Source organism: Flavonifractor porci, from assembly GCF_037572415.1.
Classification (GTDB): domain Bacteria; phylum Bacillota; class Clostridia; order Oscillospirales; family Oscillospiraceae; genus Flavonifractor; species Flavonifractor porci.
This window is the reverse complement of sequence record NZ_JBBHLB010000006.1, coordinates 113,965-170,336: the sequence shown is the minus strand read 5'-3', so window position 1 is coordinate 170,336 and position 56,372 is coordinate 113,965. Positions and strand designations below refer to the sequence as shown.

Annotated in this window: 52 protein-coding genes, 1 tRNA gene and 1 riboswitch (2 of these 54 only partly in view); of the genes, 31 read left to right on the top strand and 22 right to left on the bottom strand. The window is 62.4% G+C overall.

The genetic code is table 11. The features are described 5' to 3' along the window. A protein-coding gene (locus tag WHJ28_RS07565; RefSeq protein WP_340041231.1) for an Ig-like domain-containing protein crosses the window boundary here: on the top strand, positions 1 to 1,635 show its 3' portion. Its footprint begins 513 nt before the window's first position; the window shows 1,635 of its 2,148 coding nt (coding positions 514-2,148); the start codon falls outside the window, past its left edge; the stop codon is at positions 1,633 to 1,635. 132 nt (positions 1,636 to 1,767) lie between these two features. Beyond that, positions 1,768 to 3,363 carry an MBL fold metallo-hydrolase RNA specificity domain-containing protein gene (locus tag WHJ28_RS07560; protein WP_340041229.1) on the top strand — a complete coding sequence of 532 codons (1,596 nt, stop codon included), beginning with the start codon at positions 1,768 to 1,770 and terminating at the stop codon, positions 3,361 to 3,363. A 45-nt stretch (positions 3,364 to 3,408) separates the two neighbouring features. Here WHJ28_RS07560 and WHJ28_RS07555 read toward each other — a convergent pair whose 3' ends face one another. Continuing rightward, positions 3,409 to 4,749: an MATE family efflux transporter gene (locus WHJ28_RS07555; protein WP_340041227.1), complete on the bottom strand. Its 1,341-nt coding sequence runs from the start codon at positions 4,747 to 4,749 to the stop codon at positions 3,409 to 3,411. Between the two features lie 94 nt (positions 4,750 to 4,843). Here WHJ28_RS07555 and WHJ28_RS07550 point away from each other — a divergent pair, with 94 nt between their 5' ends. Then, entirely contained in the window at positions 4,844 to 5,719 is an 876-nt protein-coding gene (locus WHJ28_RS07550) for a MerR family transcriptional regulator (RefSeq protein ID WP_340041225.1), read from the top strand. On the opposite strand, the gene WHJ28_RS07545 is transcribed toward WHJ28_RS07550, so the two are convergent. Together WHJ28_RS07545 and WHJ28_RS07540 are read right to left on the bottom strand one after the other, a co-directional pair. Further along, a complete protein-coding gene (locus WHJ28_RS07545) occupies positions 5,679 to 6,146 on the bottom strand; it encodes a DUF3021 domain-containing protein (RefSeq protein WP_340041223.1) in 468 nt (155 codons plus the stop codon). The two genes, WHJ28_RS07550 and WHJ28_RS07545, sit on opposite strands and share 41 nt — an antisense overlap. Before the next feature lie 10 nt (positions 6,147 to 6,156). Continuing rightward, positions 6,157 to 6,597 (bottom strand): LytTR family DNA-binding domain-containing protein, encoded by a 441-nt coding sequence (locus WHJ28_RS07540; RefSeq protein WP_340041221.1) that lies wholly within the window; start codon positions 6,595 to 6,597, stop codon positions 6,157 to 6,159. 201 nt (positions 6,598 to 6,798) lie between these two features. Here WHJ28_RS07540 and lexA point away from each other — a divergent pair, with 201 nt between their 5' ends. From lexA to WHJ28_RS07520, 4 genes are read left to right on the top strand one after another with little or no spacing between them, the layout of a single operon-like run. Then, a complete protein-coding gene (lexA, locus tag WHJ28_RS07535) occupies positions 6,799 to 7,398 on the top strand; it encodes a transcriptional repressor LexA (protein WP_087399970.1) in 600 nt (199 codons plus the stop codon). A 1-nt stretch (position 7,399) separates the two neighbouring features. Next, positions 7,400 to 7,855, top strand: a complete 456-nt coding sequence (locus tag WHJ28_RS07530; protein WP_340041216.1) for a methylated-DNA--[protein]-cysteine S-methyltransferase — start codon at positions 7,400 to 7,402, stop codon at positions 7,853 to 7,855. Then, positions 7,852 to 8,091 carry a permease of phosphate ABC transporter gene (locus WHJ28_RS07525; protein WP_340041214.1) on the top strand — a complete coding sequence of 80 codons (240 nt, stop codon included), beginning with the start codon at positions 7,852 to 7,854 and terminating at the stop codon, positions 8,089 to 8,091. Before WHJ28_RS07530 ends, WHJ28_RS07525 begins: the two co-directional genes overlap by 4 nt. Continuing rightward, positions 8,088 to 8,849, top strand: coding sequence for an exodeoxyribonuclease III (locus WHJ28_RS07520; protein ID WP_340041212.1), 762 nt, complete (start codon positions 8,088 to 8,090; stop codon positions 8,847 to 8,849). Before WHJ28_RS07525 ends, WHJ28_RS07520 begins: the two co-directional genes overlap by 4 nt. 96 nt (positions 8,850 to 8,945) lie before the next feature. Here WHJ28_RS07520 and WHJ28_RS07515 read toward each other — a convergent pair whose 3' ends face one another. The 5 genes from WHJ28_RS07515 to WHJ28_RS07495 all read right to left on the bottom strand — a co-directional run bounded on the left by WHJ28_RS07515 (position 8,946) and on the right by WHJ28_RS07495 (position 15,539). After that, positions 8,946 to 11,579, bottom strand: coding sequence for an S-layer homology domain-containing protein (locus WHJ28_RS07515; protein ID WP_340041210.1), 2,634 nt, complete (start codon positions 11,577 to 11,579; stop codon positions 8,946 to 8,948). Positions 11,580 to 11,717: 138 nt separating this feature from the next. Next, complete coding sequence (locus tag WHJ28_RS07510; protein WP_340041208.1) at positions 11,718 to 13,166, bottom strand: nicotinate phosphoribosyltransferase; 1,449 nt, start codon at positions 13,164 to 13,166, stop codon at positions 11,718 to 11,720. 203 nt (positions 13,167 to 13,369) lie between these two features. After that, positions 13,370 to 13,906, bottom strand: coding sequence for a cysteine hydrolase family protein (locus WHJ28_RS07505; RefSeq protein WP_340041206.1), 537 nt, complete (start codon positions 13,904 to 13,906; stop codon positions 13,370 to 13,372). A gap of 314 nt (positions 13,907 to 14,220) precedes the next feature. After that, the gene (locus WHJ28_RS07500; protein WP_340041204.1) at positions 14,221 to 14,724 is read right to left on the bottom strand and encodes a GNAT family N-acetyltransferase; all 504 of its coding nucleotides are present in this window, start codon (positions 14,722 to 14,724) and stop codon (positions 14,221 to 14,223) included. A gap of 8 nt (positions 14,725 to 14,732) precedes the next feature. Beyond that, a complete protein-coding gene (locus WHJ28_RS07495; RefSeq protein WP_087330112.1) occupies positions 14,733 to 15,539 on the bottom strand; it encodes a TIGR04255 family protein in 807 nt (268 codons plus the stop codon). Positions 15,540 to 15,671: 132 nt separating this feature from the next. Here WHJ28_RS07495 and WHJ28_RS07490 point away from each other — a divergent pair, with 132 nt between their 5' ends. The 3 genes from WHJ28_RS07490 to WHJ28_RS07480 are packed head-to-tail and all read left to right on the top strand — an operon-like array spanning position 15,672 to position 18,466. After that, positions 15,672 to 16,550 carry an aldose 1-epimerase family protein gene (locus WHJ28_RS07490; RefSeq protein WP_340041199.1) on the top strand — a complete coding sequence of 293 codons (879 nt, stop codon included), beginning with the start codon at positions 15,672 to 15,674 and terminating at the stop codon, positions 16,548 to 16,550. A gap of 30 nt (positions 16,551 to 16,580) precedes the next feature. Next, on the top strand, positions 16,581 to 17,636 hold the full coding sequence (locus WHJ28_RS07485; RefSeq protein WP_340041197.1) for a YARHG domain-containing protein: 1,056 nt from the start codon (positions 16,581 to 16,583) through the stop codon (positions 17,634 to 17,636). Next, positions 17,624 to 18,466 carry an N-acetylmuramoyl-L-alanine amidase family protein gene (locus tag WHJ28_RS07480; protein ID WP_340041195.1) on the top strand — a complete coding sequence of 281 codons (843 nt, stop codon included), beginning with the start codon at positions 17,624 to 17,626 and terminating at the stop codon, positions 18,464 to 18,466. Before WHJ28_RS07485 ends, WHJ28_RS07480 begins: the two co-directional genes overlap by 13 nt. A gap of 131 nt (positions 18,467 to 18,597) precedes the next feature. Here WHJ28_RS07480 and WHJ28_RS07475 read toward each other — a convergent pair whose 3' ends face one another. From WHJ28_RS07475 to WHJ28_RS07465, 3 genes are all read right to left on the bottom strand, one after another. Next, positions 18,598 to 20,745, bottom strand: coding sequence for a stalk domain-containing protein (locus WHJ28_RS07475; RefSeq protein ID WP_340041193.1), 2,148 nt, complete (start codon positions 20,743 to 20,745; stop codon positions 18,598 to 18,600). Positions 20,746 to 21,184: 439 nt separating this feature from the next. Further along, entirely contained in the window at positions 21,185 to 22,624 is a 1,440-nt protein-coding gene (gene proS, locus WHJ28_RS07470; RefSeq protein WP_340041191.1) for a proline--tRNA ligase, read from the bottom strand. A gap of 118 nt (positions 22,625 to 22,742) precedes the next feature. Further along, positions 22,743 to 25,049, bottom strand: coding sequence for an S-layer homology domain-containing protein (locus WHJ28_RS07465; RefSeq protein WP_340041189.1), 2,307 nt, complete (start codon positions 25,047 to 25,049; stop codon positions 22,743 to 22,745). A 184-nt stretch (positions 25,050 to 25,233) separates the two neighbouring features. Here WHJ28_RS07465 and WHJ28_RS07460 point away from each other — a divergent pair, with 184 nt between their 5' ends. Genes WHJ28_RS07460 through WHJ28_RS07450 form a run of 3 tightly spaced genes read left to right on the top strand, consistent with a single transcriptional unit; the run spans position 25,234 to position 31,416 of the window. Then, a complete protein-coding gene (locus WHJ28_RS07460) occupies positions 25,234 to 25,806 on the top strand; it encodes a TetR/AcrR family transcriptional regulator (protein WP_340041187.1) in 573 nt (190 codons plus the stop codon). Positions 25,807 to 25,819: 13 nt separating this feature from the next. After that, positions 25,820 to 28,267: an efflux RND transporter permease subunit gene (locus WHJ28_RS07455; protein ID WP_340041185.1), complete on the top strand. Its 2,448-nt coding sequence runs from the start codon at positions 25,820 to 25,822 to the stop codon at positions 28,265 to 28,267. Then, on the top strand, positions 28,264 to 31,416 hold the full coding sequence (locus WHJ28_RS07450; RefSeq protein ID WP_340041183.1) for a peptidase: 3,153 nt from the start codon (positions 28,264 to 28,266) through the stop codon (positions 31,414 to 31,416). Before WHJ28_RS07455 ends, WHJ28_RS07450 begins: the two co-directional genes overlap by 4 nt. Positions 31,417 to 31,465: 49 nt before the next feature. Here the strand turns inward: WHJ28_RS07450 and typA are convergent, their stop codons facing one another. Beyond that, positions 31,466 to 33,292, bottom strand: a complete 1,827-nt coding sequence (gene typA, locus WHJ28_RS07445; RefSeq protein WP_340041181.1) for a translational GTPase TypA — start codon at positions 33,290 to 33,292, stop codon at positions 31,466 to 31,468. 276 nt (positions 33,293 to 33,568) lie between these two features. On the opposite strand from typA, the gene WHJ28_RS07440 reads away from it, so the two are divergent. After that, a tRNA-Arg gene (locus tag WHJ28_RS07440) sits at positions 33,569 to 33,645 on the top strand. Positions 33,646 to 33,706: 61 nt separating this feature from the next. Here WHJ28_RS07440 and WHJ28_RS07435 read toward each other — a convergent pair. Genes WHJ28_RS07435 through WHJ28_RS07425 form a run of 3 tightly spaced genes read right to left on the bottom strand, consistent with a single transcriptional unit; the run spans position 33,707 to position 36,597 of the window. After that, a complete protein-coding gene (locus WHJ28_RS07435; protein WP_340041179.1) occupies positions 33,707 to 34,477 on the bottom strand; it encodes an ABC transporter ATP-binding protein in 771 nt (256 codons plus the stop codon). Continuing rightward, positions 34,477 to 35,550: a FecCD family ABC transporter permease gene (locus tag WHJ28_RS07430; protein ID WP_340041177.1), complete on the bottom strand. Its 1,074-nt coding sequence runs from the start codon at positions 35,548 to 35,550 to the stop codon at positions 34,477 to 34,479. Before WHJ28_RS07430 ends, WHJ28_RS07435 begins: the two co-directional genes overlap by 1 nt. Then, positions 35,551 to 36,597 carry an ABC transporter substrate-binding protein gene (locus tag WHJ28_RS07425; RefSeq protein ID WP_340041175.1) on the bottom strand — a complete coding sequence of 349 codons (1,047 nt, stop codon included), beginning with the start codon at positions 36,595 to 36,597 and terminating at the stop codon, positions 35,551 to 35,553. It lies immediately after the preceding gene. 130 nt (positions 36,598 to 36,727) lie between these two features. Continuing rightward, a riboswitch (cobalamin riboswitch) is annotated at positions 36,728 to 36,918 on the bottom strand. Between the two features lie 326 nt (positions 36,919 to 37,244). Between WHJ28_RS07425 and vanG the strand changes: the two genes are divergently transcribed. From vanG to WHJ28_RS07400, 5 genes are all read left to right on the top strand, one after another. Continuing rightward, positions 37,245 to 38,282: a D-alanine--D-serine ligase VanG gene (gene vanG / locus WHJ28_RS07420; protein ID WP_340041173.1), complete on the top strand. Its 1,038-nt coding sequence runs from the start codon at positions 37,245 to 37,247 to the stop codon at positions 38,280 to 38,282. Further along, on the top strand, positions 38,279 to 39,028 hold the full coding sequence (locus tag WHJ28_RS07415; RefSeq protein ID WP_340041172.1) for a D-alanyl-D-alanine carboxypeptidase family protein: 750 nt from the start codon (positions 38,279 to 38,281) through the stop codon (positions 39,026 to 39,028). The genes vanG and WHJ28_RS07415 overlap by 4 nt, the downstream gene beginning before the upstream one ends. A 4-nt stretch (positions 39,029 to 39,032) precedes the next feature. Then, positions 39,033 to 39,500 carry an LbetaH domain-containing protein gene (locus WHJ28_RS07410; protein WP_340041170.1) on the top strand — a complete coding sequence of 156 codons (468 nt, stop codon included), beginning with the start codon at positions 39,033 to 39,035 and terminating at the stop codon, positions 39,498 to 39,500. Next, complete coding sequence (gene vanT, locus WHJ28_RS07405; protein ID WP_340041168.1) at positions 39,497 to 40,630, top strand: serine racemase VanT catalytic subunit; 1,134 nt, start codon at positions 39,497 to 39,499, stop codon at positions 40,628 to 40,630. Before WHJ28_RS07410 ends, vanT begins: the two co-directional genes overlap by 4 nt. A gap of 177 nt (positions 40,631 to 40,807) precedes the next feature. Continuing rightward, on the top strand, positions 40,808 to 41,560 hold the full coding sequence (locus tag WHJ28_RS07400) for a stalk domain-containing protein (RefSeq protein WP_340041166.1): 753 nt from the start codon (positions 40,808 to 40,810) through the stop codon (positions 41,558 to 41,560). A 71-nt stretch (positions 41,561 to 41,631) separates the two neighbouring features. Here WHJ28_RS07400 and WHJ28_RS07395 read toward each other — a convergent pair whose 3' ends face one another. Next, positions 41,632 to 42,384, bottom strand: coding sequence for a 4Fe-4S binding protein (locus WHJ28_RS07395; protein ID WP_340041164.1), 753 nt, complete (start codon positions 42,382 to 42,384; stop codon positions 41,632 to 41,634). Then, positions 42,377 to 42,823 carry a hypothetical protein gene (locus tag WHJ28_RS07390; protein ID WP_340041162.1) on the bottom strand — a complete coding sequence of 149 codons (447 nt, stop codon included), beginning with the start codon at positions 42,821 to 42,823 and terminating at the stop codon, positions 42,377 to 42,379. The genes WHJ28_RS07395 and WHJ28_RS07390 overlap by 8 nt, the downstream gene beginning before the upstream one ends. A gap of 322 nt (positions 42,824 to 43,145) precedes the next feature. Between WHJ28_RS07390 and WHJ28_RS07385 the strand changes: the two genes are divergently transcribed. From WHJ28_RS07385 to obgE, 10 genes are all read left to right on the top strand, one after another. Then, positions 43,146 to 45,776: a cation-translocating P-type ATPase gene (locus tag WHJ28_RS07385; protein WP_340041160.1), complete on the top strand. Its 2,631-nt coding sequence runs from the start codon at positions 43,146 to 43,148 to the stop codon at positions 45,774 to 45,776. A 306-nt stretch (positions 45,777 to 46,082) separates the two neighbouring features. Beyond that, positions 46,083 to 46,337: a DUF2508 family protein gene (locus WHJ28_RS07380; RefSeq protein WP_340041158.1), complete on the top strand. Its 255-nt coding sequence runs from the start codon at positions 46,083 to 46,085 to the stop codon at positions 46,335 to 46,337. 53 nt (positions 46,338 to 46,390) lie between these two features. Next, positions 46,391 to 46,660 carry a pro-sigmaK processing inhibitor BofA family protein gene (locus WHJ28_RS07375; RefSeq protein WP_340041156.1) on the top strand — a complete coding sequence of 90 codons (270 nt, stop codon included), beginning with the start codon at positions 46,391 to 46,393 and terminating at the stop codon, positions 46,658 to 46,660. 130 nt (positions 46,661 to 46,790) lie between these two features. Then, positions 46,791 to 47,405 (top strand): S-layer homology domain-containing protein, encoded by a 615-nt coding sequence (locus WHJ28_RS07370; protein ID WP_340041152.1) that lies wholly within the window; start codon positions 46,791 to 46,793, stop codon positions 47,403 to 47,405. A gap of 42 nt (positions 47,406 to 47,447) precedes the next feature. Then, entirely contained in the window at positions 47,448 to 47,885 is a 438-nt protein-coding gene (locus WHJ28_RS07365) for a MarR family winged helix-turn-helix transcriptional regulator (RefSeq protein WP_340041150.1), read from the top strand. A 36-nt stretch (positions 47,886 to 47,921) separates the two neighbouring features. Then, positions 47,922 to 48,944, top strand: coding sequence for a putative glycoside hydrolase (locus tag WHJ28_RS07360; protein WP_340041148.1), 1,023 nt, complete (start codon positions 47,922 to 47,924; stop codon positions 48,942 to 48,944). 144 nt (positions 48,945 to 49,088) lie between these two features. After that, complete coding sequence (gene rplU, locus WHJ28_RS07355) at positions 49,089 to 49,400, top strand: 50S ribosomal protein L21 (protein WP_191434387.1); 312 nt, start codon at positions 49,089 to 49,091, stop codon at positions 49,398 to 49,400. Between the two features lies 1 nt (position 49,401). Next, entirely contained in the window at positions 49,402 to 49,734 is a 333-nt protein-coding gene (locus WHJ28_RS07350; RefSeq protein WP_087188874.1) for a ribosomal-processing cysteine protease Prp, read from the top strand. Between the two features lie 49 nt (positions 49,735 to 49,783). Next, positions 49,784 to 50,068 carry a 50S ribosomal protein L27 gene (rpmA, locus tag WHJ28_RS07345; protein ID WP_340041143.1) on the top strand — a complete coding sequence of 95 codons (285 nt, stop codon included), beginning with the start codon at positions 49,784 to 49,786 and terminating at the stop codon, positions 50,066 to 50,068. A 176-nt stretch (positions 50,069 to 50,244) separates the two neighbouring features. After that, on the top strand, positions 50,245 to 51,525 hold the full coding sequence (obgE, locus tag WHJ28_RS07340; protein ID WP_340041141.1) for a GTPase ObgE: 1,281 nt from the start codon (positions 50,245 to 50,247) through the stop codon (positions 51,523 to 51,525). Between the two features lie 39 nt (positions 51,526 to 51,564). Here the strand turns inward: obgE and WHJ28_RS07335 are convergent, their stop codons facing one another. From WHJ28_RS07335 to WHJ28_RS07320, 4 genes are all read right to left on the bottom strand, one after another. Next, complete coding sequence (locus tag WHJ28_RS07335) at positions 51,565 to 52,635, bottom strand: DUF4179 domain-containing protein (RefSeq protein ID WP_340041139.1); 1,071 nt, start codon at positions 52,633 to 52,635, stop codon at positions 51,565 to 51,567. Then, complete coding sequence (locus WHJ28_RS07330; RefSeq protein WP_340041137.1) at positions 52,632 to 53,120, bottom strand: RNA polymerase sigma factor; 489 nt, start codon at positions 53,118 to 53,120, stop codon at positions 52,632 to 52,634. The genes WHJ28_RS07335 and WHJ28_RS07330 overlap by 4 nt, the downstream gene beginning before the upstream one ends. A 114-nt stretch (positions 53,121 to 53,234) precedes the next feature. Next, the gene (locus WHJ28_RS07325; protein WP_340041136.1) at positions 53,235 to 53,513 is read right to left on the bottom strand and encodes a DUF1294 domain-containing protein; all 279 of its coding nucleotides are present in this window, start codon (positions 53,511 to 53,513) and stop codon (positions 53,235 to 53,237) included. Continuing rightward, positions 53,507 to 54,148, bottom strand: coding sequence for a hypothetical protein (locus tag WHJ28_RS07320; RefSeq protein WP_340041134.1), 642 nt, complete (start codon positions 54,146 to 54,148; stop codon positions 53,507 to 53,509). The genes WHJ28_RS07325 and WHJ28_RS07320 overlap by 7 nt, the downstream gene beginning before the upstream one ends. Positions 54,149 to 54,263: 115 nt before the next feature. Between WHJ28_RS07320 and WHJ28_RS07315 the strand changes: the two genes are divergently transcribed. After that, entirely contained in the window at positions 54,264 to 55,055 is a 792-nt protein-coding gene (locus WHJ28_RS07315) for a YlmH family RNA-binding protein (protein ID WP_340041132.1), read from the top strand. Continuing rightward, on the top strand, positions 55,052 to 55,261 hold the full coding sequence (locus WHJ28_RS07310; protein ID WP_425461111.1) for a DUF896 domain-containing protein: 210 nt from the start codon (positions 55,052 to 55,054) through the stop codon (positions 55,259 to 55,261). The genes WHJ28_RS07315 and WHJ28_RS07310 overlap by 4 nt, the downstream gene beginning before the upstream one ends. A gap of 54 nt (positions 55,262 to 55,315) precedes the next feature. Here WHJ28_RS07310 and WHJ28_RS07305 read toward each other — a convergent pair whose 3' ends face one another. Further along, positions 55,316 to 56,372: the 3' portion of a cation:proton antiporter gene (locus WHJ28_RS07305; RefSeq protein ID WP_340041130.1), read on the bottom strand. Its footprint extends 125 nt past the window's final position; 1,057 of the gene's 1,182 nt are visible here — the last part of the coding sequence; its start codon lies off the right edge, out of view — the gene reads right to left on this strand; its stop codon occupies positions 55,316 to 55,318.

Sequence of the window (56,372 nt, the reverse complement as noted above, 5' to 3'; positions counted from 1 at the left end):
GGTTCTGCCAACTACGGGGATATCTACACCCTCTACCGGGCGGGCATCCTCACCGGCAGCGACAAGTACGGCACCTTCCTGCCTGAGACCCCCATTGACCGTGCCTCGGTAGCCACCATTATCTCCCGCATGGCGCTGCCCGACCAGCGCCGCCAGGTGACCCTGGAGGAGAAGCCGGTGACCATTACCGCCATCACCCTGGATAAGACCACCCTGGCCATTCAGCAGGGCGAGAGCGGCAAGCTCACCGCCTCTGTCACCCCCGCCAACTCCACCGAGAAGCTGACCTGGACCAGCTCCAACAAGAGCGTGGCCACCGTGGCCGGTGACGGTACTGTGACCGCCGTGGCCCCCGGCACTGCCGTCATCACCGCCGCCGCCCCCAGTGGCGTCAAGGCCACCTGCACCGTCACCGTGTCCAAGCGGGCCCTGTCTACCCAGCCCCTCTATGAGGACTCCAACGTCAGCATCAAGTTCTCCAAGGTCCAGAAGAGCAGATATGACGCCGGCGAGGCCGAGCTCTATCTGGACGTGACCAACAAGACGGGGAGCACCATCACCGTTCAGGCCGATGCGGTGAGCCTCAACGGCTACACCTTTAACGACCTGGTCATGAGCGCCGACGTATCCGCCAACTCCACCGGTACCGTCAGGGTTACCATCAAGAACTATGATTCCTCCCTGGTGAACCTGAACAGCGTCCAGACTGTGGGCGGACAGTTCCGGGTCATTCTGGGCGGCGTGGGCAGCGGCTCCAAGACCACCCATGCCCGCTTTGACGCCACCAACCTGTACACCGGCAAGACCGACGACACCATCCCTGCCGTCAGCGGCAAGGAGAAGCTGTACAGCGACGAAAATGTGGAATTCTACTACGGCAAGACCCAGAAGTACCGCCACTCTGACGACGGCAGCCAGATCGAGGTCTACCTGCTGGTCCGCAACAAAACCAACTTCACCGTGATGATCCAGAACGACACCGTGGTCATCGACGGCAGAAGCTATGACCGCACCACCATGTCCCACCCCGTCCTGGCCCACTCCACCGGCTATGTGAAGGTCACCGTGAGAGAGTACAGCGGCCCCACTCCCTCCACCGTTACCACTGTGGGAGGCGACTTCCGCGTTATTGACGACCTGGGCGACCGGGGCACCTACACCATTACCCTGGGCGGCGGCTCCAGCGGCGGCTGGGAAGGCGGCGGTGACGGCGATGGTGACGGCGGCGATAACGGTTCCTCCTCCGGCGGCAGCTCCGGCGGCAATACCGGCAACATGGATCTGGACGCTACTTACAGCGGCTACTCCAACATTCCCGACTTTGGCGGTATCTTCGGTGTCACCCCCATGAGTGAGGAGCCGGACGACAACTCCACCATGTATGTCTATGACCTGAAGGATATCCCCGGCGGACCCAGCAACCGGCGGGATGTGCTGGACCTCTACGTCAAGCTGCTCAAGGGGAAAGGCTTTGTGTACTCCAACAGCCAGGGCGGTATAAACTACGGCTACACCTATGACGTCTATCAGAGAGGCATACTCCCCTCCCTGGAGTATATGGTAAGCGTGGGCACCATTTACAAGGGCACTACTCCCGTTGCCATCGCCATCAACGTGATCGATATGCAGAAATGACCGACTGTCTTTTCCTGTGAAAAGCGGCCGCCTTCGGGCGGCCGCTTTTTCCACCGCCGGCGTTTCCATACTTGCGGTTTTACACCGGGCGTATTACAATAAGATTGTACAAATCAGACAAGGAGGTGCCCCATGAAACTGACCTTTTTCGGCGCAGCCCGCGCCGTGACCGGCAGCTGCCACTGTGTGGAGTGCGGCGGGAAGAAAATTTTGGTGGACTGCGGCCTGCAGCAGGGCAGGGACGAGCGGGACAACCAGGAGCTGGACTTTAACGCCGGGTACATCGACGCGGTGGTGGTCACCCACGCCCATATTGACCACTCCGGCCGTATCCCCCTGCTGGTGAAGCAGGGATTTACCGGCAACATCTACTGCACCCGTCTCACGGGGCAGCTGCTGAGCATTATGCTGCGGGATTCCGCCCACATTCAGGAGAGCGACGCCCAGTGGCAGAACCAGAAGGGCAGGCGTGCCGGCGCCGAGCCGGTGGAGCCCCTCTACACCGTGGCCGACGCCGAGGCCGCCATCAAGCACATCGTCACCTGTGAGTACGGCACCCGCCTCCAGATCGAGGACGGGGTGAAGGTGCGCTTTGTGGACGCGGGCCACCTGCTGGGCTCGGCCAGCGTGGAAATGTGGCTCACCGAGGGGGAGGAGACCCGGAAGGTGGTATTTTCCGGCGACATCGGCAACCGGGACCAGCCCATCATCCGGGACCCGGAGTACATCAGGGAGGCCGACTACGTCCTCACCGAATCCACCTACGGTGACCGGCTTCACGACATGGACAAGGACCCGGACTACACCGGGGACCTGGCCGCCATCATCGACGAGACCCTGGGCAAGGGCGGCAACGTCATCATCCCCTCCTTTGCCGTGGGCCGCACCCAGGAGCTTTTGTACTTCATGCGGGAGATGAAGGAGCAGGGACTAGTGAAGAGCGTGCCCAACTTCCAGGTGGTGGTGGACTCCCCCCTGGCGGGCGAGGCCACCCGCATCTTCTCCGGCGACCTCCACGGCTATCTGGACGAGGAGGCCATTGCCGCCCTGAAGGGAGGGGCCCTGTTCCAGTTCCCCGGCCTCACCATCACCGAGTCCAGCGAGGAGTCCCGGGCCCTCAATGAGGACAAGACTCCCAGGGTCATCATCTCTGCCTCCGGTATGTGCGATGCCGGCCGGATCCGCCACCATCTGAAACATAACCTGTGGCGGCCCGAGTGTACCGTAGTCTTTGTGGGCTTCCAGGCCGAGGGCAGCCTGGGCCGGCGGCTCATCAACGGGGTCACGTCGGTGAAGCTGTTCGGCGAGGAGATCGCCGTCCGGGCCAGGATCGTCAACTTCCACGGCCTCAGCTCCCACGCCGACCGGGACGGCCTGCTGCGGTGGATCGAGAGCTATAACCCCAAGCCCCGGCAGGTATTTGTGGTCCACGGCGACGCGGAGGTCACCGAGATCTACGCCAACACCCTGCGCCAGCGGGGACTGGCCGCCCACGCCCCCAACTATGAGGAGGTCTACGACCTGCTCACCAACAAGATGCTCTCTCCCGGCCTGCCGCCGGAGCAGAAGCCCGCAGCCACCCCCGGCGCCTCTCCCGCCTACCAGCGGCTGGAGGAAGTGGGCCGCAAGCTGATGGAGGTCATCGCCCACAACAAGGGCGGCACCAACAAGGACCTGGGCAAGTTTGCCGACCAGCTGCGGGCCATCATCGAGAAGTGGGACCGCTGATATCTGCCATACAAAAAGGCCGCCCGATATGGGCGGCCTTTGTTGTTATGCGGGGATGGCCCCGTAGCCGAATTTGGCCCGGTAGTACCACAAAAAGCCAATGGACAGCAGGCAGGAGACAGCCTCCGCCACCGGCACCGCGATCCATACCCCAGTGACCCCAATGATCCGGGGCAGCAGGAGCAGCCCGGCCATGAGGAAGCCGAAGGTGCGGGCGAAGGAGATAAGGGCGGAGGTCCGCCCGTCGGACAGGGCGGTGAAGAGGGCGGAGGCAAAAATGTTGATCCCGGCAAAGAGGAAGGTGGGGGCAAAGAGGTGGAAGCCCTCCAGGGCCAGAGCATTGACCTGGGTACCGGCGGGGGAGAACACCCCCACGATGACCGGGGCCAGCACCAGAGCGGCGGCCAGAATGCCCACGGCGGCGCACAGGATGAACCGGGTGCAGTGGCGGAAGGTGGCGCGCAGCCGGTCATACCGCTCCGCCCCCTGGTTGAAGCTGAACACCGGGGCCACACCCATGGAGAAGCCCAGGAACAGAGCCACCAGCAGGAACTGAGCGTAGAGCACGATGGTGATGGCGGACACCCCCGGCTCTCCCAGAAACTCCATCATAATGGCGTTGAAGAAAAAGGTGGTGACGGCGGTGGACAGGTTGGTCACCATCTCGGAGGAGCCGTTGAAGCAGGCCTTGCCCAGCAGAGGCCAGTTGGGCCGGGGCCGGGCAAAGCGCAGCCCCTCCTTCCGGGTGAGGAAGAAGACCACGCCGCACACCGCCGGGATGCAGTAGCCGGTGACGGTGGCCACGGCGGCTCCGGCAATGCCCATTTGCAGCGGCCCCATGTACAGCCAGTCCAGCACGCCGTTGGTGACGCCGGCGGCGATGGTGAGCCCCAGCCCCAGACCGGGCTTGCCCGCCGCCACAAAGAAACTCTCAAAAAGCAGCTGGAGCATGGCCATGGGAGTGAAGAGCAGCAGGATACGCAGGTAGCAGGCGGTATCCGCCAGCAGCAGGTCGCTGGCCCCCAGCAGACGGGCCAGAGGCTCTGCGCCGAAGGCTGCCAGCAGGGCAAAGAATACCCCGGCGCACACTGCCGTCACCGCCAGAAAGCCAAAGGTGTGCCGGGCTCCCTCCAGGTCCCCCGTCCCCATCCGGTGGGACACCACGGCACTGCCGCCGGTGCCCAGCATGATACCCACCGCCAGCACGATGCTGATGGCGGGGTAGGCGATGTTGATGGCAGCCAGGGCGTTCTCGCCCACCAGCCGGGAGGTGAGCACCCCGTCCACAATGGTGTACAGGGAGGTCACCAGCATCATGATGGTGGTGGGCAGGGCAAAGCGGAGCAGTCCGCCCAGAGTAAAGTCCTGATCCAACCGGTTTTTCATGGCCTGTTCCCTCCATTTCCAGCAAGCGTTTACAAGCAGCACAAATCATGATAAGCTATCGGGTAACCCGATAGTCAAGAGGGAGGTTTGCGCCATGGATCAAACGGAGATGCGCTTTACCACCGGGGAGTTTGCGGCCCTGTGCGGCGTCACCAAGCACACCCTGTTCCACTACGATGAGATCGGCATCTTCTCTCCCGCCATCCGGGGGGAGAACGGCTACCGTTACTACGCCCCAGTGCAGATCGAGGTGTTCCAAGTCATTTCCGTCCTCAAGGAGCTGGGAATGCCCCTGTCCGACATCAAGGCCTACCTGGACCGGCGCAGCCCGGAGGCGCTGCTGGAGCTGCTGGAAGAGGAGGCGGCCGCCCTGACGGAGAAGCTGTCCCGGCTGCGTCGGCTGCGGACCCTGATCCGCCGGAAAGCGGAGCTGACCCGGCAGGCTCTGGCTGTTCAGCCCGGCCAGGTAGTGGTGGAGGAGTGGCCCCAGCGGTGGTATGTGGCCACCGCCGCCCCCGGTATCACCGACGTGGGCAAATACGTCCACATCCTGGCCCGCCATCTGGAATACTGTGAGGCCCATCAGGTGGCCAGCCCCTACGCCCTGGGGGCCATCCTGCCGGTGGGGGCCGCCCGGCGGGAGGACTGGGAGGGCTATACCTACTGCTACACCCAGGTGGACAGGCCCATCGGAGGAGTGCGGCTGCTCACCGCTCCGGCGGGACGTTATCTGACCTACTTCCATGCCGGCAGTTTTGACACCGTTCGGGAGGGCTACCGGCGGCTGCTGGAGTGGGCCGATGTCCACGGCCTGGCACTGGGGGAGCTGTTCTGGGAGGATGTGCTGCTGGACGAACTGCGGGCAAGGGCTACGACCAGTATCTGCTGCGGCTGTCGGTGTTTCTCCCGGAGGAGACTGACGGCGGAGATCAGGGTGTGCTCTGATCTCTGTCCCCCAGACTGGAATTGAGTTTTTTGACGCTGCGCAGGGCCAGCATATACTGGATACCCCAGATCAGGAAAAAGAGCAGAGTAAAAATAGCCAGATAGCCCAGTACGCCCGTTAGGCTGCGCTCCATCCAGTGACAGAAGTAGGCGGTGGGGATCAACAGGGCGGCCCCCAGCAGGAAGTAAACAGCAGTCTGCCGGGCCAGGCTCCACCGCTCCAGCTCCCACAGCACGGAACCGGCGGCAAAGCCTGCGCCGATCAGGCCGCACAGGGCGGTCTGGATCAGGACAGCCTGGGCCTCACTTCCCACCTGGGCCGCAAAGGTGGGCATACAGGGATAAAAGGCCCCGTTTCCCCAGGACAGGGAGGAAAAAACAGTGATGATATGCCCGATGGCGATCCCCAGAGGAATGCCCAGCAATCCCCGCAGAAGCAAATTCTTTTTCATACGGTTCACCTCACAGACCAAATCGTTTTTTCAGCTTTGGGACATACCGCCTGGAGACATAGGTGGTGGTGCCATCGGTCAGCTTTACCCGGATGGTGCCGGTCAGGCTCAAATCAAAGCTGTGGACCTTTTTCAGATTGATAAGCTCAGAGTTGGAAATACGCACAAAGAGATGGGGGTCCAGCTGCGCCTCCGCCTCGTACAGCCGCAGGCGAAGGGCATACGCTCCCTGATCGGTGGCAGCCAGCACCTTTCCGGCGCTGGCGTATACCCGGATCAGTTCCGCCGGTTCCAGCAGCCGTACCGTCTCGCCCCGACAGCCCGTGATCAGCCGCTGTCCGGCCCGGGAGAGCTGCTCCACCGCCTGCCGCACGTCATCGGTAAGGGCGGCGGTGAAAATAACAGCCTTTGGCTGGACATAGGCCTCGTCAATGCTTACTTCCACTTGCATGGTGATCACCCCTTTCCGTGATGATGCCATTATAGGGAGCGGGTGGGCGAGGTGCAACCCATTTTCCACAGCCGGTCGTTTTGGCCTCACAGGTGGTATGATAGAGAGAAAAAACCACGGTATATTTAGAACAAATGTTTGCAATCATGAGAGGATTATGGTATACTAAAGTCACATAAGACTGGATAAGGAGGGTCTGCCATGAAAACGCTCTCGCCCAAGCAGCAGCAGATCTACGACTATATCATTTCCTTCTCTGCCGAGCACGGCTATCCCCCCTCCGTCCGGGAGATCGGGGCCTATGTGGGGCTGAAATCCCCCTCCACCGTCCACTTTCACCTGAAGGGGCTGGAGTCGGCGGGCCTCATCACCAAGGCGGAGGGCAAGACCCGCTCCATCACCGTGGCCCAGCCGGAGACCCCGGCGGTCCCGGAGGACAAGGTGCCGGTGGTGGGCAGCGTGGCCGCCGGGTCCCCCATTCTGGCCCAGGAGTGCATTGAGGACTATCTGACCTTTGACACCGGCGGGCGGCCCGGGGAGTATTTTGCCCTGAAGGTGCGGGGAGAGTCCATGAAATACGCCGGTATCCTGCCCGGGGACCTGGTGATCGTCCATCAGCAGGCCGATGCCCACAGTGGGGAGATCGTGGTGGCCCTCTTTGAGGACGAGGCTACGGTGAAGACCCTCCGCCGGAAGGACGGCCATGTGTGGCTCATGCCGGAGAACCCGGACTACGAGCCCATCGACGGCGAGGGCTGCGCCATCCTGGGCAAGGTCACCGCCGTGGTACGGCGGTACTGAGATGGACCGGGTGGTCTTTGATACTCCCGTGGGGTCCATGGCCCTGGAGGAGGACGGGGGCGCGCTTGCCGCCCTGTACCTGCCCAATGCCCCCATGCCTCCGGCGGGGGAGGAGACGCCCCTGCTTGCCCGGGGGCGGGAGGAACTGCGGGCCTATCTGGCAGGGGAACGGCGGGACTTCGACCTGCCCCTGGCCCCCCAAGGCACCCCCTTTCAGCACAAGGTATGGTCCGCCCTGGCGGATATCCCCTACGGGCAGACCATCACCTACGGAGAACTGGCCCGCCGGGTGGGCTGCCCCAAGGGCAGCCGGGCGGTGGGCCAGGCCAACCACCGCAATCCCCTGCCCATTCTGCTGCCCTGCCACCGGGTGGTGGGGGCCGGCGGGACCCTCACCGGCTACGGGGGCGGACTGAAATTGAAGGAATGGCTGCTGCGACTGGAGGGAATCTTATGAAGAGACTGTTTTCTGCCGCCGACGCCTATATCGCAAAGATGAACTGGAAGGACCTGGCCCTGGTGAAGCTGTGCCTGTGCGCCGCCGGTGTCATGCTGGGGCTGGCCGCTCCCAAACGGGCGCGGAAATGGGCGGCTCTGGGGGCGGTGGTCGTCTTTGTGGCCACCTATCTGCCCATTATGCTGAAATTCCTCCCCCATCTGACTGCCTGGGGGAGAGAGGAGAGGGATGCATGAAGCTGATTACCTGGAACGTCAACGGCCTGCGGGCCTGCCTGGGCAAGGGCTTTCTGGACATCTTCCAGGAGATGGACGCCGACGCTTTTTGCCTTCAGGAAACCAAGCTCCAGCCCCACCAGATCGAGCTGGACCTGCCTGGCTACCACATCTACTGGAACAGCGCCGAGAAGAAGGGCTACTCCGGCACCGCCCTGATCACCAAGACCGAGCCTCTGACCGTGACCTACGGCCTGGGCATCCCGGAGCACGATACCGAGGGCCGGGTGATCACGGCGGAGTATGCGGACTTCTATCTGGTGTGCTGCTATACCCCCAACGCCCAGAACGAGCTGGCCCGCATTGATTACCGGATGCAGTGGGAGGATGATTTCCGGGCCTACCTGATGGCGCTGGACCAGAAGAAGCCGGTGGTGCTGTGCGGCGATCTCAACGTGGCTCATGAGGAGATCGACCTGAAGAACCCCAAGAGCAACCGGGGCAACGCGGGCTTCTCCGACCAGGAGCGGGGCAAGATGACCATGCTGCTCCAGAGCGGCTTTGCCGACAGCTTCCGTGTCCTGTATCCGGACAAGACCGGGGCTTATACCTGGTGGAGCTACCGCTTCAACGCCCGGAAGAACAACGCCGGGTGGCGCATCGACTACTTCATCGTGTCGGAGCGCCTGATGCCCCGGGTGAAGGACCAGATCATCCACGCCGACGTCACCGGCAGCGACCACTGCCCGGTGGAACTGGATCTGGATGGAATGATGTGAAATAAAATGGCCGCCATCAGGCGGCCATTTTATTTTGTGGGCGGGCCGCTATGCGACCCGGCCATATTGACTTTGTTTGGCTAAAATAGGGGAAAATCATGCGTTTTTAGTGACAAAACGCATGAGGATGGTGGCGACCTCAGCGCGGGTGGCGGTGCCGGTGGGATCCAACTTGCCGCCGTCCTTACCGGTGATGAGCTCAGCGCCCACCGCCCAGGTCATGCCGTCGGCCGCCCAGGAGGACACGGTGCCGCCGTCGGAGAAGGTGGTCAGGTCGCCCTTGGCGGTCACATCGCACTTCTTGTACTCGGCATAGCGGTACAGGATGGTGGCCAGCTGCTCCCGGGTCACGGTGTCGTTGGGGGCGAACACGGTGTCGCTGTAACCCTTGACGATGCCCTCAGCAGCCGCCCAGCGGACGGCCTCGGTGTACCACACGCCGCTCTCCACATCGCCGAAGTTCATGGCGTAGTTGGCCACAGGGCTGCCGGCCTGACGCCACAGGATGGTGACGATCATGGCCCGGTTGGTGGTCATGAGGGGGGCGAAGGTGGTGGAGGATGTGCCGTCCATCAGCTTGTTGTCGTAGACGTACTTCACAGCCTCATAGAACCAGTCGTCGGCCTTCACGTCGGTGAAGGGCAGGCCGGTGCTCACAGAACCGTCGTCCTTGGTAAAGGAAGCCTCCACAGTAACGGCAGAAGCGGGCATGGTGAAGGTGTACTTGCCGTCGCCCTTGTCGGTGAGCTTGACCTCGCTGCCGTTCTTGTCGGTGACGGTGAGATCATCCAGCTTATAGCCCTCGTCAGGCTTCACGGTCAGGGTGATGGTGAGGCCCCTGGAGGCGCGGGTACGGCTGGCGGTGACGGCGCCGTTGTCGGCCTTGTCCACGGTGATGGCATAGGTAGTGGAGCCGGTGGGATAGCCCACGCCGCTCACAGTCTCATTCTCGACGCTGCCATCGCTGAGTTCCACGGAAATCACAACATCACCGGGGTCCTTGTTGGTCACGCTCTCCTTGATCTTGGCAACCACATCTTCGTCGGTGGGATTGCCGCCGATGACGGGCTTGATCCGGCCCACGGTGTCCTTGTCCACCCAGATCATCAGGGGAGCGCCGGTTTCACCGGCGGGCTTGAAGGTCACATTGTCAACGGTCAGGCTGGGAATGACCACATCAGAGATGTTGCTGCCGACGGCGTACTCAATGTTGGTGTAGCCGTTGGAATTGAGGACACAGTTTTCCAGAATGATATTCTGGGAATTGTTAACGATAACGGAGGTGTAGGCACCGCCGTTGACGGTGATACCGCTGAGCTTGCCGCTCGTTACGCAGTAGAACTGTACGCCATGCTTGATCTGATTGTTGGTCTCAATGGTCAGATTCCGGATGGTCACATTCTCGCCGCCGGCGGTAATAAATGCGCCGTCAGAGGGAGTTTCCTTACTGCCGCCGGTGTAGGCCAGGGCCTTGCCGGCGCCGTCCAGGGTAACGCCCGCGGGGATGGTGATCGCGGTATTGCTGTCCACATTCTTCAGCAGCTTGATGGTGTCGCCGTCTGCAGCCGAAGCGAGGGCGTCGCCCAGGGTCTTATAATACTTGCCGTCGATCTCGGCCACACCGTCTTCCTTTTCGTTGGGAAGGATGACAAAGTTGCCGTGGGCGTCCGTGGTCACACTGCTGCTCCGGTCCACATAATCGCTTACATCGCTGGAGAAGGTACCGGCGGTGATATTGAGCGTACCTGTTTTAGGAGCTTCAAGTGCGGCAGTTCCACTTCCTCCCCCAATAAATGTGCCCCCTGTAATAGTGGCATTTGCGGGAAGATTTAGACCACCATCGCCGCCTGTATTATCGTTACCTACACTTACTGCAACTCGCGTGGCACTTTTAAATGTACCACCGGAAATAGTTGCGTCAACTACACCACGTTCTCCGGCAATATACAGAGCATAGAAGGGAGTATTACTGCCATGGTCGCATAGTACGGTCTCAAAGGTTCCATTTTTTACCTCTGCATAGCCGTTATTGATCGCCAGTGCGCCCTGAACTCCCGTTACTTTACCGTTATTAAAGTATAGGTTGCCTGCACTAATAAAAGCGTATGCAAAATGACCGGCTGTCCCTGTATCATCTTCGATTGCATTGCAGGCTTCCGATTTGAATTCACCGCCATTGATAATAGCCGTTGCGCCTTCAAAATTATAAACGGAAGAATTACTTTCGAAATAGCCATCCTCAATGGTTAATGATGCGCCTTCCTTGTTCCGAATTGCGGCGCCTCCAAAAACACAGCCTTTGTAAGTCCCGTTTTCAATCAACAAGGTACCGAAATTGTCGATGGCACCCATTCCAACGGTGCCATTCTTTTTACTGGTGGCCATGGAACTGTCAATAGTACCATTACCCTTAATTGTTAATGTACCATAGTTTACAATAGGGCGGCCATTAAAGTTATCAGGAGCCACTGTAATGCAGTGTCCGGCCATATCCAGCACAATATTCTGGCCTTCCTGGATAGTAATGATCTGCTCCGTGGTCATACCGGCAATATCGCTGGTCATGGTCACGGTAGTTTCGGTCCCGTCGGTGGGAACGGCTTCGATGGCAGCCTTCAGGCTGCTGTAAGCATCCTTGTCCTCCGCTGCAAATGCTGACACGGGAAGAATCGTCAGCAGCATCGTCACAACAATAAACAGGCTGCCAAGCCGTGTGCGTGTTTGTTTCATCGCCATGTCCTCCTACATATTATTTTGCATCCCAAGTTGGGGATGCTTACCGCCCTCATTTTAGTCCAAAAGGAAAGTTCTGTCAACCGCAGAAAAAGGAAAATCCGCGAAACGTTGCCGTTTCACGGATTTCTTTGGCTATTTTCCCACTTGAGTCAGCAGATTCTGTTTCAGGTCCCACAGCTTCCGGGACAGGTCCACATAGTAGTTGTGGGGGTTCTCAAACCGCTTTACCTCGTCCCACAGCAGGTCGATCTGCCCGGCGCACCAGGCCCGCATCTCGGCGATGGGCGGGGAGTCGTACACCCGCTTGCCGTTCTGGAACACCGGCACCAGCAGCTCCCTGGCGGTAAAGTTGGTGAACACGCTGCGCTTCCAGGTGGCGTCCGGGTCAAAGAGCTCCAGAGGCTTGCTCTCGTCCACTGTTTCGTCCCACAGGGTGATGAGATCGGCAAAGGCCTTCCCCGTCTCGTTGTCGAAAAGACGGTACACCTTCTTAAAGCCGGGGTTGGTGATCTTGTCCGGGTTGGCGCTGATTTTGATCTTGGGGATGATATTCCCCTCTTTGTCCTCAATGGCGGCCAGCTTGTATACCCCGCCGAACACCGGCTCGCTCTTGGAGGTGATGAGCCGTTCGCCCACGCCGAAGGAGTCGATCTGGGCCCCCTGGAGCAGCAGGTCCCGGATGATATACTCGTCCAGGGAGTTGGAGGCCACGATCTTGCACTCGGTGAGCCCCGCCGCGTCCAGCATCTTGCGGGCCTTCCGGGACAGGTAGGTCAGATCCCCCGAGTCCAGCCGGATGGCGCAGTTGGTGATGCCCTGGGGGAGCAGTACCTCCGTGAAGGCGCGGATGGCGTTAGGTACGCCGGATTTCAGCACGTTGTAGGTGTCCACCAGCAGGGTGGCGGAGTGGGGATAGAGCTGGCAGTAGGTCTTGAAGGCGGTATACTCGTCGGGGAACATCTGGACCCAGGAGTGGGCCATGGTGCCGCCGGCGGGGGAGCCGTACACCTCGTCGGCCAGGGTGCAGGCGGTGCCCGCGCAGCCGGCGATGTAGGAGGCCCGGGCGCCCAGGATGGCGGCGTCGGGGCCCTGGGCCCGGCGGGAACCGAACTCGCTCACCGGCCGCCCGTCCGCCGAGCGCACGATGCGGTTGGTCTTGGTGGCGATGAGGGACTGGTGGTTCAGGGTGAGCAGCAGGAAGGTCTCGATAAACTGGGCCTCAATGGCGGGGGCCCGGACGGTGAGGAAGGGCTCCCGGGGGAAGATGGGAGTGCCCTCGGGTACCGCCCAGATATCGCCGGTGAATTTGAAGTTCTTCAGATACTCCAAGAAGCCCTCGCAGAAGCAGCCCTTGCTCCGCAGATAGGCAATGTCCTCCTCATCGAAGTGGAGCCGCTCCACATAGTCGATGACCTGCTCCAGACCGGCGGCAATGGCAAAGCCGCCTCCGTCGGGCACGTTGCGGAAAAAGACGTCGAAATAACAGATCTGCTCGGTGTAGCCCGGCGTCTGGAAATAGCCGTTGCCCATGGTGAGCTCGTAGAAGTCACAGAGCAGGGTATAGTTCATGTGTTGCTTCATGGCGTTCAAACCTCCCGGTTTATGGCTCACCATGGGGCCCCGCAAGGCGGGGCGCCGCGGTAAGCGGCGCAGGGCGGCGGAATTCAGTTTCGCCGCCCGCAGATCAAATGAAATTGGGGCCCCGGGTGAATGGGACATTCACCTGGGAGACAGCTCATAGAAATCACAGAGAAGGGTGTAGTTCATATGTTCTTTCATCTCAATCAATCCTTCCGGTTGATGACCGTGATCTGCAGGGCCTCCATCAGGTCCAGCACGTTGTTGTGGAGGACGGGGTCGGGACCGGCGGTGCAGGCGGCATCCACCACCAGCTCGGCCTCGGGCAGGGCGGCCTTGGCCATGATGGCATTGGACAGCACGCACAGGTAGGATACCAGCCCCACGATCTCAATGCGGTCATACCCCTGACTTTTGAGCCAGTTGCCCAGCCATAGAGAGGGGAAGGCGGGCTTGCAAATCACCATGTCCTTGCCTTTGTCCATGGCCTGTCCGGTTTTGCCGTAGAGCTGCCAGCCCTCCGAATTCATCAGACAGTGGGGCACCGGCAGCTTCCGCCCCTCCTGGGTGTCCAGGTAGTTTTCCTGGTGGGTGTCCAGGGTGAAGGCCACATCATCACCGGCGGCGTGATAGGCGGCGATTTTCTCCGCAATGGGGCCGTCCAGGGTTTCCGCCCCGGCAAAGCCCAGGGCGCCGTCCACAAAGTCCTTCTGGTAGTCCACCACCAGCAGCAGACATTTCATGCCCGTTTCCTCCTTTTGGTCAGCGTGTCGAGCTATCTCGACACGCTTCTCAAAAATGCAAGCATTTTTTCGAGGGAATGCAGCCCGCTGCGTCGCACGCGCAAAGCGCGCACGCTTGCGGGCTGAGAAGTGTTTTTTCCAAGGCTCATGTCCTTGGAAAAAACAGATTCTGACTCTGTTTTGCCGCCTGCGGGCGGCAAAACTCTGCCGAGGGCTTTTCTTCGGTCCAAGAACTCATTTCTCTCTTGCATCAGTTCCGCCTTTTTCGACAGACTGTGGTGTCAAGACACCTATCTATTATAGAGGCGCTGCCGTTAAATTGCAAGGGCCTTCTCGAAACAGGGGTAGGTGAGGGGCCGGCCGTGAAGGTGGATCTCCCCCACCTTGGAAAAGCCCATCTTGCGGATGAGGGCCTGCATCCGGTCGTTGAGGGAATAGGTGTCGATGCGCATGGCGGCAATGCCCTGGCGGCGGGCCTCCTCCTCGGCAAAGGCAAAGAGGGCGGAGCCCACCCCATGGCGCTGAAAGGCGGGATCGATGGCCATGCGGTGGATGACCACAGCCGGGCGGCTGGTGGTCCAGGGCAGAGGGTCATACTCGGGAGATTCGGCGGTGTTGATACAGGCCACACCGGCCAGCTTGCCGTCGATGACAGCGGCGTACAGCTCGCCCTGGTCGATGTCCCCGGCGTAGAAGTCCCGGGTGGGGTAGTCTTCTCCCCACTGGGGGTTGCCCAGCTGGTTCATATGGACCACCGCCCGGCGCACCATGGACCAAATCTCCTCCAGTTCCTCCCGGCGGGCGGGACGGATGGTCATCTCCCCGGTCATTCGGCAACGGGGGTGGGGCCCATGGCCTCGTGGAGGGTGTTGGTCACCGCGCCCCGGAAGAGGCAGACGGCAAAGCGGTGCATTTTCTCCAGCTTCTCGGGTACGGCGTCGGCATTGACCTGACCGGCGGCGGAGAAGTCACCGTCCAGAATGAAACGGGTCTCCTTGGGCTGGTTGGCGTTCTGGGGGTTGTTGGCCCCCACCAGGCCGGGACCGGCATGGAGCTTCATGCGGTAGCCGCCCACCAGGGGGGTCTCCACATCCAGGGCGCACTTGACGATCTCGCTCTCCTCCACGTCGGGCTCGCCCAGAATGCCCAGGTACTGGCTCTGGATCAGATCATCCCACAGCTGGTCCTCCAGGCCCAGGGCCTTCCGGGACACGGCGTTGACGTACCGCAGGCCGATGCGCTCAAAGTAGGCGGGCTGATAGATCTGGATGAACTGGGCCAAGGCCTGGTCCAGCCGGATGGCAAAGTCCTCCCACCGCTGATAGGACAGGGTGGACAGGGCGATAAAGTTCTGGGTCAGGTTGATCTTCCAACGGCCGTCCTCCGAGATGAAGTGGTAGTTGGTGATGGGCTTCTGGGGCTCCAGGGCGGTGGCGTTGCCCTTCTTCACCACTTTGGGGGGCAACTGCTCCTGCCGGGTCATATACTTGGGGAAGTCCTTCCGGATGGCCTCCTGGAAGGCGGCGGGCTCATTGGCGCCGATGGACAGGATGGTGGGGAAACGAAGCTGGCAGATGACCTCCACCAGGGGGGAACGGACATAGTGGAACCGCTCATATGGGGCAAACAGCATGGTGGCTGCTCCTTCCTGTTATAAAGTCTCTCCTATTTTATCCCCGAACCGGCCATATGTCAAACATCGCGGCCTTGCATTGGAGGAAAAGGACCGGTATAATGCTGGTAGCAACACAAGGAGGCGTATGTGATGGAACTGGAACTGAAACGGGGCGGGCGGACCGCAAGGGTGGCCACCCACGGCGGCGAGCTGGTGTCCTATCGGGACGAGAACGGCCTGGAATATATCTGGACGGGAGATCCGGCCTACTGGCCGGGGCGCAACCCCCTGCTCTTCCCCATTGTGGGCGGCCTGAAGGAGGGCAAGATCCGCATTGAGGGCAAAGAGGTCTCCATGAACCGCCACGGCTTTGCCCGTGCCTGCGAGTTTGCGGTGGCCGGCCAGGGCGAGGACTGGGCGGAGCTGGAGCTGCGGGAGAGCGGCGACACTCTGGAGGTCTATCCCTATCCCTTCCGGCTGGTGGTGCGCCAGCAGCTCACCGATACCGGCTTTGCCACCTCTGTGACGGTGACCAACACCGGGGACAAGCCCATGCCCTTCTGCGTGGGGGCCCACACCGGCTTCCGCTGTCCCCTGGAGGAGGGGGAGGTCTTTACCGACTACGAGGTGCGCTTTGAGCAGAAAGAGACCTGCCCCACCCTGGTGCCCGACGCCAACGGGGTGGACCTGAACCGCACCCTGCCCTGTCTGGAGGACACCGATGTGCTGCCCCTGGACTATAAGTACTTTGATGAGAGGGACACCCTGATCTTCCGGGGCCTCAAGTCCCGGCAGGTGGAGCTGCACAGCAAAAAGACCGGCAAGGGCGTGCGGGTGCGCTTCCACGACTTCCCGCTGCTGGCCCTGTGGTCCATGCCGGGCAAGGCGGCTCCCTATGTGTGCATCGAGCCCTGGCACGGGATGTCCGCCGAGGCGGGGGAGGGCCCGGAACTGTCCGACAAGGCCTACTGCATCACCCTGGCTCCCGGTGAGAGCCGCACGCTGGGCTACCAGGTGGATACCCTGTGAGCCTGTTTGACAGAAAGGAGTTTGTGCGCCATGTTTTGTAAATACTGCGGGGCGAAGCTGGCGGATACCGCCGCCTTCTGCTACAAGTGCGGCAAGCCCACCACCAAGCCCGAGAACCGCCCGCCCCAGCCCGCTCAGTCCGCCCCACAGGCTCCCGTGGAGCCGCCCAAGCCCGAGCCTTCCAAGGAGATGCCCAAGCAGGAGGAAGTGCTCCGGCAGGCTCCTGCGGAGCCGCCCAAGCGGGAGGAACCGACCTGGCAGGCTCCTATGGAGCCATCCGAGCCAGAGCAGGAGCCGCCCCGCCGGAAGGGAGGCTACATCGCCCTGGTGGCGGTGCTGTGTATCCTGGTGGCGGGCGCCGTTGTGGCCCTGGTGATGGCTATGGGCATTCTGAAGCCTACCTCTTCCGATGCTGAGGCCAGCCCCAGCCCCTCCGGCGTCGTAGAGACGCAGCCCCTTGAGAGTGAGCCGCCGGAGGAGGAGGACAAGCCCGCTCAGACCCCCGGCCAGGGCCAGAGCAGCTATCCCATTCAGCTGGATATGGACAAGCTGCTCTCCGCGCGGATCGAGGGCATCACCTTCCGGGAGGCCTGGGACCAGGGCCGGCTGGACGAGTGGATGAACCTCTATGTCAACGGCAGTTCCGACAGCGTGGATCCCTATGAGGCCTACTGGTACGACGAGGGCCTGCATGAGTGGACCTACTACGGCATCACCTACAGCCAGGCCGCTTCGGCGGGCTGGGGCGACATCTGGCTGGCGCTGCTGGGCGGCCGGGACAACGACGATCCGGACATCATGGACAGCGACTATCTGCTGCCCACGGACAGCCAGTACATTGATAAGAGCGATCTGGCCCCCTTCACCAAGGAGGAGGTAAGCCTGATCCGCAACGAGATCTACGCCCGGTACGGCTATCAGTTCTCCAGCCAGGAGATCCAGGACTATTTTGACCGCCAGAACTGGTACACGCCGGTGGACGGGCTCAATGCCTCCACCTTTGACACCAGCGTGTTCAATGCCTATGAACAGGCCAATCTGGAGACCATCCTGGCCTACGAGCGGGAGATGGGGTGGCGGCAGTGAGACGGCTGTGCTGCCTGGCGCTGATGGCGGCGCTGCTGTGTACCGGCTGCGCCGGACTGGGCGGGGGACAGGCCGTCCCCACGCCCACCCCGGCGGCGACGCCCTCCGCTGAGCCCACGCCCACCCCCACCCCCACCCCCACCCCGGAGCCTACGCCCACGCCGGAGCCCACCCCCACCCCGCTGCCCCTGGAGGGGGCGGTGATCTGCGTGGACCCCGGCCACTGCGTCACCCCGCTGACCGGCACCGGCCAGCGGGAGCTGGTCTCTCCGCTGTCCGATGAGACCAAGTACCTCTTCGGCGGCGGCACCGCCGGAGCCAACCAGACCGAGGAGCAGCTCAACCTGGCGGTGGGGCTCCAGCTCCGGGACGCCCTGGAGGCCCTGGGAGCCGAGGTAGTGATGACCCGGGAGGTGTCTGAGATCACCCTGGGCGGCATCGCCCGGTGCGAGATCGCCAGGGAGGCGGGGGCCGATGTACATATCAGCATCCACGCCAACGGCTGGACCGACCCGGACTACAACGGGGCCATGGTGCTGGTGCCCTACGGGGACCTGCTGGGCACCCCCTCCATCGTGGAGGAGAGCGCCCGGCTGGGCGAGCTGATGATCGAGGCGGTGTGCGAGCATACGGGAGCCAAGAACCTGGGCACCGTCCAGCGCTCCGACCTGACCGCCTTCAACTTCTCCACCATGCCCTGCGTGTTCATTGAGATGGGCTTTATGACCAATCCCCGGGAGGACGCCCTTATGGAGACCCCGGAGTATCAAGCCAAGATCGTGGACGGCATGGTGGAATCCCTGCTGGCCTGGTACGGCGTAGAGGAATAGGTGCAGGCCCCTAGTCCCCGGAAAGTTATAAAAGGCACAGAGCACCTGGATCATTATTGGAATCCATTTATAAAAAGGAGTGGCGCAACGGATGCTGCGCCACTCCTTTTTTACTAAAATTGCTGCTATTTTTACTGATCTGTCAGCCTGACCGTGTTGGCGGTGCCGTCCCACTGGATGGAGAGGTTCACCAGACCGGAGATAGCTCGAACAGGAAGGTAGGTTGTTCCGTTATAGACGATGGGATAAACAGTCTGCCCATTTGCGTCATAAAAGGTCTGGACATCCCCGTTCAAAGTTACTTTCACCCCGCGGTTCAAAGAGGCGGTTACGGATGTGGTGGTTCCCAGCGGACTGCCGGGACTGGAATACCGGGCCACAGAGCCGGAAGCTGTGGTAAGCAGGACGGTTTGGGTATTGGCATCCCAGTCTGCCTGGAGACCCACCAGACCGGCCACAGCCCGGACGGGGAGGTAGGTGGTGCCCTGATAGGTTAGGGGGAGAACAGAACCGCCATTTGTGTTGGTGAAAACCTGTTCCACGCCGTTGTAGGTGATGTGAAGGTTGGCGTTGCTGGTGGCCTGGACCGAAACCGACAGGTCGGGAAGGCGCATATTGGTCAGCACCTGATCGGGAGAGAGCACGCACTTGAGCGTCTGAGACAAAATTCCCCATGCGCCGGGCACGCCTTTTGTGTGGCGTATGAGGCCCTTTCCGCCGTTTCCTACCTGCCCGGAATTATTTTTACCCCAGCAATAGAGATCGCCTGTGCTGGTAATTGCCATGGAGACAGTATGGTTTCCGCCATGCTCACTCAAGGCGCTGGCGTATACCACGTCGGACAACACCTTTACCGGCGCCACCTGGGCGTCGCCGTCGATTTCGTTGCCGGTGGCGCCGCAGTTGTTGTTGCCCCAGCTGTACAAATCGCCGCCGGAGGTCAACGCCATGACCACCTCGCCGTCGGGCTCCAGTGAAAAGGAGGCAATATTGGACAGCAGCTTCTTGGGGGCAAGGAGAATATCTTCGGTCTCGTCCGCCCAACCATAATAGGCCTGGCGGCCCCAGCTGAACAAGTCCCCGTTGTTTGTGATGGCATAAACGCCGTATCCGCCAACCGTAAAGTTCTTTACATTGGAAAGGACTTTATAGGGAGTGGTTTGATCCTGCTTGGTTCCATTTCCGATGGTGCCAAATCCGCCGTTGTAGCCCCAGCAATACAAATCGCTGTTCTTGGTCAGCGCCACGATGGTGGGCAGCGTATCGTTGCCGTTGAGATAGGTGGCGCGGGCCACATTGGAAAGTACCTTCGTTGGCACGGAAAGTTTCTCGTTCACCCTGGGAACCGCCACAGCTACAGTCGATCCGGCGGAGAGACCGGCAGATTGACTTGCTGCTGCGATTTGGGGAGCAGTTCCCGACCTGAGCGCGGCGTTTGCGCTGACCCAGCTACCTGCCAGGGATGAGGTATCATAGTCGCCCAGCGGTACGCCCAACAGGGCGTTTCGATTGTCCCCCCATACGCACAGATCCCCATTGTATGTAAGCAGCAGACCGAAATCGGTGCCATGCAGCGTTACAGAGGCGACGCCGGAATAGACCTTGACCGGCGCATTGACCTGATAGATGCCCTCAGGGCACTTGGCCAAGCCAGCGCCCTTACTTCCCCAGCAGTACAGATCGCCGTTTTGGGTAATGGCCGCAGATCTGGTGCCGGTAATGGTCGCGTAGCTCACATTGGAAAGTACCTTGACGGGGGTGAGCTGGTAATTGGTATGACCGGCGCCGGCGCAGCCGTATGCGTTCTGCCCCCAGCAATACAGGTCATTGTTTGTTGTGATTGCCCCCGGAGTAGCGCTTCCAAGCTCGGCAATCAGCTGTCTGACATTGGACAGGATCTTCACGGGCAGAAACTGGTCCGCCTCGCTGCCGGTGCCAGCGCATCCGTAATTGCCCTTACCCCAGGCATAAAGATCGCCGTTCTTCAAAGTGGCATAGGCCGTTCCGCTTCTGATAAGAATGGAGCGGACGTCCGAAAGTACCTTGACCGGCGTTTCCTGGTAGCGGACAGAGGGACCCATACCCACGGTGCCGTATGTGTTGTCTCCCCAGCAGTAGAGATCACCATTCGCTGTAATGGCGGCGGTTGTTTCGCCGTCGGATGATATCGCGGTGTAGTTGGATTGGGCGCCATCAGAGGCATAGGCGCTTACAAGACCAAGCGGGAGAAGCAGGAGCAGGGAGAAAAACCAAATGGCACACTTTTTTAATCCGTTCATTTGCTACCTCCTGAAATAAATTCTTTACGGCGGAATCCAGAAGGTCACCCCCGGCTCCCCGTCTGCCACGAAAACAAAATGTGCTGTGCGGATATTTGAATATACCCAGCACAGCACATTTTATCTGCAACGCCCCTCACAATACACCTTGTAATATCGTGGAAAAAATGGTATAATAATGAGACGGTGCGGAATTTCCGTTGTGTGGGTGGAGCATCACCCGCGCAGGACTGGATGGGATTGCCGTCCTGTCCAGTCTGCCGCACGATTCTATTTCCTTACGGCCATTCTACCTTACCGTCTAACAGTTGACAACCCTCATTTTGCCGTCCGTGTGCGGTAATTGCACCCCGGCTTTGGAGGACGGGAGGCTTTCATAAATCCTATACAACCAAGAGGCCCCGGAGCCACGCTCCGGGGCCTCATTCTGTTCTGTTTTTTAGTAGGCCACGCCCCAGTACACCATATGCTTGGCGGGCTTGCCGCAGACGGGGCACACGTCGCCCAGGTGCTCCTGCTCCAGGGGGATGCAGCGGGAGGACACGCCGGCGATCTCCTTCATCTTCAGCTCGCACTCCAGATCACCGCACCACATGGTCTTGGCGAAGCCGCCCTGGGTGGACATCTTCTCCTTGACCTCCTCCACGGTGAAGCAGGCGTAGGTGTTGTCGTCCAGGTTGCGCTTGGCCTTGTCGAACAGGCCCTGCTGCACGGTGTCCAGCATGGTCTTGACGGTCTCCTCGATGTTGTCCAGGGAGACGAAGCTCTTCTCGCCGTTGTCCCGGCGGACCAGCACGCACTGGTTCTTCTCCATGTCCTTGGGACCCATCTCCAGACGCAGGGGCACGCCCTTCATCTCGTACTCGGCAAACTTCCAGCCGGCGGACTGCTCGGAGGCGTCCATCTTCACCCGGATGCCGGCGGCCTTCAGGCGGTTCATGACGGCCTCGTTGGCCTCGATGACGCCCTCCTTGTGCTGGGCCACGGGGATGATAATGACCTGGGTGGGAGCGATGCGGGGGGGCAGCACCAGACCGTTGTTGTCGCCGTGGGTCATGATCACGCCGCCGATGAGGCGGGTGGACACGCCCCAGGAGGTCTGGAAGGGATGGTGGGGCTGGTTGTCCTTACCGGCGAAGGTAATGTCAAAGGCGCGGGCAAAGCCGTCGCCGAAGTAGTGGGAGGTACCGGCCTGGAGGGCCTTCTTGTCGTGCATCATGCACTCCACGGTGTAGGTGGCCTCGGCGCCGGAGAACTTCTCCTTGTCGGTCTTGCGGCCCTTCACCACGGGCATGGCCAGGTAGTTCTCGCAGAAGTCGGCGTAGATGTTGAACATCTGCTCGGTCTCGGCAATGGCCTCCTCGGCGGTAGCGTGCATGGTGTGGCCCTCCTGCCACAGGAACTCACGGTGACGCAGGAAGGGGCGGGAGGTCTTTTCCCAACGCAGCACGGAGCACCACTGGTTGTACAGCTTGGGCAGGTCACGGTGGGAGTGGATGATGTTCTTGTAGTGCTCACAGAACAGGGTCTCGCTGGTGGGCCGGATGCAGTAGCGCTCCTCCAGCTTCTCAGAGCCGCCCATGGTCACCCAGGCGCACTCGGGGGCGAAGCCCTCCACGTGATCCTTCTCCTTCTGGAGCAGGGACTCGGGGATGAGCAGGGGGAGGTACACGTTCTCGTGTCCGGTCTCCTTGAACTTCTCATCCAGAATCTTCTGGAAGTTTTCCCAGATGGCGTAGCCGTAGGGGCGGTAGATGAACACGCCCTTGATGGAGGAGTAGTCGATGAGCTCCGCCTTCTTACACACGTCGGTGAACCACTTGGCGAAGTCCACCTCCATATCGGTGATCTGTTCCACCTGCTTTTTGTCCTGTGCCATATCTATCTCAATCCTTTTTTATCAAAATACGCATGGGTGCTACCTATTTTATTCATTTGCGGCCTAAAAGTCAAGTACGGGGTCCGGCTCGATAGGCCGGACCCCGCACTTTGTTCAGTTAGAGTTTGACCACCAGGGTGGCGGCGAAGAGACTGCCGGAATACTGGCCGTAGATCTGCACCCGGTCCCCCGCCGCCAGCTTGCTCAGGCTGGTGGAGGAGCCGGAGATGGTAACGAAGCTTGCGTCCTCCACGTCCACGGTGAGAGGCGTGCCGTTCTCCAGGCTGATCATCAGGGTATCCTCCTTGGTGTTGACCACCAGCACCGAGCCGGTGATCTGGGTGGAAGAGGAGGAACTGCCGGTGACGTTGATGGCCACGATCTCGTCCCCGCTGAGGGTCAGCTCCACCGCGTCGTTGGGCTTGAGGGTGTAGAGGGAGATGACCGAGCCCTTCTGGGTCACCGACACACCCTCGGACACCTGGTAGGTGTCGGTGGAGCCGTCGGAGAAGCGCACGTCGATGCTGACGCCGGTGGTGTCCTGGACCACCCGGGTGATGGTGCCGGACAGGGTGGCGTTCTGAGAGGTGGCCTCGATCTCATACACCTCGTTGTAGCGGACGGTGACGGTGACGTTGTCCCCGCTGCGCAGCTTGTCGATGGAGCTGGTCTTGCCGTCCCGCTCAATGTCGGGCAGGTTGGTCAGGTCGATGGTAAAGGTGGCGGTGGTGCCCTGGGGAGTACGCACCGCCAGGGTGGTGGGGCTGGCGTAGGTGATGCTCTCAATCACGCCCTGGGTGGTGGTGGAGCCGGGGTAGGTGTCCAGCAGCACGACCTGACCACCGGAGAGCTGAAGGGTGGCAAAATTGTTGCGGGCCACCTCCTTGACGGTGATCTCCGCTCCGTCATAGCGGGCGATGGCATTGCCTGCAATGGGGTAGGTACGGGACTTGCCGGTAATGCTGTCCTCCAGGGTGATCTCATAGGTCTCCTTGGAGAAGTTAACGCTCTTGATGGGGCCCTGTACATAGTCGGATACAGTGTCCACCGCGGCGCTCACCACGCTGCCGGCATTGTCGTTGGACACCCGCAGGCTCACATGGTCCCCCTTGTTGGACACGGAGATGGAGCCGGCCTTGCCGTTGACGGTGACGGAGGCGCCGGACACCAGGGTGTACTGGGCGCGCTGGCCGTCAAAGGAGGCGACGGTGAGGGTCTGGCCACCGGCGGTGTTCTCCACACCGGTGATGAGACCCTCGGCGGAGCGGGTGCCGCCGGACAGCTTCAGCTCGGCCAGATGGCCCATGCCGTCCACCCAGCACTGGGCCTGGGTATAGCCGGCGTTGGGCTCGATCAGGGAGGGATCGCCCACCAGCTGGCCCACCTGAACCTTGGTGAAGCGGTCGATGTCCAGCCGCTTGCTGGCGCCGTTCACGCTGATGGTGACGCTGTCCTGAGACACATCGGCGATGCTGCCGCTGAGGCTGGTCAGGGCCCCGCCCAGACGGACCGCCTGAGCCGCCCCCTTGCTGTCCAGGTTCACCCGGACATACTGGCCCGCCCGCAGGGCGGTGGGGGTGGTGCGGATGTTGTTTTCATAGATGGGCACGTTGGCGGGCACAGAGATCCCGAAGGTATCGGTCAGATTGCCGGTGATGGTGAGCAGGGTGGCGCCATTGCTGGTGGAGCCCACCGCGTCGATGACGCCGCCTACCCACTGGTAGTCGGTGTAGGCGGGCAGTTCGGCATAGATGCCCTGCTCATCCATAAAGTCGATGGCCCGGCGGAGCATGGTGGCCATTTCCGCACGGGTCAGGCTGCCCTGGGGCATAAACTGGTTGGCGGTGTTGCCCTGGACGATGCCGTATGTATTGAGCAGATACACATAGGGCCGCAGCGCCTGGGAGATGGAGGCGGTGTCGGCAAAGCTCATGGAATAGTTGGTCAGATTTTTGGCCATGGGTTCCAGCTGCATAGCCCGTACCAGATACATGGAGAGGTTTTCGCGGGTGATGGACTTGAGCAGTGCACCGGAGGAGCACATGGCCTCCAGCTCGGTGACGCTGATGATGCCGGTCTCCAGACAGACAGCCATTTCCTCCTCCGCCCAGCTGTAGACGTTCTCAGGCAGGATCTTCTTCAGCTGATCGGCCCGGTCGGCGGCAATCTGCTTTTTATCCGCGGCGGACACGCCGGTGGCCCGGGAGCAGAAGAGCAGAGCCTCGCAGGCGGTCATCTTCTGGGCGGGGGCGAAGGTAGTGGCGCTGGTGCCCTTCACGATGCCCAGGCCGGCCAGATACTCCACGTCCTCCTGGGCCCAGTGGCCCTGCATATCGGTAAAGCTCACTGCCCCGGCGGGGACCACCAGCAGAGACAGCGTCAGAACCACCGCCAGCCAAAGGGCTGCAAATCGCTTTGCTTTCATACATTTCCCTCCGTTGCCGTATAGGTTTCCATAATTAGACGCCTTCATTATACTGTCTCCCTCTAAAAAAAGCAACCTGTAAATCCCGCGGCCTTCCCCTTTGGATAATCTACACTTGTATTTTATCTTGACAAGTGTAGCGTAAAGTGATATGCTGTTCCGGCCCATGAAAGGAGGGGTCCCTGTGGAGGAGAAACGAGAGGACAATCTGGACCTGCGTCAGCGCAAGACCCGGCGGCAGCTGACCCAGGCTCTGGTGGAACTGATGGAGGAGCGGCCCTTTCAGGAGCTGTCGGTCACCGATATCTGCCGGCGGGCCATGGTCCACCGTACCACCTTTTATGCCCATTTTAATGATAAGCAGGAGCTGCTCCACTACATGCTGACCCAGCTGGAGCGGGCGTGTATCGACGCCTGCATTCCCCAGGACGCCCCCACGCCGGGACAGTTTTTCCTGGCGGCGGCCCGCAACACTCTGTCCTTTTTCAAGGAGAGAAGGGCGCTGTACCGAGCCTGCCTGGAGAGCGGCGCCGACACCCAGACCCGACTGCTGGAGGACGCGGCGGCCAACGAGCTGTGTCTGCGGATGAGCCGCCCGCCGTTCCCCGACGCCCTGCCGGGGGTGGACCCCCAGATCGCCGCCCGCTTCTATGTGGGAGCCATGCTGTCCCTGCTGCGCTGGTGGCTGGCCAGCCCCGATCCGGTGCCGGAGGAGGTCCTGCTGGACCACCTGGCCCAATTTATTCCCAACCGCTGAGAGGAATCTGCCTATGGTAACGGACAAAAAAACCGAGACCCCAATGACCAAACTGGCCCGCTTCATTGTGGACAAACGGAAGGCCTTTTTTCTGGTCTTTATCGCCTCTTTGATCTTCTGCGGGGCTTCCATTCATAAAGTACAGATCAACAACGACATTACCTCCTACCTGCCGCCGGATACCGAGACCCGGCGGGGCCTGACCCTGATGGAGGAGCAGTTCGTCACCCTGGGCACCGCTGACGTGATGGTGTCCAACGTGACCTACGACACCGCCGCCGCCCTGGCCCAGCGGCTGAAGGGGGTGGAGGGGGTATCGGAGGTGGCCTTTGACGACACCGCCGACCACTACAAGGATTCCGCCGCCCTCTTTTCCATCTCCTTTGACGGGGAAACCGGGGATGAGGAGACGGTGGAGGCTCTCCACCGGGTAGAGGACCTGCTGGAGGGGTACGATGTGTCCATGTCCACGGAGGTGGGCCGGGATATCTCGGCCTCCCTGCGGCAGGAGATGACCGTCATCCTGGCCATTGCCGCCGCCGTGATCGTGGTGGTGCTGCTCTTTACCTCCAAGAGCTATATGGAGGTGCCCGTCTACCTCATCGTGTTTGTGGCGGCAGCCGTGCTCAATATGGGCACCAACTTCATCTTCGGCACCATCTCCTTTATTACCAATTCCATCGCCGTGGTGCTCCAGCTGGCTTTGGCCATCGACTACGCCATCATTTTCTGCCACCGGTACATGGAGGAGCGGGACAACGGCCTGGACGCCCGGGAGGCGGACATCGCCGCCCTGAGCAAGGCCATTGTGGAGATCTCCTCCTCCAGCCTGACCACCATCTCCGGTCTGGTGGCGCTGATGCTCATGCAGCTGCGCATCGGCTTTGATATGGGTATCGTGCTGGCCAAGGGCATCGTGTGCTCCATGCTGTGCGTCTTTCTGCTGATGCCCGGCCTGCTGATGATGTTCCGGGGTCCCATCGACCGCACCCGCCACAAAAATCTGGTGCCCCAGATCAACTTCTGGGGCAAGGCGGTGGTCAGGCTGCGCTACATCCTGCCCGCCGTGTTCGTGCTGGTGGTCATTGTGGGCGCGGTGCTGTCCAGCCGGTGCGTCTACGTCTTTGACGCCAACGACGCCGACTTTGACAACAAGCCGGACTGGCGCATTGCCGAGGAGAAGGTGACCGCCGCCTTTGGCAAGAAAAATACCATCGCCATGCTGGTGCCCAGAGGAGATTATAAAAAGGAAGGGCGCATCCTGGAGCGGGTGGAGGCCCTGCCCCAGGTGACCCAGGTCACCGGCCTTGCCAACATCGAGGTGGAGCCGGGACGGATGCTCACCGACGATATCTCCCCCCGGCAGTTCGCCGAGCTGGCGGGGGTGGATGTGGAGCTGGCCCGGCTGCTCTTCCAGGCCTATGGCCTGAGCGTGGAGGAGTACGGCTCCATCTTCCAGAACCCGGACGACTACTCGGTGCCCCTGCTGGATATCTTCCAGTTCCTGCTGGAGCAGAAGGACAAGGGGGTGGTGAGCCTCACCGGAGAGCAGGCCCAGAAGGTGGAGGATCTGCAGGAGCAGCTGGACGTGGGCCTCAAGCAGCTCCAGGGTCAGGACTGGTCCCGGCTGGTCTTTGTGGCCGACGTGCCCACCGAGGGGGATGAAACCTACGCCCTGCTGGACGAGATCCGCTCCATCGGTGAGGACTACTATGACCAGGTGGTGCTGGTGGGCAACTCCACCAACGCCTTCGACCTGGCCAGCTCCTTCTCCGGCGACAACCTGAAGATCAGCGTACTCACCGCCCTCTTCGTTATGGTGATCCTGCTGTTTACCTTCAAGTCCGCCGGTCTGCCGGTACTGCTGGTGCTTACCATCCAGGGCTCTATCTGGATCAACTTCTCCTTCCCGGTGCTCACCGGCACCAATCTGTTTTTCCTCAGCTATCTGGTGGTCAGCTCCATTCAGATGGGCGCCACCATTGACTATGCCATCGTCATCACCAACCGCTATCTGGAACTGAAGAACAGTATGGAGCCCCGGCGGGCGGCGGTGGAGGCTTTGAGCCAGAGCTTCCCCACCATCCTCACCTCGGGCACCATCATGGCGGTGGCCGGCTTCCTCATCGGCGGCATCTCCACCGACGCCACCATCGGCTCGGTGGGCCTCACCCTGGGCCGGGGCACCGTCACCTCCATCTTCCTGGTAATGACCGTACTGCCCCAGCTGCTGCTGTTGGGCGACGCCATCATCGAGCGTACCGCCATCTCCCTCAATCGGGACCGGTCCCAGCGGTTCAACAAGGGCACCATGCGGCTGGACGGCCACGTCCGGGGCCATGTGTCCGGCTTTGTGGACGGCGAATTCAAGGGCGTGATCCACGGCAGCGTGGACGCCCTCATCGAAAGCAAGTATCAAGAGCTCCACATTGAGGAGCAGGAACAGGAGGATCAGCCATGAAGCACAACAGACCCGTAACCGCCCTGCTGCTGGTGGCTGCCCTTCTCTGCTCCCTGCTGCCCCCTGCCCGGGCGGCGGGAACGGTGACCATCGGGGACGAAGCTGCCTTCCTGGACTTTGCCCGCAGCTGTACCAAGGATACCTGGTCGGTGGGGGTGACAGCGGAGCTCACCGCCGACCTGGACCTGAGCGACGCCGACTTTACCTCCATTCCCATCTTCCAGGGCACCTTCCACGGAAACGGCCATACCATCACCGGCCTGTCCTTTAGCGGCAAAGGGTCCAAAGTGGGCCTCTTCCGCACCCTCACCCAGAGCGCCCAGGTGGAGGACCTGACGGTGGAGGGCACCCTCCGGCCCGGCGGCACCGGCGGCCAGGTGGGTCTGGTGGCCGGAGAGAACTACGGCACCGTGCGCAACTGTACCGTCAAAGGCTCCGTCTCCGGTCAGGAGGATGTGGGGGGCGTAGTGGGCGTCAACGGGGAGAGCGGCACCGTGACGGGCTGCTCCAACCAGGCCGTAATCTCCGCCCCCAGCAACGCCGGCGGCATTGCCGGGCAGAATCTGGGTACCATCACCGGCTGCACCAACGCCGGGGAGATCAATACCGCCTCCGATCAGAAGGTGCCCTCCAACTCCGGCGGCATCGCCGGGCTGTCCCGGGGCACCATCGACCACTGCTCCAATTCCGGCACCGTGGGCTATCAGCACCTGGGCTACAACGCCGGGGGCATGGCCGGGCTCCAGTCCGGCTCCATCACCAACTGTTCCAATACCGGCCCCATCCTGGGCCGGAAGGACGTGGGAGGCATTGTGGGCCAGTTCGAGCCCAATGTGGAGGTGCGCTACGGCGACTCTCCCGCCGACAGCCTCAACGACAGCCTGGGGGTCCTCTTTGATGAGATGGAAGGCTTTGCCGACCAGCTCAGCGGCATGGTGGACCAGGGGGTGGAGGACGCCCAGGCCATCCATGAGGCGGTTGGCCAGATCCGGGACCGGGCCCAGCAGGCCGGGGACCAGGGTCTCACCGACTACCGCGCTATGACCGACCAGCTGGACCGCCATGCCGCCGCGCTGGGGGATGCCCTGGACGGCCTGCGGGGTCATGTGGATACCTTTTCCAATGAGGCCGGGGACGATCTGGACGATCTGCTGGATAGTACCGCCCAGCTGCGCCGCAGTCTGAGCGAGATGCTGGACAGCGCTGACAACGCGCTGGTAGAGGCGGTGGAGGCTCTGGATGATGCCGCCGAAGGCATTGAGAAACAGGCCAATATCATCCGCACCCACCTACAGGCCATGTCCCGTGAGCTGGACAGCCTGGGCAGCTATCTCACCCAGGTGGCCGACTGCCTGAAAAAGCTGGATTGGAAGGGAGCCCTGGCGGTGCCCTTCCCCAGCATAGACCCGGCGGGACACCTGTCCGCCATCTCCAAGGCCCTGGGCAAGCTGCCCGGCCTGGTCAGCGACCTCACCGGCAGGTGGGAAACGCTGAGCCACGACACCTCGAAAGAGATGGAGGCGGCGCGGAAGGACGCGGATCAGGCCGCCAAGGCCATCCATAGCGCCGCCAGCCATCTGGTGGGGGCGGGCAGCGCCCTGTCCAAGGACAGCAAGAAGGATCTGGACGCCGTCAGCAACGAGGCCTCCGCCATCCGTACCCTGCTGAAAGACTATTCCGATCAGCTGGGGGAGCGGACCCAGGCGGCGGCGGACGACATCGGGGAGCAGCTGGATGTGATCCAGAACCGGGTGGACCAGATGACCCAGGCCGCCGGGGCGGACAATCAGGCGCTCCACGCCTCCGCCCAGCGGGTGATCGGGGCCCTGGACCAGGTCCGTCAGGCCATCTACGACATGGGCCGGGAGCCGAAACTCACCACCCAGGACCTTTCGGGGGACATTACGGAAGGCCCCGGCCTGGTCATGGGCTGCACCGCCGCCTGCACCGTGGAGGGTGACTCCAACGTGGGCGGCATCGTGGGGGCCGTGGGGGCCGAGGTGGGGGACGACCCCGAGGCCACCTTTGACATGGAGGACATCAAACTGCTCTCCGACGTGTACGCCACCCTGCGGGCGGCGGTGCGGCAGTGCCGCTTTGACGGCGCCGTTGCCGTGAGAAACGACTGCGGCGGCGGCATCGCCGGACGGTGTACCACCGGCTCCATCCTGGACTGCGCTGCCCGGGGCACGGTGGAGACGGGCACCGACTACTGCGGCGGCATTGCCGGCCGCACCGGCGGTTCGGTGATCCGGTGCGCCGCCCTGGTGGATCTGGACGGAGGCAGCTGGCTGGGGGGCATCGCCGGTCTGGGCGGCACCCTCACCGACTGCCGGGCCATGGTGCGGGCCCAGGGAGACGGGGAGTACCGGGGGGCCATTGCCGGTCAGTCCGGCGATCCCCTCACCGGCAACCGCTACCTGCTGGAGGAGCTGGCGGGGCTGGACGGGGTGGACGTGGCCGGTCAGGCGGAGGGACTGAAGTTTGACGCCTTCTCCGTGCTGAGCGGCATTCCGGAGGATTTCCTTACCTTCTCCTACCGCTTTGTGGCCGACGGCAAGACCGTGGCCGAGATCCCCTTTGCCTACGGGGACGACCTGGACCAGAGCCTGGTGCCAGAGCCGCCTGCCCGGGACGGGGAGTACGGCGTGTGGCCCGACTTCCCGGTGGAAGGGCTTACCCGGTCCATGGTGCTGGAGGCCCGGTTTACCCAGCCCACGGCCACCCTCTCCTCCGGCGAGGAATTCCCTGTCCTGCTGGTTCAGGGCACCTTTGAGCCTCAGGCCAGCCTGCGTGTGGAAGGGCTGGACCAGCTGCCCGACCTGTCGGGCTACCGGAGTGTGGAGGGCTGGTCCTACATTGTGCAGGGAAACCAGGGGGATACGGTGACCCTCCGGCTGCGCTGTGTGGACGCGGCCCATCCGGTGGCCGCTGTGCAGACCGACAGCGGCTGGCAGGTGGTAAAGGCCAGTCAGGACGGCAGCTATCTGGTCTTTGACGGCCCGGCCAGCGGGCAGGTGGTGCTGCTGGACGGTACGGCACCCAATGTCATGCTTGTGGTGCTGCTGTGCTGCGCCGGAGCGGCAGTGCTGCTGGTGATAGCCTTGGCGTTCCATCGGAAAAGGAAGCAGAAAAAGATCCCGGTATAAGAAACAGCCCCCGGAACCTTGTGGTTCCGGGGGCTGTATTGATCTTATATCAGGCCTTTTTCTTGGAGGCCTCGCGCATCCGGGCCGCATGGTCCAGCAGGCGCTTACGCAGACGCAGGGACTGGGGAGTGACCTCCAGCAGCTCGTCGTCGGCCAGGAACTCCAGGCACTGCTCCAGAGACAGCTGGCGGGGGGGCGTGAGGCGCAGGGCGTCGTCAGAGCCGGAGGCGCGCATATTGGTCAGCTGCTTCTTCTTACAGATGTTGACGCTGATATCCTCCTGCTTGGGGGTTTCGCCCACCACCATGCCGGCATAGACGGGCACGCCGGCGCCGATGAAGAGCACGCCCCGCTCCTGGGCGTTGAACAGGCCGTAGGTCACGCTCTCGCCGGTCTCGAAGGACACCAGAGAGCCGGAGGCCCGGCGCTGGATGTCGCCCTTCATGGGGGCGTAGGAATCAAACACGGAAGCCATGATGCCCTCGCCCTTGGTGTCGGTGAGGAACTCGTTGCGGTAGCCGAACAGACCGCGGGAGGGCACCAGGAACTCGATCTTCATCCGGTCGCCCACGGGGGTCATCTCCAGCAGGTCGCCCTTTCGGGAGCCGATCTTCTCAATGACGGCGCCCACGCTGTCGGAGGGCACGTCTACCACCAGACGCTCGATGGGCTCGCACTTCTTGCCGTCGATCTCCTGGAAGAGCACGCGGGGGGGAGACACCTGGAACTCATAGCCCTCACGGCGCATGGTCTCGATGAGGATGGATAGGCTCATCTCACCGCGGCCGGCCACGTTGAAGGCGTCGGTGGAGTCGGTCTCGGTGACCCGCAGGGACACGTCCTTCATGGTCTCACGGAACAGACGCTCACGCAGCTGGCGGGAGGTGACGAACTTGCCCTCCTTGCCGGCGAAGGGGGAGTCGTTGACGGAGAAGGTCATCTCAATGGTGGGGGCGGAGATCTTGACGAACTCGATGGGCTCCACCGCGTCGGGAGCGCAGATGGTGTCGCCGATGGTGATCTCGCCGATGCCGCTCATGGCAATGATATTGCCGGCGTCAGCCTCGGTGACGGGTACCTTGCCCAGACCGTCAAACTGGTACAGAGCGGTGGCCTTGGCCTTCTTGGGGGCCTCGTCGGAGTTGTGGTAGTTGCACACCACGATCTCCTGGTTCTGCTTCACGGTGCCCCGCTCGATGCGGCCGATGGCGATCCGGCCCACGAACTCGTTGTAGTCGATGGAGGACACCAGCATCTGGAAGGGGGCCTCCACATCGGCCTCGGGGGCGGGGATATAGTTGACGATGGTCTCGAACAGGGGCACCAGGTCGGTGCCGGGCTGGTCGGGGGAGTAGGAGGCGGTGCCCTGACGGCCGGAGCAGAACAGGGTGGGGGACTCAAACTGCTCGTCGGTGGCGTTCAGGTCCAGCAGCAGCTCCAGCACCTCGTCCATGACCTCGTGAATGCGCTGGTCGGGGCGGTCGATCTTGTTGACTACCACGATGACCTTGTGGCCCAGCTCCAGGGCCTTGGACAGCACGAAGCGGGTCTGGGGCATGGGGCCTTCGGCGGCGTCCACCAGCAGAATGACGCCGTTGACCATCTTCAGGATACGCTCCACCTCGCCGCCGAAGTCGGCGTGGCCCGGGGTGTCCACGATGTTGATCTTCACGTCCTTGTAGTGGACGGCGGTGTTTTTGGCCAGGATGGTGATGCCGCGCTCGCGCTCCAGGTCGTTGGAGTCCATGACCCGCTCCACCGTGGCCTGGTTCTCACGGTAGATGCCGCCCTGCTTGAGCATTTCGTCCACCAGGGTGGTCTTGCCATGGTCGACGTGGGCGATGATGGCTACGTTGCGTAATTTCTCGTTGTGCATGTAAACTTTCCTCCCGATATACTGGCAAGACCGCCGGAGCCCTGAGTTTCCCGGCAGATATCCCGCAAAAAGGCATACAGCTGGGTGTATGCAATATTCTGATAAGCTCGACTCTTAATTATACTGCATACCTTGCGGGCCATGCAACAGCTTTCCGCAAAAAAACCAACAAAAACCCACATCTTTCCCACCCTCAGCGTTGACACCGCCCGAAAATTGGGTTACAATGACTCAGTGTCTGGCAGGAAGTTTTCATGCTTCCCCACAGTATGATCCGCGCCAGTAGCTCAATCGGATAGAGCGCACCCCTCCTAAGGGTGAGGCTGGGGGTTCGATTCCCTTCTGGCGTGCCACGTCGGAGCAAAGCTTGCTTTGCTCCGACGTCTTTTTATGTCCGCATCAACGCCGCCCGCCCTATGGATGGCAGGGGCTGTGGTAAGAAATATGAAGCCGGCCGGTGGGATCTGTGAAGATGTGGGCCTCCACCTCGTAGACCCGGCGGAGAAAGGCCTCCGTCAGCAGAGCCTGGGGCGGGCCGCTCCCCACGATCTCCCCGTCCTTCAGGGCATAGAGCCGGTCGCAGTACATGGCGGCCAGATTCAGATCGTGGATGGCGGCTACCACCGTCCGATCCAGCTGCTTGACGATATCCATCAGCTGAAGCTGGAATTTGATATCCAGGTGGTTGGTGGGCTCGTCCAGAATGAGGCAGGGGGTATCCTGAGCCAGTGCCCGGGCCAGGATCACCCGCTGCTGTTCCCCGCCGGAGAGGGTGGAGAAGGAACGGGCGGCAAAGCCCTCCATGCCCACGGTTTCCAGCGCGCTGCGAACCAGCTGGTGATCCCGGTGGTTGTCCCGTTCCAGCGCCCCTTTGTGGGGAGCCCGGCCCATCATGACCACATCGTAGACGGAGAAATCGAAGTTATAATAATTGTGCTGGGCCACCACGGCGACGCGGCGGGCCGACTCTTTGAACGAGTAGCGTTCCAGCTCCCTGCCGTCCAGCCAGACCGCGCCGCCGCTGGGCCTGAGCACCCGGTAGAGGCATTTCAGCAGGGTGCTCTTTCCGCTGCCATTTGGGCCGATCACGCCCACCAGCTCTTTGCGTCCGGCCTGGATATCCACGCCCTTGAGGATCTGGCTGCCGCCCAGCCGGGCCTGGAGCTGTCGGGTATGCAGTTCCATCAGTCTCCGCCTCCAAATCCGTAGGTTTTCCTGACCATGAGGTAGGCAAACACCGGCGCGCCCACCAGAGAGGTGAGAATACCGATGGGCAGTTCGTTGCCCGGCAGCACCACCCGGCAGAGCACGTCGGCCCAGACCAGGAAAAGGGCGCCGGACAGGGCGCACAGGGGAATGAGCTTTTTGTGATCCGTGCCGAAGAGCATCCGCACCACATGGGGGATGATCAGGCCCACAAAGCCGATCAGCCCGGCTTTGTATACCGCAAAGCCCACCAGCAGGGCGCTCACCAGCAGATAGAGCAGCCGCCTGCCATGGAGGTTGGTGCCCAGGGTAATGGCCGATTCGTCACCCAGCAGCATCAGGTTCAGGCTGCGGTACTGACTCCAGAAGAAGAGGGTGCCCGCCAGCGACACCGGGAGAATGACGGCGTTGCCGGCCCAGTCCGCGCCGGCCAGACTGCCCATGGACCACTGCACCACGGCGGCGGCCGCGTGGTCATTGTTGAGGATATAGATGAACAGGTTGGAAAAACCGGCGCATACGGCGCTCATGGCGGCGCCGGCCAGCAGCAGCTTGACCGCGTTGACCTGTCCGCCCAGATTGGCCAGCGCCATGACCGCCAAAGATACGGCAAAGGCCCCGGCGCAGCCCAGCAGCCCCATGGCGCTGCCGCCCAAAAAGGCCCCGGCGCCCAGCAGCATGGCCAGGGTGGCGCCCAGATAGGCGCCGGAGGATACCCCCAGCACATAGGGATCGGCCAGCGGGTTTTTGACAATGGCCTGCATTACCGCGCCGCACACAGCCAGGCCCATTCCCACGCCCACGGCCAGGATCAGCCGGGGCAGGCGGATGAACCACACCACGTCATGGACGCCGCCGCTGCCCCACCGGGCGGGGTCGCCCAGGCCAAAGAGCTCATGCAGCAGCACCCGGTAGACGTCTCCCGGGGGGATGGACATGGTGCCCAGGCTGACGGCTGCCAGCAGGGACGCCAGCAGGACCGCCAGCAGGACGGCGCACACCGCCAGATAGGTCCAGGGATGCCGGGCCAGAACATTCCGCCGGGGCTCCATTTACAGCTCCAGACCGGGATACATCCCCTGGGCCAGGGTGTTGAGCCCGTCAATGGTGCGGGGGCCGCTGGCGTACATATCGCCCAGCATGATGAGGTGAACGCGGCCCTTTTGAACGGCGGAAAGGCTGGCGAAGGCGGGATCGTCCTGAATGGCGGCCAGCTGGGCGGCCTTGACCGTCTCGGGGTCGTCTCCGTCATAGGCCATGTAGACCACAAAGATCACGTCCGGGTCACAGGTCACCAGATCCTCCTTGCCCATGTCGCTGCCCTGGGGCTTGGCCAGCTGTCCGCCCAGCGCGCGCACCATATCGCCGGCCAGTGTGTCCGCGCCGTAATTGGTGATGCTGCCGCCGGCAGGCTCCACCACCGCCACCCGAAGGGGCTGCTGTCCCGGCACGGCGGCCAGGGTGGCTTCCACCTGCCCCTTCATTTCATCCACCAGGGCTGCGGCCCGATCCTCCGCCCCGAAGATCCTGCCGATGTTCAGAATATCCTCGTACTCATGCTCCAGGGTGCGGGTGCCGCCGGGCACGGTGTTGGAGTTCATGTAGGTGGCCACGCCCTTTTCGTTCCAGCTGTGTACGTCGCCCAGTTTTTTGTCCCCAAAGTAGGAACCCCAGGAGAAGATCATATCGGGTTCCAGCAGGGTGACGGTCTCCAGATCGGGGGCGAAAACGGAAGCGTCGTACTTCATGTTGGCAAAACCGGCCTGCCACTCCTCCTTGACCTCATTGTCCAGTCCGTAGGAGGCCAGCACATGATCCTCCAGGCCCAGGGCGATCATGGTCTCGATACAGCCCTGATAGACGCACAGCACCCGTTCCGGCGGGGCCTCATAGGTGTAGGTGACCGGCTGGCCGGCGTAGTCATAGTTGGTGATGGTGACCGGGTAGTGGGCGTCCGCCGATGGCGTTTCCGCGGTTTGGACGGGACTTGTGCCGGCGGGGGGCGGGGAGCTGGCCGGCGTGCCCCCGGAACAGCCGGCCAGAGACAGGACCAAAGCCGAGGCGACAAGCAGGGACGCGGCGGTGCGGATTCCATTCATAGAACATTCCTCCTGATGTGATGATATATGCGCCAGCCGCAAAAAAGAGAAAAAGTCCGCTTTCCAGAGAAAGCGGACTTCCAGATCTGACCGGGGCTGCAGCACTGGACAGGGCTCTTTCTGCGGAAGATGCCTATCCCCTATCCAAGCAGGTTTCCTGGCTTACGGATCAACACGCACCGCGCCTTCTCGTCCCCCGTTTGGGCGGGATAATGGCTGCTGCGGTTTGTTCCCCGTTTACAGTGACCGGATCGCTCGGGACTTTCACCCGATTCCCTTTTCACCCAGCCGAAGCTGGACACTTGGAAGGTAGTATAGATTGTGGCCCTATTCTAATGGATGTCGTGCTTTTTGTCAAGAAAATGCACTTTTTTCCTGAAATGCCGCAGCTTTCAAACTGCTCAGGATCTTTGCCTGGATGAACCGCAAGGAGGATGACGACTGGCCTTTGCCCTGCCTGAGGGCGTTCGGACGCTGCCGGGGCTCTGGGCGGGAGGTGAGATGAGAGCCTTGTTGTAAGAAAATAGAAAGAAATGTTTGGAAACTTGTAGGGTGCGGGAAAGAAAAAGCAAAAACATCAAACGCCTTGCTTTGGTACCATATCGGTATCAAAGCAAGGCGTTTTTGCCTGTTGGGAGGAATCTACAATGAAAACCATTCTGGTACTTTTCGGCGGCTGCTCCACGGAGTATGCCGTTTCTCTGCAATCGGCCCATGCCGTGGTGAGCCATATGGACCGGGAGGCCTATACGCCCCTGCTGGTGGGCATCACCCGCTGGGGACAGTGGCTGTACTATACCGGCCCTCTGGACCGGATGGAGGCTGATACCTGGCAGCAGGAAAGCTGTACCCCCTGCACCCTCTCCCTGGACCGGGGGCGGGGGGAGCTTCTGCTGCTGGACGGTACCGGAACGCGGCTTCATTTTGACGGGGCCTTCCCGGTGCTCCACGGGAAAAATGGGGAGGACGGCACCCTCCAGGGCCTGCTGGAATTGGCGGGGGTGCCGGTGATCGGCTGCGGTACCCTGGCCAGCGCCCTGTGCATGGACAAGGACCGGGCCCATAAGCTGGCCGCCCTGGCGGGGGTGAAGGTTCCCCGGGGGACGGTGGTGGACCGAAACTGGCGGGAGGCCGACCTCCAGAGGGTGGCCCGGGACCTGGGCTATCCCCTGTTCGTCAAGCCGGTGCGGGCCGGTTCCTCCTTCGGCATCACCCGGGTGACCGGGCCGGAGGCCCTGGTGGAGGCGGTAAAGGAGGCACTGAAGCACGACCGGGAGGCCCTACTGGAGGAGGCGGTGCCCGGCTTTGAGGTGGGGTGCGCCGTGCTGGGCAACGAGGAACTGACGGTGGGGCTGGTGGATGAGATCCAGCTGTCCCAGGGCTTCTTTGACTACGAGGAGAAGTACACCCTCAAGACCTCCGCCATCCACTGTCCCGCCCGCATCCGGCCGGAGCAGGCGGCGGCCATCCAGGAGGCGGCCCGGATCATTTATCAGGCCCTGGACTGTCGGGTGTTTGCCCGGGTGGACCTGTTCCTCACCCCGGAGGGGGAGATCTACTTCAACGAGGTCAACACCATCCCCGGCTTTACCGCCCACAGCCGCTACCCCAATATGATGAAGGGGATCGGCCTGAACTTTCCCGCCCTGGTGAGCCGCCTCATTGCCCTGGGGCTGGAGCCGTGAGGGGGGAGGGGACGGTCCGGGACCTGACCTCCACCGGACCGCTGATTTTGGTCAACGCCGCCCATCCCCTGCGGGCCCCGGCCAATCCGGAGTTGGCGGAGCTGGAGGGCGGGGTGCAGCTGGAACGCCGGGCGGCGGCGGCCCTGAGGGCCTGCCTCCGGGCGGTAGGGGGGACGTCGGGTATCCTCCCCGTGTCCGGCTGGCGCAGCCGGGCGGAGCAGCAGGCCATCTGGGACAACACCCTGGCCAAAGAGGGGCTGGCTTTTACCCAAAGCTATGTGGCCATGCCCGGTTGCAGTGAGCACCAGACCGGTCTGGCCATCGACCTGGGCCGGCGGCAGGAGAACGTGGACTTCATCCGCCCCTACTTTCCCGACGAGGGAGTGTGCCGGGCCTTCCGGCTGGCAGCCCCCCGGTACGGCTTCGTGCTGCGCTATCCCGCCGGGCGGGAGACCGTCACAGGCATCGCCCATGAGCCCTGGCACTTCCGCTATGTGGGGCCGGTCCACGGGGAGATTATGGCCCGGCTGGACCTGACCCTGGAGGAGTATCTGGAGGAGCTGCGGAACTATCCAGCCGGTGGGGCTCCCTTCCGCTTTGCCGCGGCGGAGTGGGAGTGCGCCGTCACCTACCTCCCCGGCGGGGTGGGGGAGCCCTTCCGGCTGGCGGGCCAGCAGGGGCTGCTGTGCTCCGGTGACAACTGCGGGGGCGTGGTGGCCGCCTCCTGGCGGAGCACAGGGGGGTGAGGACATGGGAAAGGACAGGCTGGTTGCCCGGTCCAGAGGGGATGGACTGGGCTGGTTCTGGCGGCTGTACCGGCTGCGGCGGAAAACCAAGCACCGGCTGGTGCGGAGCCTGTGCACCTACCTGATGTGCCGCAGCGCCCACCGCCACGGGGGCTATGTGGGACCGGGTGCGGAGTTTGACTCACCGCCGGTCCTCCCCCACGGCCTCCACGGGGTATTTATTTCCCGCTACGCGGTGGTGGGGGCAAGGTGCAAGATCTATCAGAATGTGACCATCGGCGAGGTGGACGGAAAGGCCCCGGCGATCGGCCCGGACTGCCTCATCGGCGCCGGGGCGGTGCTGGTGGGAGACATCCGGGTGGGGCGAGGTGTCCGCGTCGGCGCGGGGGCGGTGGTCTGTCGGGACATCCCTGATGGCAGCACCGTGGTGGCCCCGCCGCCCCGGATCTTGGAAAGGAAGCAGAGGGTATGAAGTACGAGGGAGCAATAACCGCCCGGGCCTGGCGGGAGGTGGATCTGGGAGCCGTGGCCCACAACGCCGCCTGGCTCCAGGGGCGAATGGGCCCCGGCTGTAGGCTGATGGCGGTGGTCAAGGCGGACGCCTACGGCCACGGGGCCGGGCCGGTGGCCCGATGCCTGGAGGAGCAGGGGGTGAAGGCCTTCGCGGTGGCCTGTCTGGCGGAGGGGATCAGCCTACGGCGGCAGGGCGTGGGGGGCCTGATCCTGGTACTGGGCTACACCCCGCCGGAGGAGGCGGCGGAACTGACCCGGTGGGGGCTGACCCAGTGCGTGGCCGACGAGGCCCACGGCAGAGCTCTGTCGGCGGTGGGGGCGCCCCTGGAGGTCCACCTGGCTCTGGACACCGGGATGCACCGGCTGGGCATCCCGGCGGAGGACCATGAGGCCATCGCCCGCACCCGGGTCCTGCCCAACCTCAAGTTTACCGGCACCTTTTCCCACCTGTGTGTGTCGGACAGCGCCAGCCCGGAGGACCAGGCTTTCACCCAGGTCCAGCTGGACCGGTTCTACGGGGCTGTGGCCCGGATGGCCGCCGCCGGTCTGGATCCGGGGGCCGTCCACATCCAGGCCAGCTACGGCATCCTGAATTTGCCGCCCCAGCCCTGCGCCTGGGCCCGGGCGGGCATCGCCCTGTACGGCGTGTACAGCCGGGAGGAGGACCGGCCAGATTCCGCAGCCCTGCGTCCCGCACTGTCCCTGCGGGCCCGGGTGGCCGCCCTGCGTACCGTGCCCGCCGGAGAGGGGGCCGGGTACGGCTTGGCCTTCCGGGCCAGGGAGGATACCAAGCTGGCGGTGGTCACCATGGGCTATGCCGACGGCCTGCCCCGGATGCTGGCCCAGGCGGGCGGGGAAGTGCTGGTCCGGGGCGTCCGCTGCCCGATGGCAGGGCGGATGTGTATGGACCAGATGCTGGTGGACGTGACCGGCGTACCCCGGATTGGCCCCGGCGACGTGGTCACCCTCATTGGCCGGGACGGCGGAGAGGAGATCCGGGCGGAGGAGGTGGCCGCCCGGTGCGGCACCATCACCAACGAGCTGCTCTCCCGGCTGGGGAACCGCTTGCCCATCCAATATTGTCCATAAGAAATGCCCTCTGTTCAGAGGGCATTTCTTATGGATTTTTTATGCCGGAAAAATTTTTTGTAAAAAATAAAACCGGAGGACAGGCTGATGTATCTTACTGATGCAAGGGGAGAAAAGCCCCCCTGTCGGGGTGAAACATCAAGGGAAACCCAGGAATGATTTGAGGAGGAAACAAAGATGAAAAAGTTCAACCACAACAGCATCAGAAGTTTTGGCGCGGGCGTGCTGGTCGCCGCTGTGATCGCCGGCAGCGGGCTGCCTGCCCACGCGCTGTCAGCCTTTCGGCAGATCAACGTCTCCATGGGCGGCATCTCCCTCTATGTGGACGGCAAGCTGCAGGTGCCTACCGACGTCAACGGCAATGAGGTGGAACCCCTGATCTACGCCGGTACCACCTACCTGCCTGTCCGGGCCCTTACCGGGATGCTCACCGACAAGCCGGTGGAGTGGGACCCCAAGACCGAGAGCGTGTACATCGGCACAAAGCCCGGCGCGGGCAAGGTGGTCCGGGCCGAGGATATGAAGGTCTACAACAAGCCGTCCGAATCCGTGGCATATACAGGGAAAGAGGCCCAGTTTAAACTGCTGGGGGAGACCCAGATGCCCTTTAACCGTTATAAATGGGGCAACACCATCAAGCTGGACGGCCTGTACACCGAGCTCAACGGGGAACTTGTGGCCGGGCAGTCCAGGCTGGAGGATAAGCTGGCCACAAAGCTGTGCATCTATGCGGTGGATCAGTACGGCACCAAAAACCTGATTGACAGCTATGAGATCAAGTCGGGCGACGATCCCATATCTGTCCACACCAATATCCGGGGCTGCGACTACCTGTACATCACCTTTGAAAACTGGGATGTGGATGGCTACACCAGCAACGGGGTTGGCTACTTCTACAACGTGACCTTCACCAAAGCCTCCGCTGGCTGAGCGTTGGTGAAAAAGGCCCCTCTGATGCAGTCGGCATCAGAGGGGCCTTTCCATCACAAAAGTGATACCTGTTACAGGAAATAGTCCGGCTGACGGGGGACGCCTGCCTTTTCTGTCAGCATGGCGGTAGTGGCCTGGAGGGCGGGAGCGGGGATGGTCCGGGCCCCACGGGGGCAGAGGGAGACGCAGCGCATACAGGTGATGCACCGCTCCGGGTCGGTTTCCCTGGGGCTGCCTGTCGGAATGGCGCCCACCGGGCAGCGGGAGGCGCACAGACCGCAGGAGATGCAGCCCTCCCCGGCGGCGGGGTGGAAGGGGACCCCCTTCCAGTCCTTGTAGGGGGTGTTCCCCGGCACAGTCACCGGGGCGAGGGGAGCGGGTCCGGCCAGTTTATCCAGCACCGCACGGCCGAAGCTGGCGGCAGCCTCCAGATCGGCCTGGTCCGGACGGCCCTGGGCAATGGTGGGGGCAATGGAGTGCTGAGCCACAAAGGCCGCAGCGCCGATCACCTGAAAGCCGCCCGCCTTCAGAGCGGCGGACAGCTCCAGCAGGGCGTCCTCATAGTCCCGGTTGCCGTATACCGCCACGGCGACGGCGGGGCCCCTGCCGCTGAGGGCGGCCAGCCGCTCCAGGGCCACAGCGGGGATGCGCCCGCCGAAGACCGGCGCGGCGGCCAGCAGCACGGTGTTGTCCGCCACCGGCGTGACCGGTGCGGGGGCGGACAGATCCACCACCTGGCCAAGACCGCCGGTGATGGCCTTGGCGATGGCGGCGGTGCCGCCGGTGGGGCTGAATACGGCAGAAAGCCAGTGAGGGTCATTCATGATGGGCTGCCTCCTCTTTTTGGGCTGCGATCTCCTGAGAAAATTGATTGATCACTTCTTTGGGAGGGACCGAGTCCTCCCTGCTGAGCAGGAATTTTTTGATGATAAAGATCAGAGCCACCGCCGCCACCCCCAGCAGGGTATCCAAGGAGCTGGAGTGGCTCACCACCAGCTGCCGGGCAATGGCAAAGAGCAGCACGTCGGTGACTGCCCGGGGGGTGTGGAGGATGAGCATCTTTACAAACTCCAGGCCCACGATGATGTTCATGGTATTGGCAAAGAAATCGTTGAGGCTGAACTGGCCCAGGGTCAGATAGTCCAGAGAGTCCATTCCCGTCAGCACCATCTGTACCACGGTGACCACCAGAATAAACAGGGCAATGATCAGCTCCAGGATCCAGGCGGCCTTGAGCAGGAATTTTACGATACTTCCCTTCATGGAGGACGCTCCTTTCCAGTGTGCCTTTTTTATTGATTATACCGGACGGATCACACGCCGTCAACGATGGGCCGGTATAGGATGGGAAAATTCGGACACCCTATCAAAATGAGATTGACTTGCCGGTCAAACTGTGCTATGATGGCCGCAGTTGAAAAGGGAGTAGTTCAAAGCCATACCGTCAACACCACGGTCTGTGACCTGGCGGTATGCACCCTCTGGGTAACAAGACTTTTCGACAACTGTCGTCATGCGCGGCGGTTGGCGAAGGGTCTTTTTTGTTTGCTCTTCGCCGAAAGTAAACTGTAAGGGAATGAAAGGTATGACAGAGGCTTATTACCGGAAAACCACCCAGCAGGCGCTGGAAGCCCAGCAGGCCGGGATATCCGGCCTCAGCGATCAGGAGGCCGGCCGGCGGCGGGAACAGTATGGTCCCAACAAGCTGTCCGAAGGAAAAAAGAAGAGCGCCATTCAGATCTTTGCCGAGCAATTTAAGGACCTGCTGGTCATCATCCTCGTCATCGCGGCGATCATCTCCGCGGTGTCGGAGAATGTGGAGAGCACCATCGTCATCTTTGCCGTGCTCATCCTCAACGCCATTCTGGGCACCGTCCAGTATCTGAAGGCGGAAAAATCACTGGAGAGCCTGAAGGCCATGTCCTCCCCCACCGCCAAGGTGCTGCGGGGAGGCGTGCGGGTGGAGATCCCCTCCGCCGATGTGGTGCCCGGCGACATCGTGCTGCTGGAGGCCGGCGACATGGTGGTGGCCGACGGCCGCGTGCTGGAGAACTTCTCCCTCAAGGTCAATGAGTCCTCCCTCACCGGCGAGAGCGAGGGCGTGGACAAGACCGACGACGTCATCGACGCCGGCCAGGTGGCCCTGGGCGACCAGAAGAACATGGTGTTCTCCGGCTCCCTGGTGACCTACGGCCGTGCCACCGTGCTGGTCACCGGCACCGGCATGAACACCGAGCTGGGCAAGATCGCCGCCCTCATGAACCAGACCCAGCAGCGCAAGACCCCCCTGCAGCAGAGCCTGGACAACTTCTCCGCCAAGCTGGCCATCGTCATTATGGCCATCTGCGCCGTGGTGTTTGCCCTGTCCATCTTCCGCACCGGTATGGATGTGCTGGACTCCCTCATGTTCGCCGTGGCCCTGGCGGTGGCCGCCATCCCCGAGGCCCTCAGCTCCATCGTCACCATCGTGCTGGCCATGGGCACCCAGAAGATGGCCAAACAAAACGCCATCATCAAGGACCTGAAAGCGGTGGAGAGTCTGGGCAGCGTCTCCGTGATCTGCTCGGATAAGACGGGCACCCTGACCCAGAATAAAATGACCCCCCAGAAGGTGTATGCCGACGGCTCCCTGCTGGAGGGCGACGACCTGGAGCTGGTCAACGATGTGCAGCGGCTGCTCCTCAAGGCCGCCCTGCTGGCCAGCGACGCCACCAACAACCAGGAGACCGGCGCCTCCATCGGCGACCCCACCGAGGTGGCTCTGGTGATGCTGGGCGAGAGGTTCGGCGTGGACGAGGAGAGTTACCGCGCCCAGCATCCCCGGCTGGGCGAGCTGGCCTTTGACTCCGACCGCAAGCTGATGAGCACCCTCCACGACATCGACGGGACCCCCACCCTCTTTACCAAGGGCGCCATCGACGTGCTGCTGGACCGGTCCAAGTGGCTGCTCACCCGGCAGGGCAAGGTGGAAATGACCCCCGAGCGCAAGGAGGAGATCGCCCGGGTCAACATGGAGCTGTCCATGGAAGGCCTGCGGGTGCTGGCCTTTGCCTACCGTGAGGTGGATGCGGTCCGGCCCCTCACCCTGGAGGATGAGAAGGACTTCACCTTCATCGGCCTTATCTCCATGATCGACCCGCCTCGGCCCGAGGCCATCCAGGCGGTGGCCGACGCCAAGCGGGGCGGCATTCGCACCATCATGATCACCGGCGACCACAAGGTTACCGCCTCCGCCATTGCCCGCCAGCTGGGTATCTTCCAGGATGGGGACGAGGCGGTGTCCGGCCTGGAGCTGGACCAGATGAGCGACGCCGACCTGGACCAGCGGCTGGCCAAGATCTCGGTCTATGCCCGGGTGTCCCCCGAGCATAAGATCCGCATCGTCAACGCCTGGCAGCGCCGGGGCAACATCGTGTCCATGACCGGCGACGGCGTCAACGACGCCCCCGCCCTGAAGAAGGCGGACATCGGCGTGGCCATGGGCATTACCGGCACCGAGGTGTCCAAGGACGCCGCCTCCATGATCCTGGCCGACGATAACTTTGCCACCATCGTCCGTGCGGTGGTCAACGGCCGCAGCGTGTACGCCAACATCAAAAACGCCATCCAGTTCCTGCTCAGCGGCAACACCGCCGGCATCTTCTGTGTGCTGTACGCTTCCCTGATGGCCCTGCCGGTGCCCTTCCAGCCGGTGCATCTGCTGTTTATCAACCTGCTCACCGACTCCCTGCCCGCCATCGCCATTGGCATGGAGCCCGCCCGCAAGGGCCTGCTGGACCAGAAGCCCAGAGATCCCAAGGAGCCCATCCTGAACAAGCCTCTGCTCACCCGCATCGGCGGACAGGGCCTGCTCATCGCCGTCGTCACCATGATCGCCTTCTACCTGGGCTACCAGAACGGGGACGCGGCTCTGGCCTCCACCATGGCTTTCTCCACCCTCACCCTGGCCCGGCTGTTCCACGGCTTCAACTGCAGGGGCAGCGAGTCCATCTTCCGGCTGAAGTTCTCCACCAACAAGGCCTCCATCGCCGCCTTCTTCGCCGGCGTGGTGCTGCTGATGCTGGTGCTCTTCACCCCCGGTCTCACCAGCCTCTTTATGGTCTCCCCCGCCTTCGGCCTGATGAATCTGGGCGAGATGGTGGGCCTGGCCTTCCTGCCCACGCTGGTGATCCAGATCGTCAAGGTCATTGCCGGCCTGAAAAAGGGCAAGGACTAATTGCAAAAAAAGGCGCGCCCGCAGGGCGCGCCTTTTTTACGCATAAAACCGGGGCGCAGTGTTTCCACCGCGCCCCTTACAGGATCGGAGTTCGTTTGATTCTGCTCCTTTCGCCTTTCGCCAGAGGGTGAGCTCACCCGGCACCGGCTTAAAAGGAGATGCAAGAACCAGCGGTCATCCGGTCCAACATCAGTATGCCCCAATGGCGGCCTGAAATACAGGAAAAAAACGGTATAGAACAGGACATAATTGCCCAAACTGGACATAGGATAAAACCGGAAAGCCCGGAGCAAGGAGGAGGATCGTATGCCGGAAGCCACCAAGCGCTTCAGTCTGCGCCGGCGGGAGAGCGAGCGGGAGGGGACCCGCCGGGTCCTGCTGGAGGGACTGAACCAGACCAGGGCCCTCATCGCCCAGGCCTATCAGGGCTTCAATGACGCCTGTGACCCGGATCTCATCGAATCCTATGTCTTTGAGATCAATGCCCTCCAGTCCCGGTACACCTACCTGCTGCGCCAGGTTAAGGAACTGGAGGGCGGGCAGACCGTCCGCACCGGATAAGAGGGGTCCGCCCCGCCACCAAGGTTCTGGCACACAGAAAGGAGGTGGCGGCGGTGGAACCGCTGCTCAATGCCCTGCCCTGGGTGGCGGGGGGATTGTTTTTGGTGCTGCTGCTGGCAGTGCTGCGTAAGCCCCTGAGCTGGCTGGGCCGTCTGGCGGCCCGGACAGGGGTGGGGCTGGGGGTGCTGTGGCTCCTGCGCTGGGCCGGAGGCATCCTGGGCCTCCAGCTGGGGGTCAATCTGACCAACGCCCTGGTGCTGGGGCTGCTGGGCCTGCCCGGATTCGGCCTGCTGGCGGCCCTGGAGTGGATGCTGGCTGTGTAAAAAAGGACGCCGCCCGGAGGTGCGGCGTCCTTTTTGCGGAATTATTTATAAATGGGTCCTTTTGTGTTCACAATTTTTTAAAATCCGTATCGTAAAATAAGTAGCACTCAATGATAAGGAGTGGACCCATTTGAAAAGACGACTTGCGGCGCTCACCTGCGCCCTGACTTTATGCGCCGGTCTGGCGCTGCCCGCCTCCGCGGCGAATTTTACCGACGTGCCCACCGGAGCCTGGTATGAATCGGCGGTGAAGGAGTCGGTGGAACAGGGGTGGATGACCGGTGTGTCCGATACCCTGTTTTCTCCCAACGCCACGGTGACCCGCTCTACCGTAGCCATGGTGCTGTGGCGGATGGAGGGGGAGCCCACCCCGGTGTGGCGGGGCCATTTCCCCGATGTGCAGATTAACAGCTGGTACGGCATTGCCGCCGACTGGGCCTGTGAGGCCCGCATCATCAACGGCACCGACAAGGGCACCTTCAGCGACGGCGTGGTGACCCGGCAGGAACTGGCGGTGATGCTCAGCCGCTATGACGCGTATAAGGGCCATACGATGGCGGAGGGCGCCCTGAACCTCTACAGCGACGCCAATCAGGTGGCCTCCTGGGCAAAGGAAGGTATGTCCCATGCCATCGGTATGGGCTGGATGGAAGGAGACGGCGGCAAACTCTCCCCCAAGAGTACCACCACCCGGGCCCAGCTTGCGGTGATTTTACAACGGATGAATACCCAGGCCATGGGCTGACGGCCCCTTGCGGCACGGGCAAGAGAAAGGAGAACGCCCAACATGGAACAAAGCAATCTGTTCATATCCTATCTGCGGGTGACCCAGCATATGTCCCAGCAGTTTCGCAGCCACTTTGGACGGATGGATCTGACCTTTCCCCAGGCCATGGTACTTACCGTACTGGGGGAGGACGGGCCGGTGCCCATCAGCACTCTGGCTGAGCGCACCGGCAGTGCCAACAGCACGGTGTCCGGCATTGTGGACCGGCTGGAGAAGTTGGGGCTGGCCAAGCGCCAGCGCAGCGAGACCGACCGCCGGGTGATCTACGTCAGCGCCACCGAGAAGTACGCCGCGCTGCGGGACAAGGCGGTCACCGATGTGAACAGCTACTTTACCGCCCTGATGGGGAATATGCCGGAGGAGGACCGGAAGCTGGTGGCTGCGGCCCTCCAGAAGCTGGACGAGGCGCTGAGCCAGGTAGAGGAAAAGGGAAAGTGATCCCTGATCTGAGAGGAAAGAGTGAGGTGTCCTGCCGTGAGGCGGAATGGTTATGAATCCTACCATGGGCGCAGCCGGGGACGTAATGCGCTGAAAGTGCTCATCGGCGTACTGCTGGTGCTGCTGGTGCTGTCGGTGGCGGCGCTCTTTTTCCTGGAACCCTATATCCGGTATTCCGCCGACGGCGTGCGGCTGGAGCTGCCCTTCTTCGGCGGCGGCCAGACCGAGCCTGACCCGCCGGTGGGTACCGTTCCCATCCAGATCACCACACCGGAGCCCACTCCGTCCCCCACGCCTGAGCCGGAACTGGACTTCCGGGGGGTGCAGCTGTCCGCCGCCGCCCTCACCGACGGTACCGCCCAGACCCAGCTGGAGGCTGCCGGCGGCACCGCCGCCATCTTCTCCATGAAGGCGCCGGACGGCACCCTGGGCTATCAGTCCCAGACCACTTTGGGTACCTCGTCGGACCAGGAGGGCATCAATGAGGCCATCCAGACTCTTAACGGAGGAGAGCTGTACACCGTGGCCCGGATCTCCTGCTTCCGGGACAACGCCCTGCCCTGGAACGACCGGGCCCTGGGCATCCACAGCAATTCAGGCAACTGGCGGGACGACGAGAGCCTCCGCTGGAGCAGCCCGGCGGTGGAATCGGTGAGGAGCTATGTGGCCCAGGTGTGCGGCGAGCTGGCCGGGCTGGGCTTTGACGAGCTGCTGCTGGACAACTGCGGCTATCCCACCCGGGGCACCGTCAGCTATATCAAGAGCGACAGCAACTACGATCCCAATACCCTGACCCAGACCATGGAGGCCTTCTTCCAGACCCTGGACCAGACGTTGGCCCAGTATCCTGATATGAAGGTATCGGTGGTGACCAGCCTGACGGTGCTGACCGGCGGCTCCGACGGCAGCGGCCTCACCCTGGACCTGCTCAAGCAGTACGCCGACCGGGTCTATGTGCAGGTGCCTGAGGGGGAGACCGTCCCTGCTGTCGACGGGCTGGAGATCGTGCCTATCGTGACCCAGGGGACGGATACCGGCAGCTGGGCCCTGCTGAGCTGACAAAAAAGCCGCAAAAAAGTTGAAAAATGCTTGACTTTTAAAAAATGCGCTGATACAATATTACAGCCGCTTTGAATGGGTTTACAAGTGAAGCTGTACTTCCGCCCCCGACAGCGAGCCCGTAATGAAGGAGTTGAAAACGTAATGCACGCAATCATCGAGACCGGCGGTAAGCAGTATAAGGTGGCTGAGGGCGATACCCTCTTCATCGAGAAGCTGCCCAACGAGGCTGGCGACAACGTGACCTTTGACAAGGTGCTGGCTGTCATCGACGGCGAGAAGATCACCGTGGGCACTCCCGTGGTGGAGGGCGCCAAGGTGGCTGCTTCCGTGGTGAAGAACGGCAAGGGCAAGAAGATCATGGTCTTCAAGTACAAGCCCAAGAAGGGTTACCGCAAGCGCCAGGGCCATCGTCAGCCCTACACCAAGGTGACCATCGGCGCCATCTCCCTGTAAGATGACTACCGTCTCTTTTCACATGGAGGGGGACCGCATCGTGGGCTTCACTGTGAAGGGCCACAGCGGTTACGCCGAAGCGGGGAGCGATATCGTATGCGCCGCCGTCACCAGTGCCGTCCGCCTGACCGAGTGCGCCGTCAATGACGTGCTGGGCCTGGGGGCCACCGTAAAGGTGAAGGAGCACGACGCATCCATCTCCCTGCGCATCCCCGGCGGGCTGAGCCAGACCAGCGAGAGCACCTGTCAGACCCTTCTGACCGCCCTCATGGTCCACTTTACCAGCCTGCACGAGGAGTATCCCGAAAATATTCTCGTACTGGAGGAGGATTGACCTCTCCGTACGGCGACTTTTTAACACACAAGTTTGGAGGTGTGACACCATGCTGAACATCGGTCTTCAGTTCTTCGCCCATAAAAAGGGCGTGGGCTCCACCCGTAACGGCCGCGATTCCGAGTCCAAGCGTCTGGGCGTGAAGCGGGGCGACGGTCAGTTCGTTCTGGCCGGCAACATCCTGGTCCGCCAGCGGGGCACCCATATCCATCCCGGCGTCAACGTGGGCAAGGGCAGCGACGACACCCTGTTCGCCCTCAAGAGCGGCCGCGTGAAGTTTGAGCGCCTGGGCAAGGACCGCAAGCAGGTCTCTATTGTGGAGATCGCCCAGTAATTGCCCGCAATATGGGTACACTAAGCCCCGGACGGACTCCCGTTCCGGGGCTTTTTTCTATTACCTTCCCCTGGGGGAAGGTGGCTGGCCGCAAGGCCAGACGGATGAGGGGAACGGCCGGGCGACCACAAGGGTCGCCCCTACGAGACAAATCACCCCTTGGCAAGGAGGTTTTTATGGCAGCACCCTTTGTAGATACCGCCCGCATCACCGTCAAGGCGGGCAATGGCGGCAACGGCGCGGTGGCCTTCCACCGGGAGAAGTACGTGGCCGCCGGCGGTCCCGACGGCGGCGACGGCGGCCGGGGGGGCAATGTGATCCTGGAGATCAACCCCCATATGTCCACCCTGATGGACTTCCGCTACAAGCGCAAGTATGTGGCGGGCAACGGCATGGACGGCCAGGGCAAGCGCTGCTCCGGCAAGGACGGGGAGGACCTGGTCATCAAGGTGCCCCGGGGCACCGTGGTCCGGGACGCCGAGACCAATGAGATCATCTGCGATATGTCGGAGACCGACCGCTTCGTGCTGGCCAGGGGCGGCAACGGCGGCTGGGGCAACAAGCACTTTGCCACCCCCACCCGTCAGGTGCCCCGCTTCGCCAAGGCGGGCCTGCCCGGTCAGGACCGGCAGGTCATCCTGGAGCTGAAGCTGCTGGCCGACGTGGGCCTTGTGGGCTTCCCCAACGTGGGCAAGTCCACCCTGCTCTCCGTGGTGTCCAAGGCCCGGCCCAAGATCGCCAACTACCACTTTACCACCCTCTTCCCCAACCTGGGCGTGGTCTATGTGGACGAGGGCGTGTCCTTTGTGCTGGCCGACATCCCCGGCATCATTGAGGGCGCCTCCGACGGCGCCGGTCTGGGCCACGACTTTTTGCGGCACATCGACCGCTGCCGGCTGCTCATCCACGTGGTGGACGTGTCCGGCTGCGAGGGCCGTGACCCGGTGGAGGATTTTAAGGCCATCCAGGAGGAGCTGAAGCAGTACGGCCCCGATCTGGCCTCCCGGCCCATGATCGTGGCGGGCAACAAGGTGGACATCGCCGCCGACCGCACCGGTCTGGAGGCTCTGAAGGCCTATGTGGAGGGGCTGGGTATGCCTTTCTATGAGATCTCCGCCGCCGCCCAGCTGGGCACCCGGGAGCTGATGTTTGCCGCCGCCCGGGAGCTGGAGCACCTGCCCCCCATTATGGTGTACGAGCCCACCTATGTGGAGCGGCCCCCGGAGGTGGATACCTCCGAGCCCCTCAACATCATCCACGAGGACGATACCTGGATCGTGGAGGGTCCCTGGCTCCAGCGGCTCATGGCCAACGTCAACTTCGGCGACTACGAGTCCCGCAACTGGTTTGACAAGATGCTCCGCCAGTCCGGCCTCTTCGACCGGCTGGAGGAGATGGGCATCAAGGATGGGGATATCGTGTCCCTGTACAACCTGGAGTTCGAGTACCAGCGATAAAGAAGCAGGGCCCGCCATATGGCGGGCCCTGCTTTTGTTTTACTGGGAGACTGGAATGACCACATCCCCCACAGTGACCGAGGTCACCTCATCCAGGGGACGGATGGTGTCAAAGATCAGGCCCTTGGTGCATTTGGTCCGGCCGCCGCCCGAGCTGGCACTGGTATTGGCGCTCTTGATCTCCAGGGTGGAGCCGTCGGTGTAGGTGAGGATCACAGGCAGGTCCCGGAAGGAGGCGTAGGGGTCGGTGGCTTTGTCCACCTGGCCGTTTTTCCGCTCCGCCTCCGGCACCTCCTGATGGACGGTGTACTCCACCATGATGGACAGGGGGGAGAGGGTAATGCGGTCCAGGGTGGCGTTCATGCCTCCCACCTGGATCGCCTGCCCGGCGGGGAGGGCGATGGAGGAGTCCTCAAAGTCCATGGTAAAGTCCAGGGTCCAGGGGCCCTCCGCCAGCAGGGTCTTGTTGGCATAGCTCTCGGTGGTGTCATAGAGGCCCCGGAAGGTGGTGCTCATCTTGCCCGAGCGGATGGGGGTGTCGGAGGTCCAGAAGGTCACAAACTGGATGGCGTTGTCGGCGGGGTCGGCGTCATAGAAGTGGGAGAAGCCACCGCCGCCTCCGGAGGACAGGAAGGCCAGGGGGCCGGTGGGCCGCAGGTCGTAGTCCTCAAAGGAGAGGGGCAGGCGGCCCTCATATGCCTCGCTGCCGGCCAGTGTCTCCTGGCTCACCAGGGGCTGCCCGTCCTCCCGGGAGATAGAGTAGACAATGGCGTAGGAGTAGGTGTCCCCTACAATGGCGTCGGCGGTGATGGTGATGCCGTGGTTGGTGGCCGAAGCGCCGATGGGGTAGCCGATCTGGTCAATGACCTCGGTCTGGGTAGCGGGCCCGAAGAGGGCGGAGAAGCGCGCCCCCACCTCCCCCAGTGCGCCGGTGGCCCCCGCTACCCCCACGCTGAGGACCAGGGCGGCGGCCACCCCCACTACCGCCACCCGGCGGAAGCTGTGGGGACGGCGTGTAGAGGCGGCGGACTCCATCAGCCGGTCCACCATATGGGCTTTCTGCTCCGGGGTGAAACGGAGCTCGTCCATGGTATCTTTATACTGCTTCATGTCAGTTCCTCCTGTTCCAGATAGGTCCGCAGCTTCTGCCGCCCCCGGTCCAGCCGGGTGAAAATGGTGGCCGGCTTTTCCCCCAACAGGGCGGCGATCTCCCTGGCGGAGTAGCCCTCGTAGTAATAGAGGTAGATGACCGTGCGGTATTTGGGGGGCAGCAGGTCCAGAGCCGCCAGCAGGGTGCCTTCCTCCGGTTGGGGGGCGGGTATGTGCTCCGCAGCGTCCAGGGCTACCGTAGTGCGCCGCCACCGGCTTTTCAGGTGGTCCTTGCACAGGTTGACGGCGGTGCGGATGATCCAGGCCCGCTCATGCTCCGTGCTGTCAAAGGCCCAAGGGGCCTGGAGCAGTTTGAGAAAGACGGTCTGGCAGATGTCCTGGGCGTCGGCGGTGCTGCCCAGATAGGTGTAGCTCAGCCGGAGGATCAGGTCGGAATAGGTATCCACCAGCCGCTGGGCCTCCGCCCGGTCCGGTATGGGTGGCATGGCTGTCACGTCCTTTCCGTGGGATTGAAAAGCGCTTTCACCCACAATACGATTGGGAAACGCCGGATTCTTCATTTGGGCAAAAAAATGCGGAAGCTGATCGCTTCCGCATTTTCAAGAGCAAAAGAAGTACCAGTACACCCACCCGCCCAGAGCGACCTGGGCCACCAGGATGGCGGGCAGGCCCCACTTGAAGTACCAGTGGCGGGTCTTGTGGCGAAAGGTATACATACCCAGAACCGCCCCGGGGGAGCCCCCCACCAGGGCGATGAGGAAAAAGGTCTTTTCCGGTACCCGCCAGCGGTGCTTTTTGGCCTTCCGCTTATCCACACCCATGAGGACAAAGTCCAGGATGCTCCAGAAGAGCACCCACAGCGCGATCCACTTCAGCATGAGGCAAACTCCTCTCCGGCGCCCAGGGCGGACACGAAGCCGCCCCGGGTCTTGGTGGTGTTATACCACAGGTGCAGGTCCATGGTGAAGGCCTCGCCGTTGTCCACAATGGAGGCGGTGTCGCCGTCCAGACCGATGAGGGTCACCCAGTGCCAGCGGTGGAGCTGCTTGACCTTGCCGTTGTCCAGGTTGAGAAAGGCCACAGGACAGTCGGCCTCCAGACTGGCGGTCACAAAGGCGCGCAGCTGTTCCCAGGGGGGGCGCTTGGTGCGGGGGGTGGGGAAGGCAAAGAGGGAGGGGGCCAGAGGTACCCCCACGGCAGCGCCGTAGTCCGTCATGCCCTCCACCATGTACTCCGGCCGGTTGAGGCCGTGGCTCCGGGGGGTGATGTACGCCCACACCCGGCACATATGCTCCAGAAAGCCCGCCCGGTCTTTCCCCATTTTGGCCCGCAATGGGGAAAACTCGGGCCGCTGCTGGGCAAGATAGTGGAAGATGAGGGCTGCGGTGTTGGGGCCGCACCCCGCCCGCTGCTGCCAGAGATCGGGAAACCAGTCCTGATCCGCCCCGTGGAACACCGTTCCGTCGGGGCCGGTCAGGTCCAGCCGCTCCGGATGAAGAATAAATATGGGCATCCGCCCACCCCCTTTTTGCAACGATTATTAACAGTATAGCATTTCTGTCAAGGCGGCGGCAGTTGCCAGGGGAGAAAAACTGTGTTATCCTGTAGAGAACAACAGGAGGAAGGATATGACCAAGACCGAACTGCTGAACAAGCTGGCCCGGGACGGGGAGGAGCGGCTGCTGCTGGCCCGGGCCATGGACAAGCTGGAGCTGGCCCGTACCCGGTCGGTGCCCGGCCACACCGGCTTTTTATCCCCACAGGAGCGGGTGAGTGTGGAAAACCTGCTCCATGCCTGCGGCCATCCCCGGCACCTGTTCTACGGCGGGTTTGAGGGGGCGGAGCGGACGGTGTGCGCCTTCCTCCCCGACTGGCAGGAGGAGGACGTGTGGCGGTCGAGCGACTGCCCCATCAAGGCCGTCCGATGCACCTGGTCGGGTGGCACCCTGAGCCACCGGGACTTTCTGGGCTCCATCCTGGGCCTTGGTCTGGACCGGGAGAAGATCGGGGACCTGCTGGTGGGGGACGGGGAGTGCCACATCCTGGCCCTGGAGGACGTGGCCGACTTTCTGGCCATGAACCTGCACCAGGCTGGACGGGTGCGCCTCAAGACAGCCCCCATGGACCTGGCCGATCTGAAGCCCCCGGAGGTGAAGGTGAAGCCTATTCGGGACACCGTCAGCTCCCTGCGGCTGGACGCGGTGGCCGCCGCCGGGTTTTCCCTGTCCCGGGGCAAGGCGGCGGATCTCATTGCATCGGGAAAATTCCAGCTCAACCATCGGGAGTGCCTCAAGCCAGACCGCCCCGTGGAGGCGGGGGACGTGATGAGCTGCCGGGGGCTGGGGAAATGTGTCCTGAAAGAGGTGGGCGGCCCGTCCAAAAAAGGGCGAATCATGATTTTATTGGAGCGATATCTATGATCGACGAGAAAAAGATTGCCCGTATCAACGAGCTGGCCAAGAAGGCCAAGAGCGAAGAGGGCCTGACCCCCGAGGAGATGGTGGAGCGGGACCTGCTGCGGCAGGAGTATGTGGCCGCCTACCGGGAGAGTCTGGTGGCCCAGCTGGAGAACACCTATATCGTGGAGCCCGACGGCACCAAGCACAAGCTGGGAAAGAAGCCCTGAAAAAACGCCTGCCAATCGGCAGGCGTTTTTTGCGGGCGACCATAAAGGTCGCCCCTACGTTTCTTTTGAAAGCAGCTTCTTGTAGGAGAAGTCGATGGCGAAGGCGCCCAGAGGCGCGGTGATCAGGATGGCGATGACCGCCACAGTGAGTACGATCTGCCCGCACCCCAGGCCCATGGCCAGGGGTACGCCGCCGATGGCGGCCTGAACGGTGGCCTTGGGCAGATAGGCCAGTACCGTAAAGACCCGCTCCTTTTTGTTGAGGCGGCTGCCCGCCATGCACAGCAGCACACCCAGAGCCCGGAAGCACAGCACTCCCAGCACTGTGGCCACGGCGGCCAGACCGGCGGCGGCGGCGTACTTCAGGTCCACCTCGGCGCCCACCAGCACGAAGAGCATGATCTCAGCGGCCACCCACAGCTTGCCGAATTTGGCGGTGAGCCGCTGGGCCACCACCAGCCGCCAGCGCCGCAGGCCCAGACCGGCCCCCAGCACCGCCAGCAGACCGGAGAAGGGTACCCAGGCTTCCACCGCGTCCTCCAGGGCCACCAGCAGGAAGGCCAGCGCCAGCAGAATGACCACCTTTACCGAGTCCCGCATATGGAACCGGGCAAAGAACCTGGCCAGCACAAAGCCGATGAGCAGGCCGAAGGCCGCACCCAGCACGATGGACACGGGCACTCCGGCCAGAGCGGCGGGGGAGAAAGAGCCGCCCTGGGCCATGCCGGTGAAGGAGGTAAAGAGGACGATGACGAACACGTCGTCCACCGAGGCTCCCGCCAGCACCATCTGGGGGATGCCCTTGGAGGTGCCGTAGCCCTCCTCCATCAGGCGCAGCATCCGGGGCACGATGACGGCGGGGGACACGGCTCCCACCACGGCCCCCATGATGGCGGCGTCCAGGGTGCTTACCCCCAGCAGCCGGGGGGCCAGCACCACCATGCCCAGCACCTCAAAGGCGGCGGGCAGGAAGCACATGAGAATGGCAGGCCGTCCTGCCCGGCGCAGATCGTCCACATCCAGGCTCAGACCCGCCCGGGTGAGAATAATGACCAGGGCCAGCTGCCGCAGATCGGGGGAGATGCCAAGTAAGGATGGGGAAAGCAGATTG

Bases quoted from the DNA above. Each gene is read 5' to 3' on its own strand.
- WHJ28_RS07325 (WP_340041136.1), bottom strand. From the start codon at position 53,513: ATGCTGAAGTGGATCGCGCTGTGGGTGCTCTTCTGGAGCATCCTGGAC.
- rpmA (WP_340041143.1), top strand. From the start codon at position 49,784: ATGCTGAACATCGGTCTTCAGTTCTTCGCCCATAAAAAGGGCGTGGGC.
- WHJ28_RS07465 (WP_340041189.1), bottom strand. From the start codon at position 25,049: ATGAAAGCAAAGCGATTTGCAGCCCTTTGGCTGGCGGTGGTTCTGACG.
- WHJ28_RS07555 (WP_340041227.1), bottom strand. From the start codon at position 4,749: ATGAAAAACCGGTTGGATCAGGACTTTACTCTGGGCGGACTGCTCCGC.
- WHJ28_RS07515 (WP_340041210.1), bottom strand. From the start codon at position 11,579: ATGAAACAAACACGCACACGGCTTGGCAGCCTGTTTATTGTTGTGACG.
- WHJ28_RS07365 (WP_340041150.1), top strand. From the start codon at position 47,448: ATGGAACAAAGCAATCTGTTCATATCCTATCTGCGGGTGACCCAGCAT.
- WHJ28_RS07560 (WP_340041229.1), top strand. From the start codon at position 1,768: ATGAAACTGACCTTTTTCGGCGCAGCCCGCGCCGTGACCGGCAGCTGC.
- WHJ28_RS07425 (WP_340041175.1), bottom strand. From the start codon at position 36,597: ATGAATGGAATCCGCACCGCCGCGTCCCTGCTTGTCGCCTCGGCTTTG.
- WHJ28_RS07435 (WP_340041179.1), bottom strand. From the start codon at position 34,477: ATGGAACTGCATACCCGACAGCTCCAGGCCCGGCTGGGCGGCAGCCAG.
- WHJ28_RS07455 (WP_340041185.1), top strand. From the start codon at position 25,820: ATGGTAACGGACAAAAAAACCGAGACCCCAATGACCAAACTGGCCCGC.
- rplU (WP_191434387.1), top strand. From the start codon at position 49,089: ATGCACGCAATCATCGAGACCGGCGGTAAGCAGTATAAGGTGGCTGAG.
- WHJ28_RS07350 (WP_087188874.1), top strand. From the start codon at position 49,402: ATGACTACCGTCTCTTTTCACATGGAGGGGGACCGCATCGTGGGCTTC.
- typA (WP_340041181.1), bottom strand. From the start codon at position 33,292: ATGCACAACGAGAAATTACGCAACGTAGCCATCATCGCCCACGTCGAC.
- WHJ28_RS07390 (WP_340041162.1), bottom strand. From the start codon at position 42,823: ATGAAGGGAAGTATCGTAAAATTCCTGCTCAAGGCCGCCTGGATCCTG.
- vanG (WP_340041173.1), top strand. From the start codon at position 37,245: ATGAAAACCATTCTGGTACTTTTCGGCGGCTGCTCCACGGAGTATGCC.
- WHJ28_RS07505 (WP_340041206.1), bottom strand. From the start codon at position 13,906: ATGAAATGTCTGCTGCTGGTGGTGGACTACCAGAAGGACTTTGTGGAC.
- WHJ28_RS07320 (WP_340041134.1), bottom strand. From the start codon at position 54,148: ATGCCCATATTTATTCTTCATCCGGAGCGGCTGGACCTGACCGGCCCC.
- WHJ28_RS07550 (WP_340041225.1), top strand. From the start codon at position 4,844: ATGGATCAAACGGAGATGCGCTTTACCACCGGGGAGTTTGCGGCCCTG.
- WHJ28_RS07510 (WP_340041208.1), bottom strand. From the start codon at position 13,166: ATGAAGCAACACATGAACTATACCCTGCTCTGTGACTTCTACGAGCTC.
- WHJ28_RS07315 (WP_340041132.1), top strand. From the start codon at position 54,264: ATGACCAAGACCGAACTGCTGAACAAGCTGGCCCGGGACGGGGAGGAG.
- WHJ28_RS07545 (WP_340041223.1), bottom strand. From the start codon at position 6,146: ATGAAAAAGAATTTGCTTCTGCGGGGATTGCTGGGCATTCCTCTGGGG.
- WHJ28_RS07490 (WP_340041199.1), top strand. From the start codon at position 15,672: ATGGAACTGGAACTGAAACGGGGCGGGCGGACCGCAAGGGTGGCCACC.
- lexA (WP_087399970.1), top strand. From the start codon at position 6,799: ATGAAAACGCTCTCGCCCAAGCAGCAGCAGATCTACGACTATATCATT.
- WHJ28_RS07475 (WP_340041193.1), bottom strand. From the start codon at position 20,745: ATGAACGGATTAAAAAAGTGTGCCATTTGGTTTTTCTCCCTGCTCCTG.
- obgE (WP_340041141.1), top strand. From the start codon at position 50,245: ATGGCAGCACCCTTTGTAGATACCGCCCGCATCACCGTCAAGGCGGGC.
- WHJ28_RS07410 (WP_340041170.1), top strand. From the start codon at position 39,033: ATGGGAAAGGACAGGCTGGTTGCCCGGTCCAGAGGGGATGGACTGGGC.
- WHJ28_RS07485 (WP_340041197.1), top strand. From the start codon at position 16,581: ATGTTTTGTAAATACTGCGGGGCGAAGCTGGCGGATACCGCCGCCTTC.
- WHJ28_RS07540 (WP_340041221.1), bottom strand. From the start codon at position 6,597: ATGCAAGTGGAAGTAAGCATTGACGAGGCCTATGTCCAGCCAAAGGCT.
- WHJ28_RS07495 (WP_087330112.1), bottom strand. From the start codon at position 15,539: ATGCTGTTTGCCCCATATGAGCGGTTCCACTATGTCCGTTCCCCCCTG.
- WHJ28_RS07400 (WP_340041166.1), top strand. From the start codon at position 40,808: ATGAAAAAGTTCAACCACAACAGCATCAGAAGTTTTGGCGCGGGCGTG.
- WHJ28_RS07310 (WP_425461111.1), top strand. From the start codon at position 55,052: ATGATCGACGAGAAAAAGATTGCCCGTATCAACGAGCTGGCCAAGAAG.
- WHJ28_RS07450 (WP_340041183.1), top strand. From the start codon at position 28,264: ATGAAGCACAACAGACCCGTAACCGCCCTGCTGCTGGTGGCTGCCCTT.
- proS (WP_340041191.1), bottom strand. From the start codon at position 22,624: ATGGCACAGGACAAAAAGCAGGTGGAACAGATCACCGATATGGAGGTG.
- WHJ28_RS07335 (WP_340041139.1), bottom strand. From the start codon at position 52,635: ATGAAGCAGTATAAAGATACCATGGACGAGCTCCGTTTCACCCCGGAG.
- WHJ28_RS07395 (WP_340041164.1), bottom strand. From the start codon at position 42,384: ATGAATGACCCTCACTGGCTTTCTGCCGTATTCAGCCCCACCGGCGGC.
- WHJ28_RS07530 (WP_340041216.1), top strand. From the start codon at position 7,400: ATGGACCGGGTGGTCTTTGATACTCCCGTGGGGTCCATGGCCCTGGAG.
- WHJ28_RS07380 (WP_340041158.1), top strand. From the start codon at position 46,083: ATGCCGGAAGCCACCAAGCGCTTCAGTCTGCGCCGGCGGGAGAGCGAG.
- WHJ28_RS07385 (WP_340041160.1), top strand. From the start codon at position 43,146: ATGACAGAGGCTTATTACCGGAAAACCACCCAGCAGGCGCTGGAAGCC.
- WHJ28_RS07330 (WP_340041137.1), bottom strand. From the start codon at position 53,120: ATGCCACCCATACCGGACCGGGCGGAGGCCCAGCGGCTGGTGGATACC.
- WHJ28_RS07430 (WP_340041177.1), bottom strand. From the start codon at position 35,550: ATGGAGCCCCGGCGGAATGTTCTGGCCCGGCATCCCTGGACCTATCTG.
- vanT (WP_340041168.1), top strand. From the start codon at position 39,497: ATGAAGTACGAGGGAGCAATAACCGCCCGGGCCTGGCGGGAGGTGGAT.
- WHJ28_RS07520 (WP_340041212.1), top strand. From the start codon at position 8,088: ATGAAGCTGATTACCTGGAACGTCAACGGCCTGCGGGCCTGCCTGGGC.
- WHJ28_RS07500 (WP_340041204.1), bottom strand. From the start codon at position 14,724: ATGACCATCCGTCCCGCCCGCCGGGAGGAACTGGAGGAGATTTGGTCC.
- WHJ28_RS07525 (WP_340041214.1), top strand. From the start codon at position 7,852: ATGAAGAGACTGTTTTCTGCCGCCGACGCCTATATCGCAAAGATGAAC.